Below are 40,715 nucleotides of genomic sequence, written 5' to 3'. Positions count from 1 at the left end.
GCGGCTTCAAAGAGTTGATTCGTCATGTTCGCTTCGTCTCGCATGGCTGGTTGCCGCATTCTGCCGCAACCAGCCATACACAAGCTTATCGATTCGAGGCGCCTCAAGGGTTCGCTGCGCCGGGCTCACGCCCGCCCTTGACCCGCCAAACCACCCACTCGAAATTCAAAAGAGGCCTAAACCTTTTACCCGAATATTCGGTTTGCCCAAAATCAGTGTCGCTCACCTGCGTCCCGACGGGACATCCTGCTGGCTGAAACCGAATATCGACGAATAGGCATCGTCATGAAATGAAACTGTTGCAGTGTCCGGCAAAGAAATCAGCATAGTTACTTGTGTGGACTCTCCAATGCGGAGGTGCGGCAATGATCAGTCTCCGTAAGTCTCTGTTGGGTACGTACTCACGATACCTGATCAGCAAATCGTGCACGGCCCTACTCTTCATCACACTCTGTGGGTGCGTTCAAACCGAGCCTTATCGCGTTACCGCAATGTCAAACGAACAGGCGACTTGCGACCCCGTCATGAACGCCGACAAGCCCGACGATAACGGATCCGTGTCTTCTACGTGTGCTACCTACATGCTTGAACACGCAGCCAGATACGATCTACTCTTCTCGGAGTTCGATGACCAAGGCTGGGCGAACAACCCGAAGAAAATAGACAATCCCATCTTGCACACCATGCAAGCGGGCCCAAGAGACCCATCCACCGCGTTCGGAAATCTGAAAAAATTTCTCGATGATCAAGCGAAAAATCACGACCGGTTGATGATCATCACGTTCGTGCATGGATGGAAGCACAACGCATCGACCGACGATACCAATGTCAAACTTTTTCGCCAGGTACTCGAAAACACGGCAACACTGGAGGAAAAGACGAACTCCGGTCGGCATGTCGTCGGTGTGTATCTTGGCTGGCGAGGGGATTCGCTTAACGTTCCCGACGGAATCAAATCTGTTCTGACTTTTTACGATCGAAAGGACACGGCGGACGAAGTCAGTAAGGGCGCAATTCACGAGGTGATTGCGTACCTCAACGCTTACGAGAGAAGAGAAAACCGTCTTTCCGATGGCCAATGCGATGTAGCGTCAGCTTCGGAAGGCTGCAAGGTCGTATCGGTTTTCATCGGTCACAGCTTCGGCGGCCTGATACTGTATGAGGCTATCGCTCCAGCCGTGCTCAGTTCAGTCATCGATGGCGAGGTTTACAGTAAGTCGGCTCAACCTCCTCCCGTTGAAAGATTCGGTGACATGGTGCTGCTCATCAATCCCGCCATAGAGGCAGCTCGCTTTCAGCCGCTCTTTCGCTCGGTGGCGACCTATCAGCCGAAGAAATACAAGTCGCCTCTCATGGTGCTGGTGACAACCGATGCCGATGTAGCAACGGGAACCTTCTTCCCGCTTGGCCGATTTTTTAGCACTTTCTTCGAAGCAAAGGATGACCAGGAGCAGCGCGACGCCGTACTTGAAACCATCGGCCACATGAAGCCCTACGTCACGCATTATCTGCATCACTTCGATACGACTCCGCTGGGTAATGTCGGTGATGCCCCCGGCATTTGGCCCAGACGATTCGGTGACGGCAACGTGCTCTATGTCTGCGACAAGGAGTACGCTTCTTATCCCGTCTGGAACATCGAGACGGACAAATCGGTGATGAAAGGGCACTCCGATCTCGATAACCCCAATTTGCGCAACTTTGTAGTTGCCCTGATTGATGACGCAATCGTACAGTCCGAGCGGATGAAAAACCCACCGCCACATCGAATTCAGACAGGAGCGGCACAAGGCGATGATGTGCCCATTAACTGCTTGTCTTCGGATAACTACGATCGCCTGAAGGCGATCGACCCCGCGAAATCCAACTGAGCGGCCAGAGGCCAAACATGCGATCCATCAACCGCAGACGCTTTTTGCAGTCGACGGCGCTAGCGGCGATACATGCTCAATCCGCCAATGCACAGCAGGACGATTGCCCGCAACAAACGGAATTATCGGGTTCTTCCGCTAATATGAGCAAACTTGGGTTCAGCGAGGAGACGTTCAGCAACGACGCGTATAGTCACTTCGTCTACAGCAAGGGGCAAGGTCCGGCTGTCATTGTCATGCACGAACTTCCAGGCATGGACATGCACGCCGTACGGTTCGCAAACCGTCTGGTCGAGCATGGCTTTACGGTTCACATGCCATTGCTGTTTGGTGATCCACTTGTATCCAGTCCTAACCTGAATTACGTCAGACTCTGCATCAACAAAGAATTCGCTTACCTGAAATCAAATACATCGGCTCCCGTTTGTGACTGGGTACGAGCTTTTGCCAATCACCTTGGGCAGAGTGGGACCGGTCGTAACATCGGCGTGATCGGTATGTGTGTTACAGGTGCGTTCGCCATTCCCGTTATCATCGATTCAAAAGTCAGGACCGTCATCATTTCGCAACCCGCCATCCCCTTATCGATGACTTACTATTTGACAAAGAAGGGTGAGGGAAGCTGGATGGAGAAACTTAACATTGCGGATGAGGATCTGGACAAAGCAGTGGGTACGGTCAAACAAGAAAATCTGCACGTCGTCGTGCAACGGTTTAAGGAGGACCGCTTGTGTCCGCCGCAAAGGGTACAGAGGATTGCTGATGTATTTGGCGAAAACGCTTCCTGCTACGAGTACGACCGCCCTCGACCGGAAGCGGACAAACCGCACGCGATCCTGACGGTCGAATACGACAAAGCGGACTGCAGCCCCGAAAATCCGACACGCGTCGCTCTCGCCCGGGTGGTTTCCTTTCTACACGAAAATCTGAATGCTCAATGAGGAGATTTACCGCCTGTCTGATGTGAATATGCGTCATGCAGGAGACGAATGAGGAAATCGCAAGAATTTGCCCTCTCACCATCACATCCTTCGGACATCTATGAAACTCTGGCTCGTTTCCGGACCGTTGGAAGTTAGTGATTTCAGCGCGTCCGACACGCTTGCGCGATCCCTTTGGCTTGGTAACGAACCGAGCGTGAGATCGGCGAGATACCTCGAAAAAGCACTCGTTGATCCTATTCGTGCATTGCGCATACCTTTCTCTGCGAGCATGTATAGAGAAGGTGATAGCGTTTATATAGGTCGCGGGCTACCGCTCTCGGTTGAACAGGATGTAATCGAGGTGGTGGAGCACTGCAGCATCAATCCATCGTCTGGACTTGTCAAAAGCGCCGTCGACGAATGGCATGATCGAGCGGCCGGAACGCAACCCACAAACTCGCAGACTTTGCTTGACAAGGCTGCATTCGACACATTTCTTCGCAACAAGCGATTAGATGCCGACCCTGACTACGAAAAATTAAAAAAGATCGAATCGCAGATACTTGACTGGTTTCGTCCTCGTCATAATCTCGGTCCGCAAGCTTCGTCGCCCAATTTCGTCAAAGCGTATAGCAACCTGCCGGGCGAGTTGCAGATCGTCGTTCTCCTTCTCGCCTATAGACTGGGTTTTAAGCATCAGGACGGGTTGCAGGCGCTGATCAAAACACGCGATTGGCATTATCTCTCTGCCGTGATCTCAAAGCCGCAGCGTGAAAGCAGAGAGCCCGAACGCGCCGCGGTTCAACAGATCAGAGCATGCCTCTCTCCGGAGGCTCTCAAGTTCGCGCTCGATAATCTCTGGGCTCAGCCGATGGTCGGCCATCGCGCGCTCGCAACAGAGTATGAGCGGATATCCGGGTTCAGCCACTGCAAGTATCCGACAGATCACATTCAGGACAAGATGCTAAGGCACATCGACAGTCAAGGCGAGGGATTGAATGCGATCTGCCTGTCGGGCGGAGGCATCCGTAGCGCATCGTTCTGTCTCGGTGCACTTCAGGTGCTGGCGTCGCATGGACTCTTCGGGCGCTTTCACTATATTTCGACGGTCTCAGGCGGTGGGTACATTGGTACTGCGTTGACACGCTGGATGTCGGCGAAACAGCGGGACGACGGGCTTACGGCGGAGGCGGCGTTGCGTTTCGCCGAAGATGAGCTCGCAAATTTGCGCTCGGTAGATTATGTGAAAAACCGCATGCTGGGCACCGACTTCGAAGAGGAAGGCCCACTCACCTGGCTACGCATGAACAGCAATTACCTCGCGCGTCGGCTGGCGTTGTTCTCTGCGGATGCGTGGACCATTGTCGCTGTTTACCTGCGCAATCTGTTCATCGTATGGATCATGTTCTGGCCATGGATCAGCGGTTTTCTGCTTCTCCCATGGTTCGCGGTATGGCTCGGGCAATACAAGCACTTTCATTTTTGGATCTGCCCGGAATTTTGGGGTGGTCTTGGTGCCACCGCAGGCGTCTTTGGCGCCACTTACTTTTATCAGGGAAATCTTCCCAACCAACCCGAGCGGCGCTACGCGAACCTCATAAGAGTACCCAAAGGCGGGGATAAACGCGCATGGTTTGGCGCGTTTATGCTACTCATCGGATGCTTCATGGTGTCATGTGTGATGTGGTCGGATGCCGATCGACATCCCAAAGAAAAGGATTTCCTCGAACTGGCTCTGGACAATAGCTATCTCGTTGTCACAATCTGCGTCACGCAAATCGTTCTTGCCTGGAAGAACCGAGATCCGAACAATCCCCTCAAAACGGCGATCATGCTTTTTTCGGCAATTCCATCAAGCGCCACACAGTCGTTGCTCATCATTTCCATCCGCATGGGGCTGTATGACTGGCCACTCCTTCACGCAGGAGATAAGCCGGGCCCCAATACGATGAGCCTGGAAACCACGGTGCGCGCCCTGATTACCCCGCTCATGATGCTCGTCGCGCTGCTGATCGGCGAGGGCATAAAGGCTGCTGTCCGTTCGCTTGTCGAGGGTCCCGGTCGGCGCGAGCATCAGGGACGCGCGCATGCTTTCGTATTCATGCTGCTTGTCTCATGGGCTGTCAGCGCCATACTCGTGATTGGTGTTCCTGCGTATCTCACGTTCGCGGGTGGCTCTGTCCCCGGAGTTACCGCAGCGGGAAGCGCGTTTTCGCTTGCGGTCAGCACCTATCTCGGCTACCGAAAATCGAGCCCCGGAAAACCGGATGCACAGTCGTCCGTCAGCTTCACGCTACTCGGCAGCGTGGGAATCGTTCTTCTGGCTTTGCTCGTTTCAATCGGATCGTGGAAGGTGCTCGAACAGGTAGCGATTCCTGGTCAGGTCCAGTCGCTCGTACGCTGCAAATGCATAAACATGGATGCTGGGATGAACGTTTTCTTTGATAACAGCAAGGTGCCGACGGATTCTTTTCGCATTCCGAATGAAGAAAGTTTGTGTACAGTTTCAACCTTCCAATGCGTGGACCGATCATTCACGGACTTTTTCAACGAGTTCATTGCCCGCTTCAATACCGATCGACTTGGGTTTGGTCTCTTGATACTCGCAGCGTCCTGCGTAGTGTCGTTCTTTCTCGGCTTCATCATCCGCATGAACGAATTCAGCTTGCACGGCTTCTATCGTGACCGGCTGATTCGCGGCTTCTACGGTGGCTTTCGAGGAGTCAGGAAGCCGCGCAAACCTACCCGGTTTACAGGGTTCGATCCGGCCGACGACATTGCTTTCGCCTCGGCAAGGTCCCTATATCCGCGTACTGGCAAGTTCGTCAACGGCAATGACGTCGCAATGCCGCCGTTCCTCGTGGTCAACGCCGCATTGAACCTCGTCAAGGGCACCGCGCTAGCCTGGCAGGAGCGCAAGGCTGACAGCTTCACCTTTACCGCGCTAGCTGCAGGGAACTACAGGCTCGGTTTTCGTTCAATCAGGCAATTCGCCGGTCACAACTACATGCTCGGCTTCGGTCGGTTCAGGGAAGTCTCAGAGCGCCTCAAGCTGGGCACGGCGATGGCTATTTCCGGTGCCGCCTTCAATCCGAACATGGGCTACAACAGCAGCACGCCCATGGCTTTCCTGATGTCGGTATTCAACGTGCGGCTGGGATGGTGGTTGGGCAACCCAAAACGCAAGACGTGGACGGCGCGAGACCCATCCTCCTCCAGTTGGCGCCTCCTTCAGGAAGCCGCTGGACAGACGACCGACGATAAGGACTGGATCCACCTCTCCGATGGTGGCCATTTCGACAACATGGGCCTCTGGGAAATGGTGCATCGGCGGTGCCGGCGGATTCTCGTCATTGATGCAAGCCAGGACGGACGATTCTCGATGGAAGACTTTTACTCCACCATACGCAAGATCCGCATCGACATGGGCATCGAGATCAATTCGAACGACGAACCCGTCATGCTCTACCCGCGTTCGGCACGTGCCTCCGGCATGTATTACGCGCGCTTCAAGATTCATTACCTGGGTGTCAATGGAGGACCTCCCGACCCTGCCCTGAGCGGCACGCTCATTTATCTCAAACCTTGCGTTTATGGCAAGGAACCTCCCGACATCCAGCAGTATGCGGAGAGGCACCCCGAATTTCCGCACGAAAGCACGGCGGACCAATTCTTCAACGAGTCCCAATTCGAGAGCTATCGCAAACTGGGCGAATGGGAAATGACTGCGCTGCTAAAGGATACTCTCGGCGGGTATCCTCCGAACCCAGGAAGTGCTCCTGGACTTATCAACGATTTGTTTGCCTGATTCGACGGCTCCGACATGGAACGCCTCTGCATTTACCGCGCGGGGGTTTTAGTCGTAGCGCTTGCCCTCCTTTGGGCCACTACTCCCGCACGTGGGCAACCCGTAGACCCCGCGAACCGCTTGAGCGAGGAACATGTCTCCAGGCCATCGATGTTCTGCACGCAGAATTCCGACGGAAAATGGTTCAAGTTCGATCGCGACGGGAACGTCGAAAGCCGGGCTGATTGCGTGGGGTTAATGCGCTGCGACGCGTCTCGGCTGTCACATCTTCAACCTTGCAAATCCGGTCCGGGCTGCACGCCACTCGCCAGTTATCGTCGTCTCGACAGACTCGGCTGCAAGTTCGAACCCGATGCGTTCTGGGCGGCAGCTGACGCGCAACTTGTCAAAGCCGAACTAGCGAAAGTTGAGCCCGCGATCGCCAGACCAATCTGGAACGGACACTCTTGCAGGCGGGACGATCTCCAGGGGCTTGAGAGCCTGTTGCGCCAGGATCGGCCTACGGAACGTAGAAGCAAGCGCGATGCAGTTCGCGTTTTGCTTGAGCACGGCTGCAAGGTCGATCTTGCCAACGCCGACATCGACGGTAGCTACGAGACTGTAAAACTCTCTTACGGCGATATCGGCCCGACTGATCAATCGGGGCTCGCCGTTCAACCACCACTGAAAATCGAATTTATCGTTGAAGGCGCGAGTACGCCTCCAAACCCGGTCGATGAATTGCCGATTTGCACCGCGTTAGAACAACTGCAGCAGGCACAGCAATTTGCCATGTGCATGTCACATCTCCGCGACGACCATGTAACGTTCCGCTTCTTCAACTCGATAGTCCGCGAAAAGGAGGTGTCCGACGGCACAGAAATCGCAACGAACTACAAAGAGGGGGGCATTTCGTATTGCCATCTCTCGCCATCGGGGGCTCCGGGCACGTTGCCGCGTTTGCTCTGTAATAATGTGGATAACAGCGCCGTCCTCACTCAATACGTCGTGGTGACCGTACCAAGCCCTGTTCCGATTCCAGCGACAACACCCGCGCCGGCATTTTCCGGCACGACCACGGCGGGGTCTATCGGGTTCGGTGCGTTGCTCGCGGGGTTGATCAAGTGGCTCCTCGGTATGCTCAAGAAAAAACGCGCCGGGGGGCTGCTCCCCGCTGAAGCTGATACGCATGAAATTCACGATATTCACGTGACGGTGAATTTCCCGCGTAAGCCGAAGGCGCGCGTGCATCGCCGTTGACTAGCTATTAAAGTCCTTCGATCACGCTCCTCGCCATGAAAAACAGCCCATCCTCGTTTCCGCGCAGCGTCCCGCCGCAACCCGCAATCGCATGGTTCTTACGCGACCTCGTGCCAGACGGATTGTGGAGCGAGTTCGACATCGGCGCCTTAAAAAACGGCCAGATTCAAAAAACACATCGCTCGCTGGTGCAGTACGGTGGCACCGATGCATGGCTGCGCTTCGTTGAGCAAACACGCACCGCACTTCCTCAAATGCTCGCAATCTCACTCTTCGATCTTATTGCTCCGTACATTCCGCAGTCGACTGTTTTGCCGCGTGCGCTTACGTTGAGGGCTTGTCCATCGCTATCGGTTTATGCTGGCGGTCGAACATGCGAAGTCGAAATCAAACTATGTTGCCTGGCGCATCTAACATTCCCGTCGGCGGGCAAGCGTCCTTCAGGTGGTTATGCTCGGGCGATTACCACATTCAGACTCAAGCACGCGGGGGATTCTCTGATTGAGCGGTCCAACGGCGAATATTTCATTCCCGTTCCATAGCGAAACGAAGGGCTTCAGTCAACTAAATCGTCCGGACGATCATGCAAGGTTGGAACGGGTCGATGGACAATCTTCAGCGTTTATTCTCTCGAGGAACCAACGCTGCTATTCCGCAGCGTACTTGGGGCCGTAACTAACAAGCAGTCTCGATCCCCAATTTAGATGAGAACTTCGGTGAATGAATTTGCGTGTCCTACGATAACCGCCTGCTGGGAGCCGCCACGTTCGTTCCAGATTTTGTTCTCGCAGGAAGAGCGCGACGATATCGGGCGAACTGGCAACGACCAACGATTCGTGAATAGAGCCAACTTCACTTCGAGACGCTCTATAAAGCAAGCCAGATTGCAGAGGGATTTTTAATGCGAATGCATTTCACCCCTGTTCTCGTGGGCATGCGTGGGAGACGGAATGATATTCCCCGCTCTAGTCTTCTAGATGCCTCCGGCGAACACCCGAGACCGTGAGTTTTGTGAGCGCAGTACTAACCAGCCGAGAACGGAATAATCAGCCACTCCGAGCCTCGGTCCCGGTCGGAAGTATGAGTTCGCTCTCTCTACCCTGTACTCCGGCTGTTCGGTGTCGTCAGTGTCAACAATCCGCCAGCTCGCTGACGTAGTCCCGACGCCCCGAGCTTGTCGGCAATGGCAGATCTTGAGTAGTTGCGAGCGCAACCGGCACAGCCGGGTCATCGGCCTTTGCAGACGTTGGGGTGTGAGTCACTGCGAGGCAGTTCAAGGGCGGTTTGCGGCCATTCGCCCCAGACGGCAATGCATCTTCACCAGCGGCTGCATAAAAAGGGAGCATATAGCTCCCTTCTTGCTCGAAAAGTACGGTCTTACTTGTATTTGACCTTGATGGTCATCTTGCCCGATTTGCCAACCTTGGCGTCGATGTTTTCAGTGCCGAGCTTGGCTTTCAGACTCAATCCTGCTTCCTGTTCCATCGTGAACTCGACCGAATCAACTCCGTTCTCTTTGCCAGCTTTAATAATGACTTCGGCTGTCTCGCGCTGTTCTTTGATGGTAGGTGTAACGTCGAAAGCGCTTGCAATTGCGTCTATGGCCTTGCCAACTAAGAAAAATGCCGGATGAAGTCCTAATGCTTTCAGAATGAGTTCATTTGCGTTAATCGCTTGCGCAATGCCCGCCTTGCTCGTTAGATCGTATTTCTGGTCCATGTTGGGCCTACTTGGTAATCAAAAACGCTGGTTTCTCTTCTTTCGTCTTCAACGCTGATATCGGCTGCATAGTAAAAAACTTGAGGTCGCCGTAATCGAGGCGAAAGAAACCGGCCATCGAAATCGCCACCGCGTTGAATGTCAGGCACCCTCCATGGAAATCGGTGAGCGCGACCCGTTGTACCCATCGCGACGTTGAAGCTATGAGCCGGTCAGAGCGATGTGACCATCTGAGTGCTATTGCGGGCTCGATGCAGTCGGAGCCCGCCCGTTTCGGATCACATACTTGGTACGCTACCCGTATCACCGCTATCGGTTCACTGCACGTCTGCCAGCGTTGGTAATTTCGTTGACACCAATTGTGGGTAGGGGATCGTGCCTAACGCAACGATGTGGCGCCGGCGGCTGTGCTCGGAGCGAGGTCCCCCGTAGTACGATGGGTGTGACGCGATGGACTGAACGAGAGCAGGCTACTAGGCGAAACGATACCCATGAGCGACAGCCCGATGAAGAGTCACGTATTTGCGGTGTTGGACGAACCCTACTGCGTGTGGGAACACCCTGAAGACAATAACAACCTGGAGTTCTTGAACGGGATTGACCCCACCTATTTCAGCTTTGTGGCTGAACGTATGCGCTCAACAGAGACGTTTGCCGAAGACGATCGCCGTGCGGCAACCGCGCTTCGGTCTACGTATCACCATGCGCTGGAGACTTTCTTCTCGCTTGTCGGAGCGCTGGTTCAGGCACCGACTTGCGTGTATGGATGGTTGGCGCAGTGCAAGACCGATTCGCTGCGAACGTTGGTTGAGCAAATATCCGAGAACAGGTTCAGTTCGCCGAATGTCGTGCAAGGGGCGCCGGTAACGTGGGAAACGATTTCGGCGGTGGTGCACGGCAGGATGGACGTAAGCGAGCCCGAGCGTGCGCGCGTCATCAGTGGCTTCGCGGACCTGTGGGCGCGCGGTGCACAACTGTTTCTCAGGCGCGAAAACATTGACGAGTACAACAGCCTCAAACACGGCTTTCGCGTGCATGCTGGTGGATTTCAACTGTCTATGGACGTGGCCGCCAATGAGCAGGTAGGAGCACCAACCACCAAGTTTGACTTGGGAGGAAGCAAGTACGGTTCGCGGTATCTGCTCATCGAGCGCATAGGCGGCACAGGGAAATCCAACCGGAGCTTCATCCCTCGGCGCCACTACGTCAACTGGAGCGCCGAGCAGACATCTTTACTGCTGGTTCTTCTCAGCGCTTCAATCAGCAACGTCGTCACGTTTCTGAAGCTCCTTAACGGTGGCGGCGACCAAACCAACTCCGCGTGCCCTACGGACGATGAGTTTCAGGCCCCGTGGGGCCACACTGTCGGGGTCGTCAGGATGGATTTAGCTCGAAAAATCCCAGACTGGGCGGTGAGCGCAACGACGAAACAGGATCTACACACGCACCTGACAAACATGGGACTCAAAGGGCCGACTGGCGAACAATCGTCGGGTTGATAGCCCCGTGTGGCGGCCGCTTTAGCTTGGATGCGCACGCATGGTACAGACAAAACGATTCGGGTACTAGAATCTACAACTGCGGGAATGAAGATCATAAAACTACCCCCGACTCACATTTGACCAGTGCACAGTTGCCACCGCTTGCGACAGTGTTCGGGGCGTTTCTGCCGCTGCCGTGGGCCGACCGGACATCGAACGGGTGCTGTTTTTCGACAAGAGCCATCCCGGTCCGGCGTTTCGCGATGAGACGATCCCCCTGTTGGACTAAGCCGGACAGAAGTTGTGATCAGCCTCTTCGATTCTGTCGACACAGGTTTCATAGTTGATCCGAACAGAGCTTCGGATGAATAGCAGCCATACGCGGGTTGAGTGTCGGGCAGGCTTCGAACTAAACCGGCCGTTCGAGTGACCGCCCTATGACACAGCCGAGCGGCAGAAACTGGCCGATCGCCTGAGAACGCCAACGGCCGCTTAGTGGCACTCTAGTTTACAAAACCTGGATGCGGTCGACCGACCGGTTTAGAGAAAGTCGTCTGACTGGGGTGGGTCGGAAGTACGCACTGACGACTGGCCGCTTCAGGAAAGCCAAATGCCACTGGCCGCTTCCTGGCGATGAGTTTGAAGAGCGGACTGACGCAGCCCGACCCATTCCGGTCAAACGACCTTCTCGAAACCGGTCAGTCGGGCAAATACAGATTCTGCGAACTGCGGTGCCACCAAGCGGCCGTTGGCGACCTGACCCAATCGGCCAGAAGCAGTCGTACGAACCCATGTCGTTGTAGACAGTCAAGAGTCGCCAGCGCTCTCAAAGCAGCCGCTCACGGACATGTGCGGGTGGTGGCGTATCTTCGAGCTACCGATAGCCGCGGCAATGTCCGGTGTTGGCTTCGGAGGCTTCAGAAGCCTGCAATGATCAAGGATCTACGTTCACCGATCCATCGACCCGCATCACGCCAAGCGTCTGACCCAGCAGGCTGATGATCGCGTGCGTGTTGGCGGCATCCGCATCAAGTACAAGCAGCTTTTGACTAAATGCGCGTTCAAGCCCGACATCGCCGTCAAGAATTCCGCGAATTGTCGTGTCGGACGCAATGAGCACTATGTCCCTGTCGGCTTGATCCTCGGAGAGCACGTCCGGCACCTCCGGCACGATATCGGGATCGAAGCCGTCCTCGGTCGCATGAAAGAATCCCCACGTGCTGCTTTCAACGAGCAGGACATAAAAGTCCGGCAATGCCACCAGTTCAGCCCGCGCCACGGATGCCTCCATCCGGGCCTGAAGACAGGCGAGCGTATCGATCGCGGCAGCGCGCATCTTCATGCTGCTGAGCGCGCCGTCGAAGACCTGCCCCGGCAACCAACCCGCGTCCACGGCCTCGCGAGTCGCGACGGCCACCGTGAGTGCCTGAGGATGACTTACACCAAATTCAATCTTGAAGTCGCAGATGGCACACATGAACCGGCCCTCGCTCGATCATCACCCCTGTTCAGGGAGTAACGATGTTGAACCAGAAATCGAAGTTGTCGAGCCAGGAAACGAATTCGCCCAGTTTCTATGTGTTGCCGGTGATTTTCGCCTTGCCGGCCATCACCTGCTTTTCCATCGTCGAGCTGCCCATCATGACTTCGTTGAGGTCGGTGCGGGCAATGGAGATTGACGCATCCACCGAATTCGAAGGCTGTCCCTTTGAGTAATGCAGCGCCGAGTTTTCAACCCCGACAACAAATGTCTCACCAGTATCGGTTAGCGTCAGATTGAACGAGACTGTCTTCCCTGCCGCTCTCTGCGCGTTCAGACGCACACCTTGAAAATCGAGGAACATTTCGAGCGGCATTGCCTTGATCGTGTCGGGGCTTTGGGAACTACCGAATGGCACACGATGGATGCCGTTACGCAGTTCCATCGCGCCCGTCAGATAGAAATTCCGCCAGCTCGCCGATTCCGCCTGGTAGCCGAGCTGCTCGTACGCATCGGCCAGCAAGTGCTTCGCGGCCATATTTTGCGAGTCCGCAAATACGACGTGGTTGACTACTTCCGCCACCCAACGATACTCGCCGCGGTCGTAATACGGCTTCGCCTTGCGCAGCACCGCATCCGCACCACCCATGAATTCGACATAGCGTTTGCCGTTTTCCACCGGCGGCAGCCGGTGCAGGTTCGCAGGAACGCCGTCGAAAAAGCCGAGGCGCAAATTGTATTGCGCGAGCAGATCGTGAAAGACGGTTCCGTAATAGCTACGGCAGTGCCAGAGCTTTGCGAGGCTGTCCGGAAGTCGTAGCGATTCGGCGATTTCCAGCGGGGTGTAGCCTGTGTTCGCAAGGCGCATCGTCTGATCATGCAGATAGCGATACAGATCGCGCTGTGCACGCAGGAACGCAATGATCCGCTCGTTGCCCCAGGTCGGCCAGTAATGGGAGGCGAACAATACCTCCGTGTTGCTGCCGAACATATCGATTGCGGACTGCAGATACTTCGACCACAACAGCGCGTCGCGCACCTTCGCGCCGCGCAAGGTGTACAGATTGTGCAGAGTATGAGTCGCATCTTCGGCCGAACAGAACGCCTTGTACTTCGGTACGTGGAACATGAACTCGGACGGCGCCTCCGACTCGGGCGCCATCAGCACGATGATTTCGACTCCGTCGAGCACCATTTTCTGCCCGGTGGTCGTCGCGAAGTCGGTGGGCGTGAGTAGTGTGATTGCGCCGATGGAGGTGGTCTTGCCAAGGCCGCCGTCGACGATGCCGACCGGGCTGCGCGGTAGCAGATTGCCGTACATATATGCCGCGCGCCGGCTCATCGCATTGCCGGCGATCACGTTCTCGCCGACAGCCGCCTCGGTGAATCCGGCAGGCGCAACGATCTTTATCTTTCCCGACTTCAGGTCCGCTTCGTCGACGATGCCGCGAATGCCGCCGTAGTGATCGGCGTGGCTATGCGTGTAGATGACGTGCGTGATCTGCTTGTCGCCGAGATGCGGAATTACGAGCTGCTTCCACACGACCGACGATACATCGGCTGTCATCAGTGGATCGACGACGATCCATCCAGTGTCTCCGCGAATGATGCTCATCACGGAGAGATCGTAGCCACGCACCTGCCAGATACCGTCCACGACCTCGAAGAGTCCGTGATTCATATTGAGCTTGGCGTTCCGCCACAGGCTGGGATTCACCGTGTCGGGGGCATTGTTTTCCGGGCCACCGGTAATGAAAGAGAACTGGCCGAGATCCTAGGCCGCGCCGCCTTTCGAACTCGGGATCACGCCGGGCTCAGGCAACGTCGCGATCAGGCCGCGCTTTGCATCTTCGAAATCCGTGGTGTCGTTAAAAGGAAGCTGATTAGCATAGAGCGCATTGGCCTGGCGCGTAGCATCTGTGGGGGGTTTCGCACCGATCTCGCTTGGCCGGGCGCTGGCGCCCGTCTGGGCGAAACCGTCGCCGGTAACAACACCGACGCCCGCAGCGACGCCCACTGTGGCTACACCCTTCAGGAAGTCCCTTCGCTTGCCAGCAGACTTAGAATTTGTGTCGTCAGCCATCAGGTCCTCCGGTTTGTGTCGGTGGCTAGCGGAATAGGCGCATGCCATGGGCGGCGTCCCTCGGTGCACTCATCCAGCGCGGGCCGCAATTGCCACTAATAATTCAGAATGAACACAAGGTAAACCGGTGCTTAGCGAAGTCAGTGAGCGATGCCGGATACTGCCTCCCACCGAGCAAGCGTCGCTCGACCGATACGTTCTACAACATGGTGGTCCCCATCCGATCCGCCGATTCCACCGCAGAAACCGCTCGCTCTGCCGCTGGCGACAGCGTGCGCCCGGCAAGATGCACGATCTCGAATCGGGCAGCCAGTTTGAAACTCTGCGGCAATGGCAGTTGCACCAGCGTGCCGGACGCGACTTCGGCTGTCACCGCGCGCAATGGGGCGAGCAGAATCACATCGGCGCAGCTCGCCAGAAGCACAAGCACCCGAAAATCGTTGCTTTCCACCTGAAACTGCAGGTCTTCGCCGGGCCGGCAGCCGAACGCTTTCCGAAGCTTTGCCCGGACCGATTCGGGAAGAGGAACCGACGCGAACGGTGAATGCCGCAATTGCGCGAGGGACATTTCGTGCCCGATGAATGGATGACCCGCCCGAACGAAACAGCCCGTGTGTTCGTTCGCGAGCCGCCGTACCGCCAGATCCGTCGTGGTTGGAACGAACCTGTGGTCGACCACGACGAAATCGAAGCGCTCTTCACGCAAACCGTTCATCAGAAATGCGCCGTCGTTGACCTCTGCCGTCACTTCGAGCTTCGGCCAGTCTCTGTGCAGCGCAATCAGCGCATCGGCAAGGAAGATGGGCGCGGCGAGCGGCCCTAGCCCGAATCTCACACTACCCATTTCGTGGTTCCGGACGAGCAGCAGATCCCGTTCGAGGCAATTGGCCTCGAACAGAATGCGCTTTGCTCTGTCCAGTACCAGGTGCCCCATTGCAGTCAACACGACACCGCGCGTGTTTCGGTCGAACAGCGTGAATCCGATCTGGGTTTCCAGAGCCTGAATGCTACGTGTCAACGCGGGCTGCGTCAGATGTGCGCGCGGCGCGGCTGCGGCGATCGATCCCTCTTCGGCGACCGCCAGGAAATGCTCAAGCTGTTTGATGTTCATGGTATGCAGGCAATGCATAGCGGATGTGAAGAACTTGCACTTGTATTATAGCCGTGGCTCGGCTCAAATAGGTCCACGGAAGGCTTATATGTTGAGCCTCATCCTCTGCGACACGAGCCACACACGCCACGAATCAGGAAGTGCTTCATGCAAAACATCTCCCCATCGGGAACCGCCGGTTCCATCCCGGCAGCCGGCGTTGCGACGGACGCTACGTATGCAGCTCACCGCGCCGCGCTGCGCGCTCTGCCGCCTGAAAGCGACGACGACCAGGCAGACGCGTCTCGCGGGTTTGTGGGCACAATTCCCCATGCGGAAGTCCGCGACGCCTACGGCCGGCTGGTGTGGAGCCTCGCCGACTATGCGTTCCTCGACGAGGCGCAGGCACCCGTGACGGCTCATCCCTCGCTATGGCGCCAGGCACGCCTGAACGCCATCCACGGTCTGTTCGAGGTCACCAGCCGGATCTATCAGGTGCGCGGTTTCGATATCGCGAACATGACAATTATCGAGGGCGACACGGGCCTGATCATCATCGATCCGCTGACCACGAGCGAAACCGCCCGCGCGGCTCTTGATCTCTACCTGAGTCACCGGCCGAACAAACCCGTTGTCGCCGTGATCTATAGCCACAGCCACACGGATCATTTCGGCGGCGTCAAGGGCGTTGTCAGTGAAGCCGATGTGCGGGCGGGCCGTGTCGCGATCATCGCGCCGGACGGCTTCATGGAAGAGGCCGTCTCCGAAAACATTCTCGCCGGCACGGCGATGGCGCGGCGCAGTCAGTTCCAGTTCGGCCATACTCTCGCACGCAATCCGTGTTGCCAGATCGATTCAGGTCTGGGAAAGAATCTGCCGCGCGGCACGTTGACGCTGATCGAGCCGACCGTGTTGATCAGCGAAGAAAGCGAGACGCACGTGATCGATGGCGTGGAGATCGTTTTCCAATTGACGCCCGACAGCGAAGCACCTGCCGAGATGCACTTTTTCTTCCCGCAGTTGCGCGCGCTCAACCTCGCGGAAAACGGCACGAAAACGCTGCATAACCTTTGCCCCCTTCGCGGCGCCAAGGTACGTAATGCGCAACTGTGGTCGCGCTATCTGGGGCGCGCGCTCGAACGATATGCTCCGCATGCCGATGTCGCGTTTGCGCAGCATCATTGGCCCACGTGGGGAACGGCGCGAGTCGCTACGTTTCTCGAACAGCAGCGCGATCTCTACAAGTATCTGCATGACCAGACCGTGCGCCTCATGAATCACGGCTTGACCGGCCCGGAGATTGCCGAGCGCATGACGTTGCCGGCAAGCCTTGCTGCGCAATGGCATACCCACGGCTATTACGGCACGGTCTCGCACAACGTCAAGGCCATCTATCAGCATTACCTGAGCTGGTACGACGGCAACCCGAGCCACTTGAACGCGCTGCCGCCCGAGATGTCGGCGCCTCGTTACGTCGAATACATGGGCGGCGCGGATGCGATGCTCGAGCGCGCGCGCCGCGATTTCGCGAACGGCGACTACCGGTGGGTCGCACAGGTCATGAACCACCTCGTTTTCGCCCAGCCCGCGCTACATGAGGCGCGCGAACTCGGCGCTGCCGCGTTGGAGCAAATGGGGTTCCAGGCGGAATCGACCACGTGGCGCAACGCTTTCCTGCTGGGTGCGCGCGAGTTGCGCGACGGTGCCGGGTCGACGTCGGGTTATGGCAAACGCAGCGCCGACATGGTGAGCGCGATGACGGACGAAATGTTCTTCGACTACCTCGCGATTCGCATCGACGGAATCAAGGCTCAGGCGCTCGATCTTCGCATCGCATGGCAATTCACCGACACGCAGCGAGCCTATGCGTTGACCCTGAAGCATGGCGCATTGACGTGTTCTACGCCCGCGCACGCGGCGTCTGCGCATGTCGTCTTGCGGATGACGCGTGCGCTGTTGAATCGCATCCTCGCCGGTGAGGCCGGATTTGCCGACGCGGTCCGCACCGGCGATATCAGTCTCGAAGGCGACTCGAAGGCCTTCATCGCGATGCTCGGCACGCTCGACACTTTCGATGGCAACTTCAACGTCGTAGAACCATAAAAATCAGGTGCGTTCCCGTCGAGTCGGCGGGAGCCACTTCATGCTCACGCATGGAGGAGACGAAAGTGAACAGACCCTACGATGCATGGGGCGCGTGGCGTATTGCATTACTGCTGCTGGCGTTCATGCTGGTGAACTTCTTCGACAAGATTGTCGTCGGCTTGCTCGCCGTGCCTCTGATGACCGAACTCAAGCTCACGCCGGTTCAGTTCGGCATGGTCGGCAGCAGCTTTTTCTGGCTGTTCGCCGTGGGTGGCATTGCCGGCGGATTCCTCTGCAACCGCATGGCAACCCGTTGGGCCCTGCTAGCGATGGCACTGGCGTGGTCGTTGTGCCAGGTTCCTCTGTTCGTCCCGACTTCGTTCGCGGCCTTCATCGCCGCGCGCGTGGCGTTGGGACTGACCGAAGGCCCGGCCTATCCGGTCGCTATCCATGCCGCCTTCAAATGGTTTCCACCGCATAAGCGCATCGTGCCGGTCGCCGTGTTTAACGCGGGCGCGGGGCTTGGACTGCTGATCGCCGGCGTGACGGTGCCGCTTGTGACTGCCCGCTGGGGATGGCGCGCTAACTTCGTGCTGCTGTGCGCGCTGACGATCGTATGGTCCGTGTGCTGGCTGGCGTTCGGACGTGAAGGAAACGTCGACGGGATGGCCACGGAAAGTCCGCTCCGGCCGCGCATCGCCTACCGTCATCTGCTGACCGACCGGACGCTCGTCGCGAGCATGGCGATGCAGTTTGCGTCCTACTGGGGTATCGCGCTTTCCTTTACGTGGCTGCCCGCTTATCTGCAAAAAGGGCTGGGGCTCGAAGCGACGGCATCGGGACGCCTGTACGCATTGATCGTGGCTGCGGCGATGCCGCTTGCAATCACTGCGTCCTATGGCATTCAGTGGCTGCTGGTCCGCGGCGTTCCGCCAAGAATTGCGCGCGGCTGGGGTACCGGCGCCTCCCAGATGATCGCGGGCGCGATGTTCTGCAGCGCGGCCGTGCCGCAACTTCCACTTCTCGTGCGTGCAATGTTTCTGATTGCCGCAATGGCGTTCGGATCGGGCAGCTACGCGATGTGCCCCGCGATCATCGGGGAAGTCACTCCCAGCGCTCAGCGCAGCGCCGTTCTCGCGATAGGCAACTCGGTTGCGTCACTCGCGGGCATCGTTGCGCCGCTGATTACCGGCCATCTGGTTCAGACGTATGCCGGCTCGCGTGGATATGAACTGGCTTTCGATGTGTGCGGCGTGCTTCTGATTGCCGGTGGCCTTGTCGGCGCGACGATGGTCGACCCGCAGAGATCCGTGAACCGCCAACTGCATGGGTTCGGTCGAGCAACGCATGCGCCGCAAACGCAAAGTACGTAGCGGGCGCGCCCGACTTCGACTTCAACGACATTCCGAACCATTCGGCTTTACTTTGAACCACTGTTATGCAGCCAGTCATCAACGTCGATCGATAACATAAAGAGACCTCAATGCGAGCAAGAATGCAGGTTGTATGTGGATTAGTACCGCTGCTGCTTGTCGGTGCAGCGTCCGCAAGCGAGTCCAGCGTCACGCTTTACGGAGTGGCCGACACTTATTTGCAATATCTCGACAACGGGGGCCAACATACGGTCGCGATGAAAAGCGGTGGTTCGACGGGCTCGCTGTTCGGTTTGAAGGGCAATGAGGATCTGGGAGGGGGGCTGACCGCTCAGTTCGTCGTCGAGAGCGGCTTCAATCTGAACAATGGCACGCAGTTCGCCGATACGACCAGTCTCTTTTATCGCCAGGCGTGGGTGGGATTGAAGGACGAGCGGCTCGGCTCGCTCAGCTTCGGGCGTCAGTACGATGTGGCTTTCCGCGTTGTTTATCCGACCGATCCGTTCTTTGTGAACGAAGTGTTGTCTCCGTTTTCAGCGATGGTCCTCACCCCGGACCGGAATACGCTATCGACACAGTACGATCCTGCGCGCATGAGCAATTCCGTGCTCTATCAGACACCGAAGATCGCAGGTGCTCAGGCTTATGCGATGTACGCGTTCGCGGCAACCGTGACCCAACCGGTGCCGGCCTCGACGGGCAACGCGCTTAGCCTTGGGATTAACTACACGGGCGCCGGTTTGTACGCGGGGCTCGCGTACGTGAACCAACGCCCAGGCACTGAAGCCATCTCGTCGCTGCCGGCACCGCTGTCGTTGCTCGGTACCGAGCATTTCGTGGGTGCGCTCGCGTACCGGATCGGAATCGTGAATCTGCAATTCAACTATTCTTACCAGCGCTCGGACGATGCAGCACCCCACTCGCTGGCCGCGCTGCTCGGGACGGGCCATTCGGTCAGCCTGGCGGAGCTCGGCGCGACGATTCAGGCCAGCGCTGCCGACGCGATTGAACTGGCGGCGCTTTACCGAAATGTACGCGGCGCACACGACAACACGCCGGGTTTTCAGGCGGGTATCGACCACTTCATCTCCAAACGGACCAGTCTCTACGCGCGCGTCGGCTATTTCAAGAACAACGGCACGGCTACCGTGAGCTGGCCAGGCGTTGCTGTTACCGAGGCAGCCACGAATCAGTTCATGACGGCAATCGGCATGACGCATCGTTTCTAGGCTTCTGCGGGATTGCCTGAGCCGTTTCTTGTTTCGCAGCGAATCCGGGGCGGCTTTCCGATCTCAGCGCGGGAACAATTCGCGTCTTCTGGTCGCCGGGTGAGGTCGTCGATCACAATCCTTGTGGTGGGTTGATGATCGGCGGACAACTTGCCAGCGGGCAGACCGCGCGAATGGCCGTTCCACACTTGCGACCAGTCATAGCCCTTGCATTGGCTCGAAGGGCGGTTGTGGGTCGGGAGTACGCACTGGCGACTGGCCGCTTCCGGGAAGCGGAATTCCAGTGGCCGCTTTCCGGCGATCAATTTGAAGAGCGAATTGACGCAACGCGACCCATCTGAGCCATTCGTTGAGAATTCGCAAATGGCCGCTTTGTCGCAAAAAACGGCCAGTCGTAGCAGCAACATCGACCTATATATGCGGGACCGTGACTAGCAGCGGATCTACAGTCGATACACACGCTCTGCATTGTCGTGAAACAACGCCCGCCGTTCGCCGATGGAAAAGTCGCGTGTGATGGCTTTGAACGCATTGAAGACGTCGTCGTAGCTGCTAAAGAGCTTATCGACCGGAAAGTTACTCGCGAACATGCAACGCTCCGTGCCGAACGCATCGATCGCGTAGCGAACGTACGATCGAATACCGGTACGAGCGAACCCCGTTTGAGGTGGACCGATGCGAGCATCATGCTTTCGATGCGCGATGCCGTGCCCAAGCGCCGCGGCCTCAAGCGACATGTACGATCGGTCGAAAGAGAAATCGTAGGCCTTGGGGGCCGCGGCCACGCCGAACTTGCCAAACCGTTGCCGCCACTGAACGAGCGGTGCTTCCGAGAAAATCAGGCGCCGATCGAGCAAGTCTTCGGGCATGCTCACGGGGAATCTTTTTAGGTAGTCTTCCGAAGCGAGGGGCGCGATAAATTCATCGCGAAGAGTTTTGACCTCTCCATGGGTCCAATGGGCGTAACCGTGTCGTATGTCGAGGTCGTAGTATCCGGACGTGAAAGAGACATCCTCGTACGAGCAGGCAAGATTCAACTGGATGTCGCCATTTGCTTGATGAAATGAAGGCAGCCGGGGCAGGAGCCACATCAGTCCAAAGCTCGGACTCGAGTGAATGCGAAGAATCTCGACACCCGTCTGGCTGGACGCCCGCTCCGTCGCACGACTCAAATCCGCTAGCGATCCGGTGACATCACCCAGATATTGCTGACCCGTTGGGGTAAGAACTAATCCTCGTCCCAATCTCGTGAACAAGGCCTGCCGACCATGGATTCGAGGTTGGCAATTTGATGGCTGACGGCCGATGGTGTTAACCCTAGTTCGTCGGCTGCCCGATTGACGCTCTTTGTGCGGGCGACGCTCTCGAATGCGATGATCGCTTTCAATGGTGGGACGCGCATTGTTCCTTAATGCGGAAATCACGAACCATGGAGCTTCTGGGTCGTCGAGTTCCGCGATTGGAGATTTTAGCAATGCCGCGCATTCGGGCGGTAAAAGCAAGCCAAGGTTTGGACGGTAGGCTGTCGGTTAATGCTGGCGCCAAGCCTTGCGCGAACTCAAAGGTGACCCGGCGACCAAACGCATCCGTTGTCGTACATGACCGCCTTTCCTAGCGATGGCCGTTCCGATAATCCGCCGGTGGGCAAAAGTTGCAGCAAACAAGAGGCACGTAGTCCCATCCCCTCAAAGGAGACTCTTCAGCTTGACATTCACATCCACGAGCGTTTCTGGCACTGCCGATATGCCACGCTCGACGAGCATCCGCGCGAGCCTCATCTCTTTCGCAATGCTGCTGACAGCCCCGAACCCGCTCGCACCGACTAGCCTGCCGCCAGCATCGAAATAGAAATGTATCTCCGCCTCGCCCGCCAGTACGCGGGTCACCGAGTGCTCGCCGAGAGCCGGTTCGCCAGCAACTTGCAGTTGATGGTCGTATTGATCCGACCAGAACCACGGCAGATCTTCATACGTTTCCTGCGCACCGAGCATGTTGTGCGCGGCGATGCGCGCCTGCGTTTCTGCGTTGTGCCACGTTTCCTGACGAATGAGTTGACCCGAAAAGCGGCTTGGAAAGACGGCAACGTCGCCGGCCGCATAAATTCCCGGCACCGAAGTCTCGAGCCGCTTGTTCACGATGACGCCACCTCGCACTTCGAGCCCCACCACGCGTGCAAGCTCATCGGCTGGGTCAATGCCGATGCCGACGATCACCAGGTCAGCAATCAGAACATCTCCGTTTGCGAGCGTTACGGCCAGTGCTTCGTCCGGCATCTGTTCGATCGACGTCGGGGCCGTGTTGATCCGAACGTCTACGCCATTGCGCTCATGTAAAGCTTGGACACGCGTCGCAATGGACGCCGGAACTGCGCGGCCTAACAAACGTGGTGCGCCCTCCAGCACCCAAACGTGGCAGCCGCGAGTCCGCGCAGAAGCAGCAACTTCGAGACCAATGAAACCGCCACCTATGATCACGACCCTCGCAGCCGGAGTGAGGCGCGGTGCAATCGCCGCTGCATCGTCGAGCGTGCGCAGACCGACGACACCTGGGAGTTCGGCCCCGGGGATCGTGAGACGTCGCGGGTGCCCTCCGGTTGCGAGCAGCAGCGCCTCATAGGAGATGACCCGGCCGTCTTCCAGCCGGATTTCGCGTGATCCAGAGTCAATGGTCTTTACCCTGGCGACAACGTGTTCTATGTCGTCCTGTTGCCATGCTTCGCGTGGCCGCAATGCGCACTGCGTCGCGTCCCGCTCGCCAGTCAGTAACCCTTTGGACAACGGTGGCCGTTCGTACGGTAGATGAAGCTCGGCGCCAATCAGCGCGATGCCGCCCTTCCAGCCATATTCGCGCAACGCCTGCGCTGCGCGTCCGCCGACGTGGCCAGCGCCGACGATTGCCATGAGACGGTCGATAGCCATTGCGTCATACCTCGATCAATATGCGGCCGTCTTCTACTTTTGCGGGGTAGGTCTTGAGCTTTTCGCACACTGGCGCACAGAGCGGGCGCCCGTCCCGGATGTCGAAACGGCCGTTGTGCTTGGGACATTCGATTACATAGTCCATCACCAGCCCGTCGCTCAAGTGCACCTGTTCGTGCGTACACAGTCCGTCGCTTGCGAAGACCTGGTTATCGACGCGGTAAATAGCGTAGGTATGGCCGGCGTAGTCGAAACGCATAACGTCTTCATCTTCGATATCATCCAGCGCGGCTGTGTTGACCCAGTGCGACATGGCGGTTGTCTCCAGTTTTTATGTTGGCTTCTTCAGGCTTCGGTGGCCGGCGGCATCGGCCGCACGACGTGGAAGGACGGATCACGTGTCTGGCGTACCAATGCCGGGATGATTTCAGCGTAGGCCGCAAGGCTGCTGCGATACGGCAGTGGCATATCGGCCTTCACCGTCTCATGCAATTGCGGCAACGCATGGAATGGAACCATCGGAAACATGTGGTGTTCGACGTGATAGTTCATGTTCCAGTACAGGAACCGGAATACCGGATTCATCATGACGGTGCGGCAATTCTTGCGGTGATCAAGCACATTCTCAGGCATACCTGCATGCTGAGTGAGACCGAAGTACACATAAAGCCACGCGCCGTACATGCTCGGCAGTCCGATGTAAAGAAGCGGCAGGATCGTGCGGAAGTAGATGCTCACGCCTATCGCGACGGCATAGATGGTGAGGCTGATGCGTGCCTCGCGGAATACCTTCGGCCACTCGGACGCCGGTACGAAAGTCTGGTCGTCCGCGTTGATTCGGCCAGATGCGGCAGCGATCATCTTCGGCAGCTCGCTTACTACTTGCTTCAGCGCGACGACACTCAATGCAAGGCCGACCCAATCGGTTGGCCGCGGCACCGCAATCTCTGGATCGCGTCCGACCACCAAGGTGTCCGTGTGATGACGGGCGTGACTCCAGCGCCAAACCGTCGCCCGACGAAACACCTGAAAAGAAGCCACCTGATACAACACGTCGTTCATCCAGCGCGTCTTGAACGCAGTGCCATGTCCGGATTCGTGCCAGCGCGAATCGGCCGGGCTGCAGTAAAGCGTGCCGTAAAGAAAGAAGGCGGGGATCGCCCACACGGAGTGAGCGTGCCAAGCGAACCAGGCAAGCACGCCGCTAGCCACAATTGCGGTGTACCAGATCAACGTGTCGAGCACCGCGCGCGCGTCATTGCGCTGCATCAGTTGCTTGATCACCGGGCGGGGTACCGGGCATTTGTACCAGTCTGCATTGACGAGACCGGCAGCCTGTGCGCGTTCACCTGCTCCGCCGACGAGGCGATATTCCTGATGTCGCGCCGACTCGGAGGGTTCCTTCATATCCGGCATCTGCGTCTCCTTGGTCTTATTGGATTGCTCTCAGTAAGTTGCGGAGAGCCTATGCCTCAAAGATAAGCGGTGTATAAGCATCACTCAACGAGAGGATTGACGATTTTTCGTCAATCCGTTAGCGTCGGGTGACCACACGAAAATGCAGTGCACAAAAGGAGACAGCCGTGGCGCCCCCAGCGGTTCCTCGCCGACGCAAACGCACAGCCCGGTTCATCGAGATCGCAGAGCTTGCTGGCGTCAGTGCATCGACCGTCGACCGTGTTCTGAATGAACGTGGCAGCGTCTCGGCTGCCGCGCGCGAGCGCGTTGTTGCGGCCGCTCGGGAACTGGCGCTGCCGCGGCTGTTACCGGAGACACGGCACGGGCTTATCCACGTCGACGTGCTCCTGCCCGAGAGTGATGCTCCCTTCTTCAAACGTTTAAATCAGGCACTGCAACGCGCCACGCAGATGCTTGATCGGCGCGTGGTCGTACACCGCACGTCGCTTCCGGCAGCCGACGACAACAGGATTACCGCTGCCATCGCGCAGCCGCGTTACCGCCGCGCTGGACTGATCGTGACGACCCATGACACGGCGCAAGTACGTGACGCGCTGAGGGCGGCTATCGAGCACGGCGAGGCGGTCGTCACGATGGTGACAGACGTCTCCGATATTGGACGGCTTGAATACGCGGGCATCGATAACCTGCGCGCTGGCCGCACGGCGGGCTATTACATCGGTCGACTCTCGACTCGGCCGGGACGCGTGCTTCTGCTGGGCGGTCGCATGGATTACCGGGCACACGTCGATCGCATTGGTGGCTGTCGTGCGCAACTCACCGAAAGATTTTCCCACATGACCTGCCAGCAGGACCCGATTGAGACGCAGGACGAAGACGACCGGTGCTATCAAGCTGTGGCTACGGCGCTCAAACAAGGCGGACTCAGCGCGATCTACAACAGCGGCTACGGCTCAACTGGCGTCGAAGCGGCATTGCGCAAGTTCGGGGCAGCGCACGAGGTAGTGTGGGTTGGCCATGAGATGCTTGATCTGCATCGCGATTACATCGACGCGGGCATCATGGATATCGTCATTGACCAAGACCCTGACGGACAGGTCATCGCGGCTCTTCAGCGCATCCTCCATGCCTGCGGTGTCGTCGATACAGCGCCGCGAGCGGAGCCGGTCGAGTTTCGAGTGTATTGCTCGGCCAACGTAAGACACAGTCCTTACCTGGGTGAATGAAGCGGAGTGTCGATTGGTCGGTCGAGCGAGGCGCCCAGGAGGCCATCGCAAGATGGTTACAGGTACGAAAAAAAGCCGATATGGACACAAGGTCCATATCGCCCACGAACCCTACTTTGCGTGGGAAGAAGCTGGCGGGTGGAGTCGCCAGCGGATCAAACCCTTGTCATCAGACTACTCGCACAATTCCCGGCTTGGTTCTGGAACGACGTCGCTCCCGAGCGAAGCGAATGCACGCGATCCCGGTGATGCCATTCGCTTAATAGACAACCACCGAGCGGATCGATTCGCCCTTCTTCATTAGATCGAAGCCTTCATTGATGCGCTCGAGCGGCAAATGGTGCGTGATCAGGTCATCGATATTGATCTTGCCTTCCATGTACCAGTCGACAATCTTCGGCACATCGGTGCGCCCACGTGCACCACCGAACGCCGAGCCTTTCCACTCGCGCCCCGTGACCAGTTGGAACGGCCGTGTGCTGATCTCTTCGCCCGCTGCCGCGACGCCGATGATGAACGACTGGCCCCAGCCCTTGTGCGTGCATTCCAGCGCCTGACGCATCACCTTCGTATTGCCGATACATTCGAACGAATAGTCCGCGCCGCCATCGGTCAATTGCACGATGTGATCGACTACATTCGGCACGTCGTTCGGGTTGATGAAGTGCGTCATGCCGAACTTCTTCGCCAGTTCAACGCGACGCGGGTTGATGTCGACGCCGATGATCTTATCGGCCCCAACCATCTTCGCGCCCTGGATCACGTTCAAGCCAATGCCGCCCAGCCCGAACACCACCACGTTCGCACCGGCTTCGACCTTCGCGGAATACACGACTGCGCCCACGCCCGTCGTCACGCCGCAGCCGATACAGCAAATCTTGTCGAAAGGCGCGTCTTCACGCACCTTCGCCACCGCGATTTCCGGCACCACGATGTAGTTCGAAAACGTCGACGTTCCCATGTAATGGAACAACGGCTTGCCGCCGATGGAAAAGCGCGACGTGGCATCCGGCATCAGGCCACGGCCTTGCGTCGAACGGATGGCCTGGCACAGATTGGTCTTGCGCGACAGGCAGAACTTGCACTGCCGGCATTCGGGCGTATAGAGCGGAATGACATGATCGCCCTTTTTCAATGTACCCACGCCCGGGCCGACATCGACCACAATACCGGCGCCCTCATGCCCGAGAATCGCGGGGAAAATGCCCTCCGGATCAGCACCCGAGAGCGTGTAGTAATCGGTGTGACAGATGCCCGTCGCCTTCACTTCGATCAGCACTTCACCGGCGCGCGGCCCTGCGAGATCGACTTCCTCGATCGTCAATGGCTTGCCCGCTTCCCATGCGATGGCGGCTTTTGTTTTCACCTTGCTGTCCTCTGGTCATGCGTTCGTTGTTGAGATGCTGCGCTACCCGGTTGCACGTCTCGCCAGACCTCCCGGATCCAGTCTCGCAAAAGCAGCGACTCGGCCCACCGGTCCGTCGTGTCGTTGCCGTCGCGGCCGATGATCGCGTACGGCTTAGGCCCGAGCTCGCAGGTGAAGGCGAGCGTATCGTCTGGGCCGGCCCGTTTGCGCCACGACGCGAATCCGTAGCGCCACCACTCGAGGAACAGGTCGACCCACATGCGATGCGGTCCGAAGGAAAGCTCGATCTGCGCCTGCTCGCGGCTCGCTACGCGTCCGTGAAACGCCCACGAATGATCGAGAATGCGATGCATCAGGGCGTGGTTCTCGTCCGATACTGGCCAGGCGAATTCGCGACCGACGAGATAATGCGAGATGTCTCCGAGCAGCTTCATATCCGGCCGTGCTTCGAGCAGATCGAGCGTGAAGAACAAATCGGTCGTCATCCGGTCGCGATGGGTTTCGATGTACACCGGAAAGTCGACCTGCTCCGCAAGCCGCTGCCAGCCATCGATCAGCGCGACGCATTCGCGAACCGTGCGAGGCCGCACATCGGGTTGCAGATCGATGTGATGCACGCCGAACTCGACCGCATTTTCCAGCACCGGCTGTAGCTCGTCGATCGTGCTTGGAAAGCATTGGCCTTCCGCACCGAGTCCGTGGTCGGCACGCAACCTCGTCAGCCTCTCGACGAACGCGCGGTCCATGTAGTGCGCGCTCACGCCGTCGAACCCCGCGTCGGCAATCATTTGCACGTTGTCTTCCAAGGAGCGTTCGTGGCTATCAGAATGCCGACGCTCCATCGCCCACAACGATTGATACACAACCAGGCTCTGGCTCACGGCGCCTCCGTGACCGGCAGCGCGCAGATCGTGACACGATCGGTGGGCATCCACGGCTCGACTCTTTCGATCGGATGATTCGGGTTCACGGTCGGCTCCATACGAGGGTCACCGGTAACGTCCCGCCATCGACGATACCTGCTCGATGTTTTGCGGCGTGATGAAGCCCGGCCCGGAACTAATGTTGCGCGCCTCGTAGACGGGCTTAAGTCCGTAGTCCTTGAGCACCTTGGCGACCTTCGGATCCTTCTCGAGCTCGGCGCGGGCCTGCGCGACATCCGTGTTGTGATTCTTGTGCATGATCGCCAGCATCGCGACGGGGATGTAGCCTTGCAGGTACGGCTGCTGATCGGTACAGAACTTGATAGTGCCGTCCTTGATCGCCTTGGCGACGTCCGAATCGATGTCAAACGTCGCGAACCAGATCTTGCCCGCCAGACCCAGCTTGGTCACTGTGCGAATGGTCGGATCCGCGGAAGTCGGCCCCAGTGTCAGGACGGCCTGCGTGTTCGGGTGAGAGCGCAGATAGGCGCTCACCTTCGCTTCTATATTGGTTGGATCCGTGCCCACATCGAGCACCGACGTCTTCGTATCCGCGCCGATTGCCTCGGCAAATCCGCGGCAACGCTCGAACGAAAGCGGATTGGTTGCGTAGTGATTCACGCAGACAAAGGTCTTGATGCCGTCGGCCTTGGCGCGCAGTCCCGCTTCCTTGCCCGCCAGATATTCGGGCTGTCCCACGTGCATCAATGCACCAAGGTCAGCGCTCTGCTGTTCAGTTCCCGTGTTGGACGTGATGAACGGTATGTGCTTCGCCTTGAGCTTCGAGACGGAGCCTTTGAGCAGGTCGAAGTCCGCTATCGTCATGACCACGCCGTCGTAATTGCGCGCGGCTGCCTGATCGACTAACCGGACCATATCGGCGATATCGCCGTTCGGCGGATTGCGATAATCGGTCTGGACGTTGAAATCTTCGTCGGCCTGCTTTATGCCGTTCTTGACCGTGTTCCACCATGCGTCGGAGTCGGGCGCGTGGGTGATGAAATCAAAGTGGGCAACAGGTTCTGCGTAGACGCCCGTGCACAGGCCCAGGCTCAAGACTGCGGCGGTTAGGCGAAGCACCTTTCCGATCGGGGATTTCATGGCTGTCTCCTTGTTTATTTGTGGTCTGTTTGCCGATGTCGCGAGGCCAAATACAGATGTCGTGCAACCGGCCGTGGTCGCTTTGCCCCGGTGTCGGGGCGCCGCGTTCAATCGCCCGGCAAACCGATGAAGACTTTACCGTCTTCGGTTTTTACCGGGTGTGTAACGAGGTTGATGCAAACAGGTGCCCCTTTAGCGGCGCCCGTGGGAATGTGAAAACGCCCCATGTGCATCGGACACTCGACGACCTCTCCAAACACTAGGCCCTCGGTAAGGCGCGCCGTTTCATGGGTACAAAGACCGGCCGACGCGTAAAAGCCGCTCGGCGTGTGATAGACCGCATATAGCTTGCCGTCGTGCTTGAACTCGATGACGTCTTCTTCGTCGATGTCATCGCAAGCGCAAACGTAATGCCATTGGAGGATGTTCATCGCGCGTCTCTTTGCGGTTAGCGTGCTTGTGCCGGACACGGCGTATCGCCGGTTCGCTCTGCCGCGGCGGCCACCGATTTCCCGGGTACGAGCGGGGTCACCATGTAGTCGGGATCACGCCGCTGCATCCTGAAGACGTACAGAATTTCGCCCCATGTGCTTAACAGACCGTCATAGGCAGGTGCCAGATCCGCTTCGATCGCCTTACGCAGCTGCGGTAGCGCGTGAAACGGCACATTCGGGAACATGTGGTGCTCGACGTGATAATTCATGTTCCAGTAGAGGAACTGCAGGACGGGGTTCAGCTTGATGGTGCGCGTGGAGTAGCGGTGGTCGAGCTCGTTTTCACGCAGCCCGGTGTGCTGGGTAATCGCCAGCAATTCATGTAGCCATGCACCGTAGGCACGCGGTAACAGGAGGAACACGACCGGCAACCAGCTGTGAGCGACAATCGCCCAAGCGGCCACGCCAACGTATAACGTCAAAATCACACGCGAGTTCCTGCACATCTCCCGGTATTCGGAAGCAGGAACCACGGCTTTCGCACTCGTCGAAATGATGCCGAAGCTATGCCGGACAATGTTGCCCAGATGATGGATGCCGTGCGAAACGCGCAGAAAATCGGTGGCGAGCTTCAGGTAGTTAGGCGGACGCTTGACGGCGATTTCAACGTCCGATGGTACGGTGGCCGTCAGGTGCGTGTATGTGTGATGTTGCGCGTGGGACCAGCGGCTGTAGATCTGCTCGCGCCACGTCATGAAGCAGATCAACCAATGTACCGACGCGTTGAGCCATTCGCTTTTGAATGGCGTGCGATGGCGCAACTCGTGTTCCATTGCTTCGGCAAATGCATAGAGCGTCCCGTAAAGCAGGAACGCCGGTACGCACCAGAGCGTGCCGAGCGAAAACCATGCGAGCACGCCGCTTCCCACTACCAATCCCATGAAGCCGCCGAAGTGCAGGAGCGCGTCCCGGTCGTTGCGACGCGTGACTTCTTTGAGCACCTTTCTGTCGAGTCGGCATTTATACCAGTCGTCCATGGTTATCACTTTCGCGTTGTCTTGCTGTACCGACATGAGTTGCACCCCAGTGCTTGAAGTTTGACCGTGCGATGGATCACCTGAAGCATTGATCATCGATGAATGCATTTAAGACTCTTAATGAGCACGAGTCAAAGATTTAAATGCCTCATTTTGAGGTATATCGGGTATTCCATGAGGTTTCGGTTGCTTTTCAGATTGAGTCTGAATGAGAAAATCCTCGATAGTCTCAGATTGAGGCAAAATGATGCCTGCGCGGACGCCTTGGTCCGCACGATGGTCTGGAGACACATGCGATGAAAGGCAAGCCGACGCTTAAGCAATTGATGGAGGCCACGCAGCTCAGCCGCGCGACGATCGATCGCGCACTCAACGATCGGCCTGGTGTGCATCCACGTACGCGAACCGCAGTTGAAGCAGCGTTGAGGCAACTGAGCCCGGATTCCCCGGTCCGGTCTTCGGGCCGCGCGAGGCGAAGTACGTTTGAGTTCAGGCTGTTGGCCCAGGCGGGAGACGCATTCACCGACGAGTTAACGCGCACCGCGGCTGAACTCGAAGCAGAATTTTTCGCATCCGGGACGCGTCTCGAAATCGTAAGGTGCGTTGGAGTGTCCGATGACGAGGTCGCCGCCAGAGTTCGTGAGACGGCCGCCGAAGCCGACGGTATCGGCATCATCTGCACGAACACCGCAGCGACGACCGCGGCACTACGCGAATGCATGGCGGCAGGAAAGCCGGTCGTCACGCTGATTACTGACGTCGATGCCGATGCGCGGCACACGTATGTCGGGGTCAACAACCGGGCAGCCGGACAGTCAGCCGCCTTTCTCATGGGACGACATCTGCAGGCGCACACCTCCCCTGACGTGGCGGTGGTCGTCGCGACGTTTTCCTACACATGTCACGAGGATCGCGAGATTGGGTTTCGTGCACTGCTAAGGCAGCGATTCCCGAACGTGAATCTGGTTGAAGTGATCAAGGGCGCTGATTCCGGCGCCGCGACATACGAAGCAACCAAGCGCTTTCTGGACGAACACAAGAAGCTCGATGGTATTTACAATGTTGCGGGAGGAAACGAAGGCCTGGCGGCGGCGCTGCGTGAACACAATCTTACAGGCCGGACGATCTACGTCACTCACGAGGTCAACCGGATAACGGAACCGCTTTTGCGATCCGACGTGATTGACTATTTGCTGACACAGGATCTCCGGCTCCTGTTGCGTACGGCGGTCGAACATTTGAGGTCAGCGCGCGAAGGGAGGCCTCTTCTCGCGCAAGCGATTATCCCGATAGAGACGTATTCCCGCTTCTCGTTGTATTAGCGCGACCCGCTGGAAAGCTTAATGCTTTAGTCGCATACCCTTGACGGTCGTGCGATGCTGCTCCGATGAGGACATGCTTGTAGCGCACTGATCGCTGATTGTTGCGCCGATGAGAACACGTCGACAACTGGAGTCCGTCGTCTCTTGTCAGACGGGTAGCGGACATCCGAACGAATATGCCGAATGTCAGTAACTGGCCGGCAGTACGCGTTCACACAAACCACCGGAAAGCTGCCATTGAGGATTCCAACGTCCTCACGATGGAACGTTCATCGAGCTGGTGCTCTCGGCCAACTACGGCCGTTCGTCCATGCAGCCGCGCGGTCATTGGAAAGTCGGCTTGACCGCTGACAGCGGCCGTTCGTTGGAATTGTCGGCCTCGGCTAGCGATGACCGCAGCGGCTTATATTGGTGTCATGTTCAACGGTGCCGGAATGTCGAATAGCATAGTGCTGATGTGAATCTCGCGCCCAGGATCGGAGCTCTTGACAAAGACATAGCGACAGTCGCCGTCCGGTACGTGGCTCGCGGTTTTACGATACTCCGATCTTGCTATCATCACCTCGTGTATCTTCTGCCGTACCGCGGATGAGTCTTTGTTCCGGTTGAAGATGAGCAGAGCACATTTTGAATCCCGCCATGAAAGGTATCCTAGAAGCTGCTCAATTGCCTCGTTGAATCCTTTTTCGCCTCGCCAAAATTTGCACTCGGCAATGAAAATATTGCGGTTGTCGACACGGATCAAAACATCGGTCTTACCAGCCGCGTTGAAGGTCTCGCCGGTCGCTGTGCCGTCGTAGTGCCCGTTCAATTGCAGGAGAAAGTGTGTTCGAATCGCCTCCTCATCCAGCGACGCGAAGGCGTTAGGGTTTCGCTCAATGACGAGCGACATGCTCCGGATCACGCTGAGGATGTGTTCATATTCCTTTTGTTCGAGGGTGGGTTCTGGAGCGAATTTCGCGGTGGCCGCGGCAGGCCGACTCACAGGCGGCTTTCGGCGCACATCGGGCGCGACATACGTCATAGGCCTATCGCGCGGCTTCATCGGTATGCCCAATGCTGAAATTGCGCCGTTGGCGGTCTTTGCTTTGGCGATTTTCTGCGCCAAAACTGTACGAACAGAGTTCTCGACGCTGCGGTTATGGCCCATAACATCGTTGCGAATTTGGGCCGCCGCTTCGATCAACATTCTGATGTTGCTGTCTATCTGCTGCTTGATCTGCTGCGGGTTGGCTTGATCATCTCGGAAGGTCGAATAAAACGTTACTTCGGTATCTCCGACATTCAGTTCGGGATAAGGATGCATCGTAAACGTCGACGGTTGGTGGTGCCAAAGGTCGCGAGACCCAGTGTATGGCACCGAAATGGAAAGCTGCGTTCCCTTGGCGGACGTTTGCCGCGCGCCGGGAAAACCAAACTCGAAATCATTATGGACGGCCATATCTACACTGCGCGGCTCATCCATGTAATGGCCGTCCGAATCAAGCGTGAGAGGTTCCAAACGGTACTTAGACACGAAATAGTCCTCGAGCTCACTTGCTGACGCTTTGAGGACATAGTCGTTTTCCAGCGATTCAATCTCCTGTACGAGTTCGGCTTCTCGTTGGCGGAAGTAGTCATATGTCGATGCCGTGTTGAACGGCCGGCCCGTCGTGTGGTTTCTCACCCGTCCTCCCGTTGCCTCTATCGATAGCTCTATCGGTTCGCGCACTGAAATGCAGCGACAGTTTACTGGCAGCGACTGCGGATTTTGCCGCCCTTTTTACTTGCCAGATAGCGCCCATGGTAGCAGCACTTGTTTCGTGCGCGCCTCGTACGTACCTCACCGAATCGATGCCGACGTAATTCCCGAGCCGCAAAAGCAACGCGGTGTCCTCGTCTGGCGCGTCGGCGATCTCCGCCGTGCCCTCGCGTGAGGAGCGGCCCATGGCACTCGATCCCGCCGCGCTCTTGCTTGCTACAAAACACCACGCCAAGAAGACCGCACCGCCTCCGCTCTCCTCGTGGACCTTCGCTCCCCTCGCCAGCTTGCTCGCGAATCTGGGAAAACGTTCGGTGAAGGCCCCCGCGCTGCCCACCGCGGTCAGCCCCGGCTCGCGCACGGCGCGTGTCGCGCCCCCGAGCCAAAGCAGCCGCAGGGCTGCCATGCGCGCCGGTGCCCACGTCCGGAACGAGGCAGAAAACAGAGTCGCCGTGACCCGCGCTGTCGCCGCCCTCAGATCAACAAACGGCTGTCGCTGCAGTGAGCGCGCGCTGCGCGCGAATCATCGCCCACGGCATCAATCTTGGCCGCGTCGAGCAGGCCCGCGTATTCGTGTTCGACACCAGTTTCGACGTCGATACCGCTATCGCCAAGCTCGACGCGGCCTATGCCGTCGCTGCGGCACCACGCTCACCGACGCTCACCGAAAGGATGGTCGGGGGAAAGCGGCCTAGATGACCGAACTACTCTGCTACCTGCCGTTGGGTTGGTCGCAACGCGACCGTCGGCAACGGGTCGTTTTTTGCCGATCGCCTCGGCACCGATTTCCATCGGTCGGACACATCCGCAGCAGAGGCTCGGCTCAACGCAAAAAAAGCCGGCGAAAGCGCCGGCTGAGTGGTTCTGCATTGCGTCGAGGCAAGCGTGAACCGAGAGAAATTACAGTATGCAGTGCCCCTACTCGAGTCGAATGTGCGAATGCCTCATATTTTTGAGATCAATCCGCCGACGGCGTGTTGAATACTGAAACCCCATCAATTCTCTAACGCGCTCAAGGCACGATATAGCGCCTGCCGCGAGATACCCAGTGCGTTCGCCGCATGACTCTTGTTGCCATCGGCATCAACCAATGCCTGCCTGATCTCTTCGTCTGTCGGCCGACGCCGCGTCACGCGCTCCTGCAACGCAAACGTCGACAGGTACGCGTTTGCCTTGGTCACCCTGCTGTGACCTGCTGCTTCCACCACCCGCTTCATTGCCTCCTCGTGCAAGCTGGCATCCGGCCGCGGTCCGCTTCCCTTGATCGGTGCCGCTACGCCGGCGACACGCGCATACAGTTCCTGAAGATACTGGTGCCGCAGTCCGTGCCCCGTTACTCCCAGTCCTTTTTTTGTCACGCCGTGCTTCTTCATGACCGTCTTGTAACGGTCGACCCACTGAACGAGCGTATGCGACTGCGGAATCGTTGACCCGGTGAAGCCGTTTGAGAGCCGCGCTGCCTCTTCCAGAATCGCCAACTTCGCGTCGAACGGCACGTCCCGCTCGCGACCGCCTTTTGTCCCACGCATGATCCGCAACTGATCCGTATTGCGGACCGCCTCAAGCGGACGGAACAGAAAACTCTCTTCACGCCGCAATCCAAACGCTGCCTGCAACTTCAGTTGCACTGCGACATGCGGACAGGTCTGCGCAATTTCCGCGATCTTGTCCGATGCGCTGATTCCATGTGCTGCCCAGGACTTGTCTTCGGTGGCAATGTAAGACCGCTCCAGCCCATGTTCCTTGCGGTCCACGTAATTAGCGAGCGTTCCGACCAGGTTGCTCTTGCCCATCCACTGTGCGATCGCGCGGAGGTAGGTCAGCTTGTTCTCGATCGTGCCGCCGCTCTGCTCCCTGGCGACCCAATGCCGTACGAGATATTCAACGTGCTTCGCCTTTAGCGACCATGGCGTTTGCAGCGCGAAACCGCCATCGCGTAGCTCCGCGAACGCCTTGCACAGCGACGTTGCACGCCGCTCCTGCGTCTTGATCGACAGCGCCCGGTTGCTGATTCTCGTTGTGCTGTGAATTTCCGCGACGTGATCGTCAAACAGCCGAAGCAACTCTTCGCGGAAGGCCGGAGCTAACCCGTAACCGTTCACGATCGCGCGCACGTTCAATATCGCTGCCATCTTTATGCCCTGCTCGAAAGCCCTTCGTCACCCTTTGGCACCGGAACCGGAACTCACGACGCGCCTACCACGCATCGCACTTCGAACCTTGCTCCCCGCCTGCCTCTCGCCGCGCTTGCGGCTTCGCCTTTAATCCCGGCGCCGGGGTACTGCCTCTTCCTGTCCTTTAGCGATTCCATCCGATCAGCCCGTTGCATGGGAAGTGCATGCAGTCCGACTGTCCAACCTGCTGTGCCAGCGTCCACCGTCGCATTGCGACCGCTGGAAGCGCTGCGCGCAAACTCGCGCCGCACAGCTTTGCGGCTACCCTGCCAGCCCCGACGTCCGTGGACGTTAGAGTCAGCCTCGCCTGCGGCGAAACCGACCCCGGGCTATCTGCCGGGCAATTCCTGTTGCGCATTCTGGTTACGGCTGCGCCTACCGTTTGTCTTCCGTTCAGGGAATCGCGGCACCGGCTACCTCCCGGTTCGCAGGACTTCCCCCGCCCCAAAGCACATTCATGTCGGCCGCGGTGTATCGGGCTTCCTGAATGCACCCAGCTTCGTGTGCTGAAGGGACGCGTACATACGCGATGAGTGCCGTGTGAAGTGTCCGGTGTCCGGTTCCCCCTTGTCCTCATCGCGTGTCATTGCGACAAACGTCGCCAATCGTATGGATATCGCGGTGTCCACGCACCCTCAGTGTGGCTCGGTGGGGACTTGATCGGATTCAGAAAAAGGCCGCATCAGTGTGCGGCCTGGACAGTTACTGCGAGATGCCCGTTGCGGGCTGAGGAAAATGGGCGCACGAAGGCCGTGTGCTCAGTTCGATGCGTCGGTGACGCGGTAGGTAAATAGAAGAATAGAACCTGAGCCGCTCAATCACAGAACCAAAAGCTGGATATAACCCGCCTGCTTTCGTGACTTGACTTCGCATTTGGCCCGATAGACTGAATACCAGGCATAACTGACAGATAAGTGTCAGTTATCCAATGAAACCCCGGTGCGGTTCGGCAAACTGTCAGATAAGTATCAGTTTTCTGTCACTTCGCCGGGGGCGCGCCACACCATCGACCGAATCTGACACTTAAGTGTCAGATATCTGTCACTTTCTCGCGCACTACCCGTCGCGACACCAGGAGCTACCTTGAAAGTTTCCGTCTTTGCAGTTGATGTCGGCTACGGCAATACAAAATACGCGCTGCGTGCGGCAAGCGGCAGTATCGCCACCGGCATGTTTCCTTCTCTCGCACCACTCGCGGCAAGTCGCGCACTTTCGGGGTACGGCGATAGCGTGCTGGTCTCCCGCAAGGTCGCAAAGGTCGTGATCGATCAGGTCGAGTATGAGGTCGGCCCTGACGTGTCTCTTACCGCCGCCTATGGCAACACCGGCCGTGCGCTCTCGAATGATTTCGTCCTCTCGGACAATTACGCGGCGCTACTCGCGGGCGCAATGCACTTCGCCGGCGTCACGCACGTCGAACGTCTAATCCTCGGTTTGCCCGTGCACAACATGAAAAAATATGCCGGAGCCTTGCGCGATCGCTTCACAGGCATGCTGGACTATGGATCGGGCCGTGTGAACATCGAGAAGGTTGTTGTGATTCCGCAGCCGCTCGGCTCGCTCGTATCGGCATCAAGCCACCGGCAGGCGGAATTCGGCAAGGACAGCGCTCACCTCGTGGTGGACGTCGGCTACTTCACGACTGACTGGGTGTACGCCAACGGTTTCACGATGGACGACAAGCGTAGCGACGGTATCCCGGGTGGCGCATCGCAGATCTACCAACGTATCGCTGAACTGATTTCGCGCGATCAGGACGAGCAGGTCGACGATATCGAGCGTATCGACAAGGCCCTACGCGAACGCAAACCGTTCTTCTTCTACGGCACCGACATTGACCTTGACCCGTATCTCGAGCAGTCACAACCGGTCGTGACGGGCGTAGTAAAAGAAATCCAGAACAACGTGGGCCAACTCACGGGTGTGCGATCAATCATCCTCTCCGGCGGTGGCGCAGCACTCTATGCCCCGGCGATCCGCAAGGCATTTCCGCGCGTCACACTTGAAGTGGTCAAGGCCCCCTGCTTTGCGAACTCCGAGGGCTTCCTGATCGTCGGCGAGGCAGGGATCACTCGCGAACGCGCAGCAGCACGGGCATGAGCGAAAAGTTTGACATGAAGGTGGTCATTGACGCGGTGACCACCCCGCTTCTACACGCAAGGCTAAGCACCGCGCGCTCGTACCGCGAGCGCGCGGCGGTTTTGCGTTCGCTGGCAGAGTCCGCCCTCAGAGGCACCCCTGCCGCACTGCCCGCGTACCCGGAGCCCGCTGTAGCCAGTCATTCTGAGACGGCAGCCCAACATTTCACCGGTGCAACGGAGACAAGGATTGAACCCGTCGCTGTCCCACTGACATCCATGCCGTCGCCGGAACCCTTCTCCGGTGGCAACGAGGGGCACGACGTCGCCGCGCTTGTAGACCAGTTCGCCAGCTTTCTCGACGCGGCTGCTTGACTTCGCCCACAGCCTGGCATGATAGGAACCAAGTACCGGTGCATCTGAATGCCTGTTGCACCGGTGAAATAACCCGATACCGGAGCATCGTCATCATGAACACCTACCAGACCGTTATGTCCCTGTTCCATCATGGTTCGCTCGAAGAAGCCCGCACCTGGCTGTGCCTCGCGACGTTCGCCGCATCCGGCATGGCGGGCTGGTACGCACTTGAACCGCTGCAAGCTGTCATCCGCAAGCTTGAGGAAATGCAATGAACACCATTCGATGCATTGACGGTTGGATCGACTCATTCATGAGGCTGTCGCTGGTCACCAGACGAGTACTTACGACGATTCTGTGCGTCGTGCTCCTGTGCCTTTGCGGCCCACTTGGCGCAGCAGGTTACGACAAGCTGGTGGACTATGTCTCCTTTATCGCCGCCGCTGGTCTGTGCTGGTCGACCGGCTTCTGGTACGTCCTGCGCGGCGCGCTCATTCTGCTGGCCTGGTGGTTGCGCATCTTCCGGTGAGGTTGCAGATCGTACGGGCGAAAAAAAACGACTCCCAGAATTGGGAGCCGTTTTCGTTAATGGGATGGGTGGTGGTCAATGCAGCTTCCTCGACGCCTCGATCGCGAGGCGAGCGGCGCAAAAATCCCAGGCCGCCTCGAAGGGTTGGTCGCGACAAAGATACGTCGTGTCGTCGCAACCGCGCCGGTCGATCACATCGTAGGCCACGGCTTTCGATTTGACCGCAGGCTGACGGCCGTCGGCCTCGCCTGTCGTTTCAACGATTGCAAAGTTTCCCACCAGTACACGGAATGAGCTCATTTTCGTTTCCAGAGAAATGCGCCCGACGAGTCTTCCCCGGCGGGGATGATCCCCACCGGGCAGGATATAGAGATGCCGGCAAAGCGCCGGCTGGTTTCAGAGTGTTGCGGCGAGCATCGCACCCGAGTGCGAAACAGGCGGTACATGCACTGCGCTTCGTGACGCGGCGTACTGCACCCACTCATCGGCGAAGTCGGTACCGCGAAGCTTCGGACGATGAATGATGGCGGTGTACCCTTCTGCGCGCAGTCGCTTTGCCAGCTCGACGCCGGCGGCAACGCCCGGCGACTTGTTGGTCTTCGGATCAACCTTGTCGAAGTCCACGAAGATGTGCACCACGCGGATGCCCAAACCTTCGGGAACGACGAATTGCCTGAGAAGATTGCAGTTCAGGCAATTCCAGACCGGCACACCGGAAAGCATGTGCGCGCCGTAGGCTGTTTCGAGCCCCTCTGCGACACCGATCTCACCGTCGACCGGATCCATCAGTCGCACCGCACCTCCCGCGAGAGGGTTGAGCGTCATGTCATTGAGCTTGGAATCGAGAATCTCGCCATCCGCGGAGACGATCTGCGCCTTGGCAGGCGCTGAACGTTCGAGGTATGTACGATGCAAGGTCCCAAGTCGACCGTCAGGCAACTCAAAGCGCGCAAGGATGCCAGGCCAGGTGCCGATCACTTTCTTCTCGTGACGATACTCGAGCATGCCGAGACGCAGCGCCTGAGGTGCAGGCGCAGTCAGGCCCGGAATACGGGTCCGCAAATACCGCATCAGGAGATCGCCAGTCGCAGATGGCTTCGCGCGATCCCACATCGACGTCAAGCGCTTCTCAACGAAAGCAGGATCGGCCTTTCGTTTAACACCTGGCGCCGGTGACGCATGTGCCAGAGTACGCGCGTCGTTGCGTGCCGCATCCAGCGAGCCGCCGCTGAGCTCGTGCATCAGTTCGATAAAGGTAATTCCAGAAAACCGGCAGATGAGGTCAAATCCATCTCCCGCTTTTGGGTTGCCATCGTCGCAGTGGCGGCAAATCCAGTCACCGCGGCCGCGCCTGTTGTCATAGGTGAAACGGTCGGTGCCGCTGCACATGGGACACGGTGTAGCCTTACCCGTTAGCGCGCTCGCCGGCACTCCGTACTTCAGGAGCAGCGAGACCCACTGTTCGGGTGTGAGCTTCAGGTCCTTCACATTCATGGGTCACTCTCCTTTGTGGAAGTGGGTTGAGGTCGATGCCTGAGTCAGGCGTGAAAACGCGTGCTCAAAAAAGCCGTCCGGGCCCAGTCGGTCGGGCAGCTTTTTTCAGCAGGTTGGAACCAGGTGAAAGACCGCGCGGTGCGCGTGCGAGAAATCGCTGCACGACACACCCGAGGGTGTGCCGCGACAACGGAGAAGAAAACAAGGTGAGAGGA

35 protein-coding genes and 1 pseudogene are annotated in these 40,715 nt (G+C 58.0%); 17 read left to right on the top strand and 19 right to left on the bottom strand.

All coding sequences use genetic code 11. From position 1 onward, the window contains the following. The 6 genes from P3T43_RS33015 to P3T43_RS32990 form a co-directional block, all read left to right on the top strand. Window positions 1–257, top strand: a 257-nt coding sequence (locus tag P3T43_RS33015; protein ID WP_429285197.1) for a hypothetical protein, incomplete at its 5' end; no start/stop codon positions are given. A gap of 267 nt (window positions 258–524) precedes the next feature. Then, a complete protein-coding gene (locus P3T43_RS33010; protein ID WP_429285196.1) occupies window positions 525–1,871 on the top strand; it encodes a hypothetical protein in 1,347 nt (448 codons plus the stop codon). Between the two features lie 17 nt (window positions 1,872–1,888). After that, window positions 1,889–2,812 carry a dienelactone hydrolase family protein gene (locus P3T43_RS33005; protein ID WP_429285195.1) on the top strand — a complete coding sequence of 308 codons (924 nt, stop codon included), beginning with the start codon at window positions 1,889–1,891 and terminating at the stop codon, window positions 2,810–2,812. Window positions 2,813–2,912: 100 nt separating this feature from the next. Beyond that, complete coding sequence (locus tag P3T43_RS33000) at window positions 2,913–6,602, top strand: patatin-like phospholipase family protein (RefSeq protein WP_429285194.1); 3,690 nt, start codon at window positions 2,913–2,915, stop codon at window positions 6,600–6,602. Between the two features lie 120 nt (window positions 6,603–6,722). Further along, complete coding sequence (locus P3T43_RS32995) at window positions 6,723–7,841, top strand: hypothetical protein (protein ID WP_429285193.1); 1,119 nt, start codon at window positions 6,723–6,725, stop codon at window positions 7,839–7,841. A gap of 35 nt (window positions 7,842–7,876) precedes the next feature. Continuing rightward, window positions 7,877–8,383, top strand: a complete 507-nt coding sequence (locus P3T43_RS32990) for a hypothetical protein (RefSeq protein ID WP_429285192.1) — start codon at window positions 7,877–7,879, stop codon at window positions 8,381–8,383. 835 nt (window positions 8,384–9,218) lie between these two features. On the opposite strand, the gene P3T43_RS32985 is transcribed toward P3T43_RS32990, so the two are convergent. Beyond that, window positions 9,219–9,560, bottom strand: a complete 342-nt coding sequence (locus P3T43_RS32985) for a hypothetical protein (protein ID WP_429285191.1) — start codon at window positions 9,558–9,560, stop codon at window positions 9,219–9,221. 491 nt (window positions 9,561–10,051) lie between these two features. Between P3T43_RS32985 and P3T43_RS32980 the strand changes: the two genes are divergently transcribed. Continuing rightward, window positions 10,052–11,059 (top strand): hypothetical protein, encoded by a 1,008-nt coding sequence (locus tag P3T43_RS32980; protein WP_429285190.1) that lies wholly within the window; start codon window positions 10,052–10,054, stop codon window positions 11,057–11,059. Between the two features lie 916 nt (window positions 11,060–11,975). Here P3T43_RS32980 and P3T43_RS32975 read toward each other — a convergent pair. The 4 genes from P3T43_RS32975 to P3T43_RS32960 form a co-directional block, all read right to left on the bottom strand. Continuing rightward, window positions 11,976–12,518 carry a hypothetical protein gene (locus P3T43_RS32975; RefSeq protein WP_429285189.1) on the bottom strand — a complete coding sequence of 181 codons (543 nt, stop codon included), beginning with the start codon at window positions 12,516–12,518 and terminating at the stop codon, window positions 11,976–11,978. 97 nt (window positions 12,519–12,615) lie between these two features. After that, complete coding sequence (locus tag P3T43_RS32970) at window positions 12,616–14,202, bottom strand: alkyl/aryl-sulfatase (RefSeq protein ID WP_429285188.1); 1,587 nt, start codon at window positions 14,200–14,202, stop codon at window positions 12,616–12,618. A gap of 93 nt (window positions 14,203–14,295) precedes the next feature. Further along, entirely contained in the window at window positions 14,296–14,604 is a 309-nt protein-coding gene (locus P3T43_RS32965) for a twin-arginine translocation signal domain-containing protein (RefSeq protein WP_429285187.1), read from the bottom strand. A 199-nt stretch (window positions 14,605–14,803) separates the two neighbouring features. Then, on the bottom strand, window positions 14,804–15,715 hold the full coding sequence (locus P3T43_RS32960) for a LysR family transcriptional regulator (protein ID WP_429285186.1): 912 nt from the start codon (window positions 15,713–15,715) through the stop codon (window positions 14,804–14,806). Window positions 15,716–15,862: 147 nt separating this feature from the next. Here P3T43_RS32960 and P3T43_RS32955 point away from each other — a divergent pair, with 147 nt between their 5' ends. The 3 genes from P3T43_RS32955 to P3T43_RS32945 all read left to right on the top strand — a co-directional run bounded on the left by P3T43_RS32955 (window position 15,863) and on the right by P3T43_RS32945 (window position 20,381). Beyond that, window positions 15,863–17,797: an alkyl/aryl-sulfatase gene (locus P3T43_RS32955; protein ID WP_429285185.1), complete on the top strand. Its 1,935-nt coding sequence runs from the start codon at window positions 15,863–15,865 to the stop codon at window positions 17,795–17,797. A gap of 65 nt (window positions 17,798–17,862) precedes the next feature. Continuing rightward, window positions 17,863–19,152: an MFS transporter gene (locus P3T43_RS32950; RefSeq protein WP_429285184.1), complete on the top strand. Its 1,290-nt coding sequence runs from the start codon at window positions 17,863–17,865 to the stop codon at window positions 19,150–19,152. A 110-nt stretch (window positions 19,153–19,262) separates the two neighbouring features. Continuing rightward, window positions 19,263–20,381 (top strand): porin, encoded by a 1,119-nt coding sequence (locus tag P3T43_RS32945; RefSeq protein WP_429285183.1) that lies wholly within the window; start codon window positions 19,263–19,265, stop codon window positions 20,379–20,381. 443 nt (window positions 20,382–20,824) lie between these two features. Here the strand turns inward: P3T43_RS32945 and P3T43_RS32940 are convergent, their stop codons facing one another. From P3T43_RS32940 to P3T43_RS32920, 5 genes and pseudogenes are all read right to left on the bottom strand, one after another. Next, window positions 20,825–20,971 (bottom strand): amidohydrolase family protein, encoded by a 147-nt coding sequence (locus P3T43_RS32940; protein WP_429285182.1) that lies wholly within the window; start codon window positions 20,969–20,971, stop codon window positions 20,825–20,827. Window positions 20,972–21,003: 32 nt separating this feature from the next. Further along, window positions 21,004–21,783 (bottom strand): annotated as a pseudogene (locus tag P3T43_RS32935) (LysR family transcriptional regulator); the annotation flags it as partial. 283 nt (window positions 21,784–22,066) lie between these two features. After that, entirely contained in the window at window positions 22,067–23,299 is a 1,233-nt protein-coding gene (locus P3T43_RS32930) for an NAD(P)/FAD-dependent oxidoreductase (protein ID WP_429285181.1), read from the bottom strand. 4 nt (window positions 23,300–23,303) lie between these two features. Further along, entirely contained in the window at window positions 23,304–23,612 is a 309-nt protein-coding gene (locus P3T43_RS32925) for a MocE family 2Fe-2S type ferredoxin (protein WP_429285180.1), read from the bottom strand. 32 nt (window positions 23,613–23,644) lie between these two features. Next, a complete protein-coding gene (locus tag P3T43_RS32920; RefSeq protein ID WP_429285179.1) occupies window positions 23,645–24,715 on the bottom strand; it encodes a fatty acid desaturase family protein in 1,071 nt (356 codons plus the stop codon). Window positions 24,716–24,882: 167 nt separating this feature from the next. Here P3T43_RS32920 and P3T43_RS32915 point away from each other — a divergent pair, with 167 nt between their 5' ends. After that, window positions 24,883–25,944: a LacI family DNA-binding transcriptional regulator gene (locus tag P3T43_RS32915; protein WP_429285178.1), complete on the top strand. Its 1,062-nt coding sequence runs from the start codon at window positions 24,883–24,885 to the stop codon at window positions 25,942–25,944. A 259-nt stretch (window positions 25,945–26,203) separates the two neighbouring features. Here the strand turns inward: P3T43_RS32915 and P3T43_RS32910 are convergent, their stop codons facing one another. From P3T43_RS32910 to P3T43_RS32890, 5 genes are all read right to left on the bottom strand, one after another. Then, complete coding sequence (locus P3T43_RS32910; RefSeq protein WP_429285177.1) at window positions 26,204–27,310, bottom strand: S-(hydroxymethyl)glutathione dehydrogenase/class III alcohol dehydrogenase; 1,107 nt, start codon at window positions 27,308–27,310, stop codon at window positions 26,204–26,206. Continuing rightward, complete coding sequence (locus P3T43_RS32905) at window positions 27,307–28,191, bottom strand: sugar phosphate isomerase/epimerase family protein (RefSeq protein ID WP_429285176.1); 885 nt, start codon at window positions 28,189–28,191, stop codon at window positions 27,307–27,309. The genes P3T43_RS32910 and P3T43_RS32905 overlap by 4 nt, the downstream gene beginning before the upstream one ends. 108 nt (window positions 28,192–28,299) lie before the next feature. Continuing rightward, the gene (locus P3T43_RS32900; RefSeq protein ID WP_429285175.1) at window positions 28,300–29,334 is read right to left on the bottom strand and encodes a sugar ABC transporter substrate-binding protein; all 1,035 of its coding nucleotides are present in this window, start codon (window positions 29,332–29,334) and stop codon (window positions 28,300–28,302) included. A gap of 107 nt (window positions 29,335–29,441) precedes the next feature. Next, complete coding sequence (locus tag P3T43_RS32895) at window positions 29,442–29,765, bottom strand: non-heme iron oxygenase ferredoxin subunit (RefSeq protein WP_429285174.1); 324 nt, start codon at window positions 29,763–29,765, stop codon at window positions 29,442–29,444. 17 nt (window positions 29,766–29,782) lie between these two features. Continuing rightward, window positions 29,783–30,841: a fatty acid desaturase gene (locus tag P3T43_RS32890; RefSeq protein WP_429285173.1), complete on the bottom strand. Its 1,059-nt coding sequence runs from the start codon at window positions 30,839–30,841 to the stop codon at window positions 29,783–29,785. Window positions 30,842–31,101: 260 nt separating this feature from the next. Between P3T43_RS32890 and P3T43_RS32885 the strand changes: the two genes are divergently transcribed. Continuing rightward, window positions 31,102–32,127: a LacI family DNA-binding transcriptional regulator gene (locus tag P3T43_RS32885; RefSeq protein ID WP_429285172.1), complete on the top strand. Its 1,026-nt coding sequence runs from the start codon at window positions 31,102–31,104 to the stop codon at window positions 32,125–32,127. Window positions 32,128–32,530: 403 nt separating this feature from the next. Here P3T43_RS32885 and P3T43_RS32880 read toward each other — a convergent pair whose 3' ends face one another. Further along, complete coding sequence (locus P3T43_RS32880; RefSeq protein WP_429285171.1) at window positions 32,531–33,793, bottom strand: hypothetical protein; 1,263 nt, start codon at window positions 33,791–33,793, stop codon at window positions 32,531–32,533. Window positions 33,794–34,369: 576 nt separating this feature from the next. On the opposite strand from P3T43_RS32880, the gene P3T43_RS32875 reads away from it, so the two are divergent. Further along, window positions 34,370–34,567, top strand: coding sequence for a hypothetical protein (locus P3T43_RS32875; RefSeq protein WP_429285170.1), 198 nt, complete (start codon window positions 34,370–34,372; stop codon window positions 34,565–34,567). A gap of 296 nt (window positions 34,568–34,863) precedes the next feature. Here P3T43_RS32875 and P3T43_RS32870 read toward each other — a convergent pair whose 3' ends face one another. After that, on the bottom strand, window positions 34,864–36,000 hold the full coding sequence (locus P3T43_RS32870; RefSeq protein WP_429285169.1) for an integrase domain-containing protein: 1,137 nt from the start codon (window positions 35,998–36,000) through the stop codon (window positions 34,864–34,866). A 1,125-nt stretch (window positions 36,001–37,125) separates the two neighbouring features. Between P3T43_RS32870 and P3T43_RS32865 the strand changes: the two genes are divergently transcribed. From P3T43_RS32865 to P3T43_RS32850, 4 genes are all read left to right on the top strand, one after another. Then, window positions 37,126–38,142, top strand: a complete 1,017-nt coding sequence (locus tag P3T43_RS32865; protein WP_429285168.1) for a PRTRC system protein D — start codon at window positions 37,126–37,128, stop codon at window positions 38,140–38,142. Further along, window positions 38,139–38,495 carry a hypothetical protein gene (locus P3T43_RS32860; RefSeq protein ID WP_429285167.1) on the top strand — a complete coding sequence of 119 codons (357 nt, stop codon included), beginning with the start codon at window positions 38,139–38,141 and terminating at the stop codon, window positions 38,493–38,495. The genes P3T43_RS32865 and P3T43_RS32860 overlap by 4 nt, the downstream gene beginning before the upstream one ends. 95 nt (window positions 38,496–38,590) lie before the next feature. Further along, window positions 38,591–38,752, top strand: coding sequence for a hypothetical protein (locus P3T43_RS32855; RefSeq protein ID WP_429285166.1), 162 nt, complete (start codon window positions 38,591–38,593; stop codon window positions 38,750–38,752). Continuing rightward, on the top strand, window positions 38,749–39,006 hold the full coding sequence (locus P3T43_RS32850) for a hypothetical protein (protein WP_429285165.1): 258 nt from the start codon (window positions 38,749–38,751) through the stop codon (window positions 39,004–39,006). Before P3T43_RS32855 ends, P3T43_RS32850 begins: the two co-directional genes overlap by 4 nt. Before the next feature lie 75 nt (window positions 39,007–39,081). On the opposite strand, the gene P3T43_RS32845 is transcribed toward P3T43_RS32850, so the two are convergent. Both P3T43_RS32845 and P3T43_RS32840 read right to left on the bottom strand, forming a co-directional pair. Then, window positions 39,082–39,306, bottom strand: a complete 225-nt coding sequence (locus tag P3T43_RS32845; RefSeq protein ID WP_429285164.1) for a hypothetical protein — start codon at window positions 39,304–39,306, stop codon at window positions 39,082–39,084. Window positions 39,307–39,402: 96 nt separating this feature from the next. Then, window positions 39,403–40,500: a DUF7146 domain-containing protein gene (locus P3T43_RS32840; RefSeq protein ID WP_429285163.1), complete on the bottom strand. Its 1,098-nt coding sequence runs from the start codon at window positions 40,498–40,500 to the stop codon at window positions 39,403–39,405. Window positions 40,501–40,715 lie beyond the last annotated feature (215 nt).

Origin of the sequence: Paraburkholderia sp. GAS41, from assembly GCF_050436545.1 — a bacterium.
Lineage (GTDB): Bacteria > Pseudomonadota > Gammaproteobacteria > Burkholderiales > Burkholderiaceae > Paraburkholderia.
The sequence above is the reverse complement of the archived record's forward strand: the minus strand, read 5'-3'. Positions and strand labels throughout refer to the sequence as shown.

Excerpts from the sequence above, each read along its gene's own strand:
- P3T43_RS33010 (WP_429285196.1), top strand. The coding sequence starts at position 525 with ATGAACGCCGACAAGCCCGACGATAACGGATCCGTGTCTTCTACGTGT.
- P3T43_RS33005 (WP_429285195.1), top strand. The coding sequence starts at position 1,889 with ATGCGATCCATCAACCGCAGACGCTTTTTGCAGTCGACGGCGCTAGCG.
- P3T43_RS33000 (WP_429285194.1), top strand. The coding sequence starts at position 2,913 with ATGAAACTCTGGCTCGTTTCCGGACCGTTGGAAGTTAGTGATTTCAGC.
- P3T43_RS32990 (WP_429285192.1), top strand. The coding sequence starts at position 7,877 with ATGAAAAACAGCCCATCCTCGTTTCCGCGCAGCGTCCCGCCGCAACCC.
- P3T43_RS32985 (WP_429285191.1), bottom strand. The coding sequence starts at position 9,560 with ATGGACCAGAAATACGATCTAACGAGCAAGGCGGGCATTGCGCAAGCG.
- P3T43_RS32980 (WP_429285190.1), top strand. The coding sequence starts at position 10,052 with ATGAGCGACAGCCCGATGAAGAGTCACGTATTTGCGGTGTTGGACGAA.
- P3T43_RS32975 (WP_429285189.1), bottom strand. The coding sequence starts at position 12,518 with ATGTGTGCCATCTGCGACTTCAAGATTGAATTTGGTGTAAGTCATCCT.
- P3T43_RS32970 (WP_429285188.1), bottom strand. The coding sequence starts at position 14,202 with ATGAATCACGGACTCTTCGAGGTCGTGGACGGTATCTGGCAGGTGCGT.
- P3T43_RS32965 (WP_429285187.1), bottom strand. The coding sequence starts at position 14,604 with ATGGCTGACGACACAAATTCTAAGTCTGCTGGCAAGCGAAGGGACTTC.
- P3T43_RS32960 (WP_429285186.1), bottom strand. The coding sequence starts at position 15,715 with ATGAACATCAAACAGCTTGAGCATTTCCTGGCGGTCGCCGAAGAGGGA.
- P3T43_RS32955 (WP_429285185.1), top strand. The coding sequence starts at position 15,863 with ATGCAAAACATCTCCCCATCGGGAACCGCCGGTTCCATCCCGGCAGCC.
- P3T43_RS32945 (WP_429285183.1), top strand. The coding sequence starts at position 19,263 with ATGCGAGCAAGAATGCAGGTTGTATGTGGATTAGTACCGCTGCTGCTT.
- P3T43_RS32940 (WP_429285182.1), bottom strand. The coding sequence starts at position 20,971 with ATGTTCGCGAGTAACTTTCCGGTCGATAAGCTCTTTAGCAGCTACGAC.
- P3T43_RS32930 (WP_429285181.1), bottom strand. The coding sequence starts at position 23,299 with ATGGCTATCGACCGTCTCATGGCAATCGTCGGCGCTGGCCACGTCGGC.
- P3T43_RS32925 (WP_429285180.1), bottom strand. The coding sequence starts at position 23,612 with ATGTCGCACTGGGTCAACACAGCCGCGCTGGATGATATCGAAGATGAA.
- P3T43_RS32920 (WP_429285179.1), bottom strand. The coding sequence starts at position 24,715 with ATGCCGGATATGAAGGAACCCTCCGAGTCGGCGCGACATCAGGAATAT.
- P3T43_RS32900 (WP_429285175.1), bottom strand. The coding sequence starts at position 29,334 with ATGAAATCCCCGATCGGAAAGGTGCTTCGCCTAACCGCCGCAGTCTTG.
- P3T43_RS32895 (WP_429285174.1), bottom strand. The coding sequence starts at position 29,765 with ATGAACATCCTCCAATGGCATTACGTTTGCGCTTGCGATGACATCGAC.
- P3T43_RS32890 (WP_429285173.1), bottom strand. The coding sequence starts at position 30,841 with ATGTCGGTACAGCAAGACAACGCGAAAGTGATAACCATGGACGACTGG.
- P3T43_RS32885 (WP_429285172.1), top strand. The coding sequence starts at position 31,102 with ATGAAAGGCAAGCCGACGCTTAAGCAATTGATGGAGGCCACGCAGCTC.
- P3T43_RS32870 (WP_429285169.1), bottom strand. The coding sequence starts at position 36,000 with ATGGCAGCGATATTGAACGTGCGCGCGATCGTGAACGGTTACGGGTTA.
- P3T43_RS32860 (WP_429285167.1), top strand. The coding sequence starts at position 38,139 with ATGAGCGAAAAGTTTGACATGAAGGTGGTCATTGACGCGGTGACCACC.
- P3T43_RS32855 (WP_429285166.1), top strand. The coding sequence starts at position 38,591 with ATGAACACCTACCAGACCGTTATGTCCCTGTTCCATCATGGTTCGCTC.
- P3T43_RS32850 (WP_429285165.1), top strand. The coding sequence starts at position 38,749 with ATGAACACCATTCGATGCATTGACGGTTGGATCGACTCATTCATGAGG.
- P3T43_RS32845 (WP_429285164.1), bottom strand. The coding sequence starts at position 39,306 with ATGAGCTCATTCCGTGTACTGGTGGGAAACTTTGCAATCGTTGAAACG.
- P3T43_RS32840 (WP_429285163.1), bottom strand. The coding sequence starts at position 40,500 with ATGAATGTGAAGGACCTGAAGCTCACACCCGAACAGTGGGTCTCGCTG.